Raw genomic sequence first — 56,378 nt, 5'->3', positions numbered from 1 at the left:
CTGCCCACGCTGCTGATGGGCGGCCAGTACCCAGGTCGGCCCTGGTATGTGTCGGTGCCCGCCATGCTGGTGAGTTGCCTCCTCATCCTGCCAGTCTTCACATGGCTGCGTCTGCGCTCCGGCTCGGTCGTACCCGCCGTCATCGGCCATGCGTTCGTGAGTTCGGTGAGTGTCGATATGGTCGCGGAGTTCGCCGATTCCAAGGCAGCACTGGATCCCCTGCACATGAGCATGGCCGGATGGCCCGGCTGGATCGTCACAGGCGCGTTCGTTGCCTTCCTGGCGCTGACCGGCCGACTCCAGCCATCCTTCTACACGGCCCGAACCGTCCCTCACCCCGCATCGATCCGCAGACTGTAAGTGCGTGTTCTGCGGGGCCGACCACGGGCCGAGCCACCAAGTCCTGGGCAAGGCGGTGCGGGCTGAGAGTCCACGGCCAGGTGCTCATCCACATTGCGTGAACCCGTTGACGTACGCCCCACGCACCGCACCCGTCCAGGGGCGGAGCCACGCAAACGGACGTTGGTGTTCCCATCCTGAACGTCCATGTCGAAAACACGCTGACAAACGATCTACTCCGCAGACTGCCGCGCACGATCAGCGCGAGTACTCCGGAAGACCGTCACACCAGCCCTTTGACCTGTGACTTCAAGTTGGCGGAGGCTCACCGCGAGGCGATGGTGCGCACCCGATGCGCACCATCGCCGTTCCCGATGCGCACTACATGGCGTAGACGCCTCCCGGGTACATGCCGATCGGCGGGCCGTATACCCGCACCGCCTGTTCGACCCCGGCGGCCTGCAGACGCTTGAGTACATCGGCGATGTCCTGCTGGTCCTCGGTGAGGATCTCCTCGGTGAACCGGATGATGGCGTGGGCGATACCCGGGGGCATCGCCGGGCAGACGTCGTCGTCGACGCGCAGGATGTCCAGGATCATCCGGCCAAGCGCCTCCACCACGAAGGACTCACCGCTCAGGTCCCTGTCCTGGTCGTCCACGGCGGTGACCGGGATGATGATGCGTTCGGCGACGTCCAGGAGCAGCCCCCGCATGTCCGGTCCTCCGATGTCTTCCACGACCGCGCAGGCGGTTTCGACGTCGCGGGCCTGCACCGCCCGGATGTAGGCGAACGCGCTGATGATGTCGTCCGGATCCATCGGGGCGAGCGGCGTGACGGTGGTGTTCTTGGGCATGACGGCTCCTCACGTGCGGGCCGCCTTGCTGATCCGCGGCGGCCTCAGAAACGAGTCTCGGAGCACGGGGCTGTGGACAGAGTTCGCGCTCCAGAGCGGGGTGCTGTCCATGACGTCGGTCACGGACAAACCGCTCAGCAGCTACCTAGTCAAGGCGGAAACGGACATCCATCGGCGGTGACCGGCAGATCGCGGTCAAGGGGTGGCTTCGCACGGTGACCATGGCCCGCACGCCTCGTGCGTGCGGGCCGGACCTGTCACCGATCCGGCCGTGTACGGCCGGAGAATCCCGAGGACGCGATGACCACCGCCCCCACCCCGCACACCCTGTCGGCCCCGGCGGACACCGCTGCGACAGCGAGCCCCACGGCGAGTCCTGCGACAAGCCCCGCTCCCAGCCCCGCAGCTTCCGGTCGCCGTCTGACGGTTGCTGCTGATCAGACCTCCGATTCGCCTGCCCTAGCCGGTTGCAACTCCTCTTCTCCCAGTACTGATGTACCTGGAGAAGCGTCCCGGCCTCGGAAGGCCGCTGCGACGAAGGCCGGAGTGGACATCCGCGGCGAAGTCCTGCTCACCCTCGCCCAGCTGCGCCTGGCCACACCCCGCCAGCTCAAGGCGCTGCTGCTGCCGCACCAGCAGGACACCGACCATGTCCGCCGCGCGCTGCGCAACCTGCTCGCCGAATCCCCGGCCCTGGTCGGCCGGACCCACCGCGCCCAGCAGAGCTACTGGTACTGCACCCCGGCGGGACTCGCCGAAGCCGCCGCCTCCGGTGAGCTCGCGCCGACGGCCGGCCGGACTACCGGGAAGCGCACGGCCAGCAAGACGGGTCTTCGGGAGCACGGCCTCGCCCTGGTCGACACCGTCGTCGTCTTCCACCAGGCGGAGGCCGCCGACCACGCCGACTGGCAGGTGGAAGTCGCCCACCCCACTCCGGCCGGCTCCCTGGTGCCCGACGGCGTGGTGCTCCTGGCCGACGGCTCCAGCGCGTTCGTGGAGATCGACCGCACGATGTCCTACGCCCGCCTGGTCGCCAAGCTGGAGCGCTACGACCCCTACCGCAACGCACCGCCGTCCGGGCGCGGGAACGCTGCCCGCGCTCCGCGCAGCCACTGGCAGGAGACCTACGCCGGGCCGTCCCTGGACCGTCCCTTCCCACCGCTGCTGATCGTCTTCGCCCCGGCCCCGCGCCGTGCGGCCCCAGACACGAGGGAGGCCGCCTTTCACGACCGCGCCCGCCGCCTCTCGAACGTGAACTACCGGATGACCGTGGCGACGACGACCTTGCCCCTGCTGACCCGACAGGGGGCCGACCGGCCGGTGTGGCGGGTCGTCGACCACGATGAAGACCGACGGTCGCCGGCCGCGCTGCCCAAGCCGCGGTGAGCACAGCGGGCCCGGCCTCCACCCAGGCCGGGCCCGCCGCCGTCTCCACGCCCTCGTTGTCGGCGGCGACTGGAAAGCTGATCGGAAGAACGGCGATGAGCAGCTGCTGAACGGCCGCGTCTACGGCCACGACCACGACGACCCCAACCCCGGCCCGTTCCCGCACCGGACCTACGCCGAACTGGTCGGCGGTCCGCTGGACGGCCTGCTGCTGGACATCCACGGATGGCGGACCGAGGAAGTCGACGACGGTGTCGCCCTGACCACCGAGCTCTCCCGGTGGCCCGGCGGCCGCGCCCTGTACGACCCGCGCCCCGGTGACCGTTCTCACCGAAGCCAGTCGCCATCTCATCCAATCCAGTCGGGGTAGAGGCCCGAGGGGCATCCGCGCCCGGCCGTCACGCGGGCCGCTATCCGGCCGCCCATTCCCCGGTGCAGGCGAACCGCTCGATCTCGGCCTCGTACGGTGTGGGGTCGAGGCCTCGCGCACGCACCCACGCCGTGTCGAGGTGGGTTTTCCGGTACGGATCAGCGGTGTCGCCGATGATGGTGACGATGCTGCCCTGCGTCCCCGCCTCGCGCATCCGTGCCACGAGGTGGCAGGTCCCCCAGAAGTTGGTGCCGGTCGCCGGTCCGGCTTCGATCCCGGCGGTAGTGCGAAGCCACCGCAGGGCTGCAATGGACGCCGCGTCCGGTACCGGGATCATCAGATCGATCAACGCCGGCAGGAAGCCGGGTTCGATGCGTGGGCGACCGATGCCAGGTATCCGCGAGGGCATCCCCGTGGTGTAGTCGCCACAGCCGCTCGCCCACGCGGGGAAGTAGGCGGAGTTCTCCGGGTCCACCACGGCCAGCCGAGTCGGATGACCGTGTTGCCGCAGGTGGCGCCCGACCGCGGCCGAGGTCGCCCCCGTTCCGGCACCGGTGACGATCCACTTCGGGATGGGGTGTGGCTCCCTGCTCAGTTGAACGAAGATCTCGTCGGCGATCGTCGGCTCACCCCATCCGGCCACCGCTCGCTCCGCGTCAGTGAAGTGGTCCAGGAAGTGGCCACCGAGCCGCTCGGCCAACGCCCTCGCCTCCCCCTGCACCGCGGCCGGCGGCTGCTCACCCACCTGCCACCGGCCGCCCTCCCTGTCGATCCTGGCCAGGACGTCCGCAGAGGTCTTCGCCGGTACGACGGCGGTGAACACCAGACCCAGCAGTCTCGCGAAGTGGGCTCCGGCGACGGCGGCTGCCCCGCTCGTAGCCGCGATTACCGGCGTATCCGCCCTGATAGCGCCGCTGGCGATCGCCTCACAGAACATGGCCCGCACCAGGCGATACTTCATACTGCCGGTGGGATGCGCGGACTCGTCCTTGATATAGATGTCGACGTCCCGGATCGCGGGTAGCGGAAGCGGGCGCAGGGGCGTCGGTGTCAGACTCAGGCCGTCTGACTGTACCCGTCGGATCGCGTCGGCAGCCCACGAGTTGGGATGTTCCATGGCCATGACCGGACCCTACTGGAGGCTCGGCACCAGTCAGGTCGCCATGCCCAACAGTCATCATGGCGACACAAACCTGCCGCTGTGCCAGCTACCGCGCTTCGGCTCTGCCGTATCGCTTGGGCGGCTGGATTGGATGAGACGGCGACTGGCTTCGGTGAGAACGGTCACCCGGCGAATCCCGCACAACGGGGCCCGGCGTCAGCTGCCGCTTCTACTACTCCGGCGACACGCTCTGACGCCCGTCGGCGCCGCTGCCTACGGCCTGCCTTCGGTCAGCTGGGCGGCGGTGTTCTCGATCCACAGCAGCGTCCACTCGACTCCGGCCTGCCACTCGGGTTCCGCGCTGTCGTACCGGCCGTCGGCGTCGGCCCGGATGTTGGCGGCGAGGGCGCGCAGGTCTTTCTGTAGCCCTTGTCGCTTGGCCGTGTCCATGGCCTGGAGCATTTCGTCAGTGATGTCACCGGGTCGGAGTGCGCTCATCGCCCCACCTTGGACGACCGCCCCCGCTCATGGCCATACCGCGAGGTCACCAAGCTGGATGCCGTACGGCGAAGCTCTGGTCAGCCCGTGATCTTCCGTGGCAGACTCGTGGCTTTCCAGGCGCGCACCACGCCGCTGCCTGAGCACCCGCCAGTGCGGAATGCAAAGCCCCCTCCAGCCCCCAACACGCTGAACTTGACAGAGAAGGTGACCCGGAAGGCGAGGACATCCGCGCCGCCTCCATCGGGCAGCTGTCCGTCGTCTACGTGATCAACCGCCTCACCCGGCACCTGCCCGTCCTGGATGTCTGGATCGGATAGTCACCTGGTGACAACGCCTTGCCCCCGGCATTGCAGCGACACAGTTGGCAAATTGCCGGTGCCAACCGGAGGTTGAAGTCAGTACGTTTGTTCCGCGAAGGTCGTAACAACCTGGTCGGAGGGGTGAAGGTGGACGGAGCGCAGGTCGCCTTCCGCTTGGAGAGGGGTGTAACCGGGTTTTGCGACTGGAGTGACCCGCCCGTGCCGAGTACCGATCCCGGGGTATGTCGTGCCGCTTGGCATGCCGCGGCGCGGGCTGCGGGCGGGCAGGTCGAGGACTTCACTGAGCAGGAGTACCCGCAGAACTTCCACAGCGCCACGATCAGCGACCGTGACGGCACGCAGATCGCACTGTTCCACGCTCACTACCCGCTGGTTGCCTTCGTCGAGGGCAGGCGTTACTGGTACACCGAGGAATTCCAGGAACCTCCTGCTTGGGCCACTGTCCTCAGCGACTTCGGTTTCATCGTCCTGTGCGCAGCACGGCTCCTGTCACCACTGGAGGAGTCGGATACCTCTGCTCTGTCCGCGGCCGAGCAGCGTCAGATCAAGCACTGGCGGCCGGAGACCCTTGGCGCGACGCTCTTCAACTCATGGGACTGACGGCCGGCACGTTGCGGACGCAGGCTGCTGCTGTCTACTCGGCAGACCGGAGGGCCGCCAGATGGGACGTGCGGGTGCGGGCCCTTGGGATGTCGGTCGTTGAGGCGGTGGAAGTTTATGGCTGTGGCGGTGAGCTGATGCTGTAACCGCGCCTTGGCCAGGCCGTGATATCGGCATTGCCGCAGGCCAAAGGCTCGAACACCGAGATGGTGCCTTCGACACCGGCCCGGTGCGCGTACTGCTCCTTCCACTCCGGAGTGTTTTCCTGGGCTCGTGCCTGCTGGATCACCTCATACTCCGCTTGCGGACGGAGGGTGATCCGACGGCCCATGTCCCACTTGCTGTGGATCGGGTGCACTGCTCTCGAGTCTTGCAGGGACGGCAGGCAGCCGTCGGGAAGCGTGCCCGAACCACGGCTGAGCACCGTGACCCTGCACCCCGCGACGATCGCCGAGACCGCGGTGACGGCCCTGGTCTCCCGACTTTCTCCCGCAGCCCCGCCACCACCCCCTGGCGCGCTGACGGTCCCGGCGGTCCTCCACCCCCGCCGCTCCCCACACCGCCGTGCCCGGCCTGGCTGCACTCGGCCGGGAGGCTGGTGACACGCCCCTGTCGGTTGTTGGTCACCGTACGAACACCACCGCCGAAGCCGAGCCGCAGTACCTGCTGGCCCGCGCGGACCGGGGCTTCGCCCGGTTCCTCGCCCTGCGGGCCGAGGACCAGGACGACGGCGAGACCCCAGCGGCGAGCGCCGGTGACTCCCGCGACAACGCCCCACGGGGCCTGCCATGCGGCTGTCAGGTGATTGGCGGCGGAGCCAGCGGAGGTGAGGAAAGCCGCGTCGGTTCGTGGGTGGAGGCGGCCTGTCACTGAAAGCAGGACTGCCCCTTAGCTGCGCAAGGTGGCACGCAGGCGCAGGCCAGCAGTTGCGAGACCTTCGAAGGTGGTGACCTGGTAGCTGGGTTCCGGTCCGGGCGGCTCGCTCAAGTGGTAGCGGCGGGCGGTCTGCGCAGTCAGGAGCGTCAGCATCGCCATGGCCAGAGCGGCTCCCTCGCAGCCATGCGGCCCGGTGCCGAAGGAGAGGAAGACCCCGGGTTTCGCCGGCGAGCCCGAATCATCGAGCCAGCGCTCGGGCCGGAACTGGTCCGGCTCGGAGTGTTCCCGTGCGTCGCGGTGGGCGGTGTAGGGGCAGACGAGAACGGTGGACCCGGCGTCGATGGTGTAGTCGGCGAGCTGAGTCTGTCGCGTGGCGCGCCGGGTCAGTAGCCAGCTCGGGGGGTGCAGTCGGAGCACCTCGCGTACCAGTGCCTGGGTGTATTGCAGGCTGTCGAGGTGGGTGCTGGTCGTCGCGGCCGGGTCCGCGGGCAGCAAGGCGGCTTCGGCCGCGACGCGGCCCGCTGCCTGGGGGTACCGGGCCAAATAAAGCAGGATCCATCCGGCTGCCCGGGAAGGTGTCTCGAAGGTGGCGACGGTGATTCCGGGGAGAGTGTCGAGGATGGCCTCTTCCGGCAGTAGGCCGTAGCGGGAGGAGGGCCGGAGCATCTGTCCCAGCATGTCGTCACCGAGTCGGCCCGATGAACGGCGCCGGCGGACGATGGGCCGCAGAGCGTTGGTGAAGGCGACTTGCTGCCGTGTGCGGAACCGCCGTGCCGGTGTGGGGATCCAGCGTGGCCATACCCAGCGCGAGGGGCGTACGAGCACCTCCCGGGCCAGGAAGAGCTGTGAGGCAAAGGGCAGCAGGGTGGGAGCGTCTTCGGAGAAGAGGTAGCGCACGCCGATCTCTGCCAGGGCGTGCCGGACCGGGGGCAGAACCTTGACGTCCTGGCCCGTGGGCCACTGGTCAGCAAATTGAGCGGCCCTGGGCGCAATCTCACCGATCCGGGCTGCAACCGCCTGCGGGCGTAGTCCGCGCATGCGGGCTGCGTGAGCGTGCGCACGCTCCTCGGGCGTCGGTGCTCCGCTCGACCGCTTCAACGGCGGGAAGAGAGGCGAGGATGCCTTGGGGAAGTCCTGCGCGCGGCGCAGGACTGCTTCACACGGTCCGGCCGTAGCGGCTACGTAGACACCCGGCTCCAGCTGCCAGACGTCCCCGCACTCGTCAGCGCCACGGCGCGCCAGCGCCAGCCGGTCGCGGCTCCAGGCCGCGAAGCTGCCTTCGGGCAACCGCGGCGGCTCATTCATTCGGCCCATGAGATCGCCCCTGACTCTCGTACCTGTCCAGGCCGATATCGTCGGCAGCGTGGCCGGGAGCCGGCGGGCGCCCGGCGGGCGCCCGGCGGGCGCCCGCCGACAGTGCGGTCAGACCCGGTCGTCGCCGGCGTACGCATCCCATTCGTGGGCCCCGTACGCACCGTAGTGGCGGGTGAAGGACAGCTTGCCGAGCAGCTTGGCGATCATGATGCACTCCTCTCGCCTGTTTGAGCCCTCCCAGCCGAGGGTTCAGCAAACAAGTTCTCGCCAGCACCAACTACCACGCATCCCATATTTCCACGCATGCCACATATGTCATATTCAGCGCATCAGTCGCACGCGTGGATATGAGGCGCGTGCTTGCGGGCTGGGCCCGCAAGCACGCCAACGTCGCCCCGGTGCTGGAGGTCAGTGCCGCCCCCGGCCGCGAGGTGCGGCGGCGCCGCTCAAGACCGGGGGCACCAACGCCCCGAAGGAGCGGAACGCAGCCTGCGGTACGTGTGATTCGCCTGTGCCGAACGCGGTGAGGTGGCGCTCGGCGTCCAGGGTCTCTTGGTGGTGCGGGGTCAGCCGTATGAGAGGTCGGAGCAGATGCTGCGGTTGGCTGGGCGTGCCTGTGCGGTGACGGTTGAGGGCAGTGAGGCTGCGGGTGCTGGGGAGGTGGTGGTGGGGGTGTTGGCGTAGTCCTGGCCGGTCATGAGGTTGATCTGGTTGCCGGGGATGGGGTGGAGCTGGGCGTGGGGGAAGAGCGCGGAGAGGGTTTGTGCCTGAGGTGTCTTTGTCACGCGATAGCCGTGGTCATGAGGTGTTCTTCCTACGCCATGGCGGCGGCCGCGGTTTCCAGGACAGCGCGCTGGGAACGGCGACCTGGCGCAGATGACGGAGTGTGCTGCCGTCGACGCACAGCCCCCTTGTCGGCGCTTCCACGCACCTCCGCGGTCCCGAGCTGGATGTTCCGAGAAGGGATATCTTTGGGCCGGGGGCCGGACGAGAATCCCGGCCCGATTACGGCGGGCCGGGATTCTGTGTTGTGCGCCTGGCCGGAGGGGCCCGGCCCGATTACGGCGGGCCGGAGTTCTCCAGCATGCGCATCAGGCGGTCGCTGGTTTTAGTAATCGCCGAAGTCGCCGAAGTCGCCGCCCTCGCCCTTCTCGCCGTGGTGGCGCTTGATGACGCGGAAGCTGGCGATGACTCCGTTCTTGACCTTCACGCCGCCATTCATCTCCTCGTGGTGCTTCTTCTCGTGGTGCTCGCCGTTCTCGCAGTTCTCGTCCTCGTCCTCGCCCTTGCCCTCGCCCTTGCCCGGGCAGACGCCGTCGGCAGAGCTGTGCGGGCCGACGGTGGCGATGGGGGCGCCGTTGTCGCACACGGCTCCGCGGAAGACCTCGACCTCGTTGCGGCTGTCGTTGCGGATGTTGAAGCTCTTGGCGCCCAGGCCGCTGACGACGGTGATGCAGCCGTCGGGGCGGCCGGAGAACTCGCGCTCGTTGATGTGGATCCTGCCCTCCTCGTGATGGCGCTTGCCCTCGCGCTCGTTGCCCTCGCGCTCGTTGCCTTCGTTGCCCCGGCGCTCGTTGCCTTCGTTGCCCTTGCCCGTGTTGCCGCCCTCCCCGCCCATGGGGGCCTGGGCGAGGACGGCGGCCGGGGCCACCTGGGCCTGGGCCCGGGGGGCGGGGACGGCGGAGGCGTAGGTGATGCCGGTCGCGGTCAGTGCCGCGGCGGCCGCGACGGCCGTGGCGATCGCGTGGGAACGGGTCATGATCATGTCGCTTGTTCTCCTTCTCGGACTCAGAGACAGTCCCGCTGTGACAGCCGGTGCGTGATTGAACGTACTAACACCCCCTATTGCTGTCATATCGAGCAAATCGGAACCCCCGGCTCCGTGGGGCTGATCGGGTATGTCGAGCCCCTTGACGCCGCTCCGAAAAGGAGCTGAGTAACCGTCAAAACTACGTGGAACATGGGAGGTTGATTGACCATTAGCCCTTGCAGGTGATCTTCTGACGTCTACTCACCCGCTGTGGTGGTGGGTCGCCGGGAAGTGTCGGCAAGTCGCTGCTTGACATGTGGCCTGTCGTAGGTTCCAAGGAGGCCACGTGAACGGTGGCTGTTCGACGAACGTGACCGCGCATAGCAGGGTTCGTCCAGGCCGCGAGACACGCAGACCCGATCTCCACAGGAATTCACTTCATTCGTGAGCAGCCTCGCGTGCGAGTCCATTGACTCTCGTGTGTCCGAGGACAGACTCAACTCGGCTTTGAGGGAAGCCGGAGGGCGCCTGTCTGAGCTTGACTCTGTCGGGGATCTTGGAGTTTCGCGGTGCAGCAGCCTGGTCAACAGGCATGCTCGTGTCGTTCCGATGACCGCTGTAGCTGCCGAGGTGCCCGTTGTCCCTTCGCCCCCGTTCCGGTGAGCAAATCCCGCCTTTGACCACGAGGGTCGCGCGGGCGAGCAACCCGAAGGGCAGGACAGCGATGTGGGTGAGAGACCGGCTGGATGGGCTGTGGTGCGACGAGGACTTCGCCGACTGGTACCCGCGCGACGGGCGTCGGGGCCTCTCGCCCGCTCAACTGGCCACCGTCTGCGTGCTGCAGTTCCTGCTCGGTCTGTCGGACCGGCAGGCCGCCGAGGCGGTGCGTTGCCGCATCGACTTCAAGTACGCCATGGCCATGGAGCTGGACGACCCCGGCTTCCACCACAGCGTGCTGGCCGACTTCCGTGACCGTCTCGCCGAGGGCGAGCGTGCTGACCGCCTCCTCGACCTCGCACTGGCCCGTCTCAAAGCCGCCGGTCCGGTGCGCGAGCGCACCACGCAGCGCACCGACTCCACCCATGTCTTGGCCGCGGTGCGTGACCTGACACGGCTGGAACTGATCACCGAGGCGGTGCGGGCCGCGTTGGAGGAAGTCGCCGGCACTGCCGGGCACCTGCTCGTCGGCCTGGTCGATGAGGAGTGGGGGAAACGCTACGGACGACTGGTCCGCCTGGGCAAGAATCCGACCCGGCCCAAGACCAGGATCCTTGCCACTGGCAACGACGCCGCCCGACTCCTGGAACACCTCTATCGGCACGGGGCAGGCCGGGCATTCGGCCGCCAGGTCCAGGCCCTGCGGCAGATCATGGTCCAGAACTACTACCGCGATGCTGCGGGCCGCCTGCTCTGGCGCGCGGAGGAGGACGGCAAACCCGGGCTTCCGCCATCGTCCCGGGCGATCGTCTCTCCCTACGACACCTCGGCCCGCTACGCACGTCACGGACACATCGTCAGCTGGAGAGGGTTCTCGGCCCATCTGACCGAAACCTGTGCTCCGGACGGCCCCAACGTGATCACGGATGTGGCCACCACCGCAGCCACCACACACGACAGCCAGGTCCTGCCCGGCATCCACACCCGGCTGCGGCGCCGCGGCCTGCTGCCCGCCGAGCACCTGGTCGACAGCGGCTACACCTCCCTGGTCCATCTGGAACAGGCCGCCCGCGAACACCGGGACACCCTCACCGGACCGATGCCGGTCAACCCCACCCGTCAGCACCGCCGAGGCGAGGGCTTCAGCCGTGACGACTTCCACATCGACTTCGACCGCCGGCAGGTCACCTGCCCCCAGGGCCAGGTCAGCCGAGGCTGGCACGGCCCCTACCCGACGTCCTCACCCACCGCGGCACCCCTGATCGTGGCGCGGTTCACCAAGGGCCAGTGCCGACCCTGCCCAGTCCGCGCCCAGTGCACCACCTCCCGCGAAAGCGCCCGCAACGTCGGCTTCCCACCGCGAGAACTCCGCGACCTGCAACTCCGCGTCCGTACCGAGCAGCAGACACCCGAGTGGAAGACCCGGTATGCAGTCCGTTCCGGGGTGGAGGGCACCGTCAACGAGTTCGCCCACGGCCACGACATGCGCCGCTGCCGCTACCGAGGCCAGGACAAAACCCACCTCCAGCACGTCCTGACCGCCATCGCCGTCAACATCGAGCGACTCAGCGGACTGCCGCCGGCCGGAGGAACACCCCCGCCCCGACAGCCCGCCGCCTTCCAGAATTTCCTGGACCAGCACAATATCCACCGGCCGAAGTCCTGCAGAAGCAACCGTGGTTGACACTACTGATTCCAAGATCCCCGACAGAGTCAAGCTCAGAGGTTGGCGCCCTGTGTGATGACGGTGTACCGCTCATTGGCCTCCGCCGACGTCGTGAGCGTCAGCGCAAGTCCCAGCGTTGCCGCAGCGGCGAGGGTCACCCGAAGAATGCGCATGGATGGGTGTCCTTCCCTCTCGACATCACGCCTTGAGCGTGTCCAAGGTGGCGCAGCCGCGGTCCTTGACGCAGATCTTGATGGAAATGGTTTCGCCCTCGTCGATGTCCAGGTTCGCCGTGCCGTAGTCGCCCGGGTCGATGTCGCCGCCGAGCACCGGCCAGCCGTTCGCGGTTGCCCAGTACGTTGCGCGTACGGAGGTGTCGTTGTAGACGGTGAAGTGCTCGCCCTTGGCGAGGAATCCGATGTATGCCCTGATGGAGTCGTTCCCTGACCAATAGCGGGCGGCCGATCCGCTGACCCCTCCGGCGTCGCCGTCGGTGGCGTCCCGCCAGTACGTGTTCTTCCATTCCGCCGCCCACGCCGGTCCCGTCGAGCTTAGCGCGGCCCCCAACGCCAGCGCGCAGACTGCCGTCACCTTTGCGACCCTGTTCCCCCGTACTTTCACGCGTCCTCCTGTGGTGTGTTTGCCGGATGGTGCGAGCCGCCGCCGGCAAGGCCGGTCAGCAGCTCCAACACCAGTGATGGTGGCCGCTGTCGGATAAGCGCCGCCAACCTTTTCTTCCTGCTGCGCCAAGACGATAGGAGACGCCGTATCCCTGGCCAATGTGCACGGTGCTCAAGTCCGGGCGCCGGACCGTGCACGGTGCTCAAGCGGCCAGGTCAGCGGTGATACGGAGGGCATGGACGACGTCGTGGACGCCGGTGCCATGGGTCAGCAGGTCGCGGCCCAGCAGGGCTTCGGCGGTGCGCAGGTGCGTTCGAACGGTGTTGCGGCTGATACCGATCCGGCGGGCGGCGTCCTGGGCGTCGGCGTTCGCGTCGATCCACGTCTGCAGGGTGCGGTGGTGGTGTGCCGGCAGTGGGTGGAGAAGGGCCTGGGCCCAGGCGCTGGCGGGATCGGTTTGCAGCAGGTCGTCCAGGGTGGGGGGCGTGTGCTGCGTCTCGGGTTCGGGGCCAGCCCATGTGCTGGTGAGGGCGAGGGCCAGGTTGACGTCGGCGCGGGAGCGGACGTCGTCGAGGTCTAGGCCGAGGGCCTGCCCTGCGCGTCGGAGGTGGGCGGTGATGGTATTGCGGCTGATGTTGATGAGGCGGGCCACGGCGGATCGGGGCATGGCCATCGTGAGGCGGGTGATGTCGGTGGTGGTCTTCGGGAGGGCATCCAGTGGACGGAGAAATGTACGGGCCCAGGTGAGGGCCGGCTGGCGTGGCAGGCGGTCCGCCAGCGGACTCCGGCCGTCGTGCGGGGCGATGCGGGTGGGAGTGCTGCGGGCGACGGCCAGGGCATGGGTGGCCTGGCTGTAGGCCTCGGCCGTCGCACCTAAGGGGTGCGGGTCGCTGATGCCCAGTGCATAGTGCGGGTTGTCGCGCACCAGGCGACGTAAGGCCTCACCCCGGCCCCGTTCCTGGCGACTTGAACCGTCGACCTCCTCCTCGTCGTCGGCTATGAGACCGATCAGATGTTCCTTGAAAGCGGGGCACTGAACGATGAGGTCCCGACCGTGGTAGCCAGAGGGGTCCTGATAGGCCCGCGTGATCGGGTCGCGGTCGGTCGGAGGGCAGCGCAGCAGATAGACCCGGAGCCGGTCGGCGTCCAGCAGCGGCGGAACGGCACCGGTTGTCATACGGCGGGCCAGAGTCGGCTCACCCGCCAGCAGCGCCGAAAGCACAGCGAACCGCAGCTGGCGCGCCTTGTACTGGTAGCCGCGCAACGTCCGGTCGGCGTCCCAGGCACGGCGCAGGACGGTCATGAGACTACCGGTGTGCGAGATCAAGGCCACCACCCCCGGGCCCGGCACAAAACTGCCGACCGCCACCAGCACCCGGCGCGAACCATGCGCGCCAAGGGCCTCACAGTGCACATACAGGTCATCCACCCGGGTAGCCGCCGCGGCCGTCCCACCACCGCACAACTGCCCGAGCAGCGGAGCCAGCGGGCCCAGAACCCTTTCCCCCGGAAAGCCCTCAGTGGACAACTCCACCGTGCCCGACGCATCCGCCACCAGCGCCACGTCTACGCCGGTCTGCCGGTACAGCCACTCGAGAACCTTCCGCACGTCCGGCTCAGCCCCACTCGACGCCTGACGCCTCATCTCACGCAGCAGCCCGTCCAACCGAGCGGCCTGCCACTGCGCCCCCGTGTCCCCCACGACCCCGTACCCCCTGTGCCGAAAATCCGCCGTCTGCTCTCACGATGACACGCGGCCGGATGCGGTGGTGACCGTGCGGTCGCCGACACAATCGGCACCGGCTTCTCCGGCGGATCTCCGGGACGCCGAGGGGTATGAGGTCCTGCTCGTCGCCGGGAGTGCCCCTTTTGCGGCTTCTGCGGCGCGGATGGCGGTCAGGTAGGCGAGGGCGGCCATGGCCAGGGTGATATGGCGGTACCAGGCCCGGTAGAGCCGCACCTGGTAGTGGTCCAGACCGCACTCTCCCTTCGCGGTCTGGAAGCACTCCTCCACCGCCCACCTCGCAGCAGCCACTTTGACCAGGTCTTTCAGTCGGGAGGCGACCGGGCCGTAGCAGACGTAGTAGGCGATCTCGCTCGGGTCGCTGACGCTGCGTCGAGCCAGTACCCAGTGCCCGAAACCGTTCTCCCAGTACGGGCGGATCGCGACACGCGCCCAGTCGTAAATCCGCTCACCGTGCGCGCCGGCCCCGCCGGAGATCCGTTTCCACCGCTGTCGGGGCAGCGCGGCGACCAGCTGGTCCACCCGCGCGTCCGCCCCGCGCGCGGCGATCACGGTGTCGTTGACCTTCGTGGCCAGCACGTGCGCGACCCGACGTTCCTCCAGCCACACTCGCAGGTGCTTGACCTGCCCGTAATCCTCGTCAGCGGTGACCCACGCGAACGGGACACCCGCGTCGATGGCGCGTTGCAGCATCCACTTGAAGTGCTCGTTCTTGGTCGCGAAGGGAACTCCGTCATCGATCCCGGCCGCGCGGCAGCGCTCACGGTCATCCGTCCAGGAGACAGGGATGTAGAGCTCGCGGTCGATCAACGCCCGCCCCCTGGAGGAGGCGTAGGCCAGGAATGTTCCGATCTGGCTGTTCTCCGTGCGGCCGGCCGTGCCGGTGTACTGACGCTGGACGCCGGCGGACTTGGTGCCCTTCTTCAGGAAGCCGGTGTCGTCGCCGATCAGCACCGCATCCTTGGCACCGATGGTCTCCACGACGAAGTCCCGCACATCGTCGCGGACCGCGTTCTCGTCCCAGCCGGAGTGGTTGAGCAGCCGCTGGACGCCGTCGGGGCGCAACTGCCCGACCTGCTCCGACAGCGTCCACCCGTTCTTTTTCTCAAGCGGCGCGAGCAACCCGTTCAGGTAGTCCGACGCCCGCTCGCGGGGCTCCGACCTGCCGAAACGATGGGCGAACCGGGCATGGAACCCGGCTATCCCCTCGGACCACGACTCGACCTGCTCAACCGTCAACGATTCATCGCACAGTCGGAACAACGAGCCAATCCGGCACCTGTCACGGCAGATGCGGTTGCAGTATTAACGAGCGGCGAACCAGGTGACAAGTAACCCGCCAGTAGCTTTCGGATCGAAGGCGCCCTGCTCACTCGTCGGTGTCGTCGGACGCTTCGGCTTCGGCGAGGAGGCGGTAGACGGTGGCGACTGAGGGGTGCTCGCCCTTGTTCTTGCCCGAGGGGATGACGAGCTTGCGGGCGATCTGCGGGACAGTGACGCCCTGGGTGCGCAGGGCACGGGCGTAGTCGGCCATATCGTCGTCGACGACCTTGGGGCGCCCTCCGTGACGGCCGCGCTCGCGGGCGGACGCCTGGCCTTCCAGGGACTTTTCCCGGATGTACTCGCGCTCGGACTCGGCCATGCCGGCGAAGAACGGCGCCGTGCCCGGACGGGTCGTAGACCCCCGAGGGGGCCGGTGAGGAGTTCGAGCTCGATGTCGTGGTGACGCAGGTCCTCCGCGATGGCCAGGAGCTCGGCGGCGCCGCGGCCCAGCCGCTTCATCTCACGCACCGTGAAAATCACCCGCTGATGAGGGACGGCCTTCTTGATGGTGCGGGCGAAGTCCATCGCCTTGACGAACTCCGGCCGGACCTTGATCCGGGTGCTGATCTTCTCCGAGAAGACCGGATCGCACCCGGCGTCGGCGAGGGCGGCGAGCTGGCTCTGGAGCTCTTGCTGGGCAGTACCGCACCTCGCGTACCCCACTCTCGTGGGCTTCGTCGCGGCCTCCGGCACTGCGGCATCGACGGCCAGGCCCCTCTCCCACGCGCGGCCGGGGCCGCGGTCGGAGGGGTCTTCACCTCCAGCTCGGCGCGGAGCTAAAGCACCAGCATGAAGCGCGGGGTGTGGTACTTCGGGGCGACCTTGCCGCCGCGGGTGCGGCAGGTGCTTCCGGCGGGCACTTCACAGGCGGGGCAGTCGAACTGTTCGACGATGGCGGCCGGTTCGGCGAGCTCTGGCATGTCGCAGAACCTATCGCGAAGGGCTTTGTACGAAAGCTGTTTTGCGAGAGGTTATGAGAACGAAGATCGGGGGCAAACCGGACACGGTTCGCCGGGGTCCGCGATCTCTCAGAACTACTCATTTCCGCGAACACGAAGCGTGACGGTTTCCGCCTGGACCAGGTCATTCGCGCCGATCGCAGGGATCTGTCATCGCTCAGTTTCCGCAGCCGCTGACAAAGGGTCACGATCGTCATCTGACATGGCCCGCCTGATTCCTTTCATCTTGACGCATGCCGATATCGGCATATGATTGCCCCATGGCACGAGCAGCGACGACGTCGGACGTCTTCAACGCGATCGCCGAGCCGCAGCGCCGGGAGATCCTGGTACTGCTGCGGGCGGGTGAGCGGTCGGTGACCGAGTTGGCCCAGGAGTTGGGGATGACCCAGCCGGGGGCGTCCAAACACCTGCGGGTGCTCCGGGAGGTCGGGCTGGTGCGCGACCGCAAGGCAGGCAAGCAGCGCCTGTACGGCCTTGACGCCAGCGGGCTGCGGCCCGTCCACGAGTGGACCGGCGGTTTCGAGCAGTTCTGGAACGAGAGCTTCGACCGACTGGACGCCTACGTGCAGGACCTGAAGCAGACAAGGAAAGTGGAGTAGCTGATGAGCACGACAGAACAAGGAACGCCGGCGCAGTCGGCGACAGCCGACCGCGAGATCGTCATCTCCCGGATCATCGACGCCCCACGGGAGCTGGTGTTCGAGGCGTTCACCGACGTCCGACACCTGTCGCGATGGTGGGGACCGGAAGGGTTCACCACCACCACGCGGGCGTTCGAGTTCCGCGTCGACGGAGAGTGGGACTTCGTGATGCACGGACCGGACGGGACGGACTACCAGGAGTGGATCACCTGGACCGAGCTCGCCCCACCGGAACGGATCGCGATGCTCCACGGTGAGACCCGCGATGACCCGAACGCCTTCGAGTCGGTCCTGACGTTCGAGCCCGACGGCACGGCGACCCGGATCGAGATGCACACGGTGTTCCCCACCAAGGAGCAGCGCGACGAGGCGGTCGAGAAGTACCACGCGATCGAGGGCGGCCGGCAGACCCTGAGCAACCTGGCTACGTACGTCACCGAGATCGTTCGGAAGGGAGCGGAGGGCTGATGGCCGGGAAGGTGTTCTTCAGCGTGTCGATGTCGCTGGACGGGTTCATCGCGCCCGAGTCCTCCGAGGACTTGATGGGGCAGCAGTGGATGGAACTGCAGCAGTGGATCTTCCCGCTGCGGTTCTTCCGGGAGAACCTGAAGCTCGGCGAGGGCGGCGAGGAAGGGCGCGACAACGACATCGCGCGGGAGACGTTCGAGCGCACCGGCGCGAGCGTGATGGGTAAGCGCATGTTCGACGCCGGCGAGAAGATGTGGCCGGAGGAGGCGCCGTTCCACACGCCGGTGTTCGTCGTGACGCACGAGAAGCGTGACCCCTGGGAGCGGCCCGGCGGAACCACCTTCCACTTCGTCAACGACGGCATCGAGACCGCGCTCGACCAGGCCCGCGAGGCCGCCGGCGCCCGCGACGTCCGCATCGCGGGCGGCGGCGCGACGATCTTGGAGTACGTGAACGCGGGCCTGATCGACGAGTTCTCGATCGCGCTGTCACCCGTGCTGTTTGGCTCCGGAATCCGCCTGTTCGAGGGCGTGGACGCGGGCCGCGTGGCCCTGGAGCCGGTCCGCGCGGAGCCCTCCCCAAGGGTGACGCACCTGACCTACACCGTCCGGGGGCGGTAACTGTCCCGAACTCAGCGCTCTCCCGCCGAGGTCAGCTGCCCGCGGACGGCCCGGCCCGGCCCGGCGGCGACGACGACGGATGACGATACGTGCTCACCTATGGGGGCGGGGAGCTGGCCATGTACGCCGACACGGTGTCCGAACCGCTGTCCGCAGTGATCCCCGGCTACGACGAACCTCCCAGCAACGAGAACGACGACGAAGCAGCGTTCGTGGCTTGCTACGAGGCGGCGGTCGAGCTGGCCAACCTGGTGCAGACCGGGCTGGTGATCGACGCCACCGAGAACGACGGCTGGTCACCGGAGCAGGTCACCGCCAGGCCCTGACGGGGCCGTACGCTCCAGGCGTCCGGACGGGGAGAGTCACGGCCTTCGTCCGGGCATCACTACCAGGTCCGCCGCCCGGCCGGACTGTTTCGGATATCTGCCTGCGCTGTACACCGGCGCCTCTACCGTCCAGCCCGAATGCTGATCACGGGGGTGGCGGAATGGGCTGGTGTGGGGCGGGATCTGGGTCTGGACGGGGTGGTGGACCACTTCACCCTGTCCGGCGACGAGGCGGGCTGGTTACGGAACAAGACCGGCGCCACGAGGCTGGGCTTCGCCGTCCAGCTGAAGTTTCTGACCTGGCGCGGCCGGTTTCCCGAGATGCGTCTGGAGCTGCCGCCCGATGCGGTCGAGCATGTCGCCAAGCAGGTGGGCGTCGCCGCGTCCGAGCTGGGGTTCTATGACTTCACCTCCCGCGTCGCGAAGCGGCACCGCAGCGAGCCGCGGGATCTGACCGGCTGGCACGAGTGCTCGAAGACCGACCTGGTCAAGCTCGTCTCGCACCTGGTGGACGTGATCTGGCACGACGAACGCCGCGAGGAACAGGTGCGGGCCGAGCTGCTGCGGCAGATGCGGGTGGATCTGATCTACGGCGAGGTACGGCTAAATATGGGCCGCCGTCTTCAGCTCGCCCAGCCCGTCCCGCAGGAGCCAGACCCCGAGCCGACCGCCACATAGCCCGACCCTAGAACCTCAGAGGACCCCGGCCACGGCCGGGGTCCTCTGACATGCGCGCATGCAGGGCGCCTTCGATCCGAAAGCTACTGGCAGGTTACTTGTCACCTCGTTCGCCGCTCGTTAACGGCACCCCCTGACGCAGGGGGGCGGCTCTGCTGCTGTGGGAGCGCTTCAGTTGGCGGGTTTCGCCAATTACCGCGCCAAGGACGTGCCTGGGTGCCCGCCAGCAACTCGTTGACGTCGAAATTCGCGAGCCAATCGCTCACGGTCCAGGCAGGATGCCCTCTGTGAACCATGTCCTGTGCGGGCTCGCTGCCAATGTGACCCTGCCGTCCGAGCTGGTTAACCGGCTGATCGCGGTCGCGGACGCCGACATCGCCGTGGAACTCGCCGGTCGAGGGGACCTCAGCCGTGAGCAGGCGGTCTCGTTGGTCTCGCGCGTTGAGGAAAGCGCTGTGCGGCTAGCGTACGAGGGCCGGCTGACCGCCGCCGACATCGATCCTGCGGCACAGCCGCACGCCGCACTCGCCTTGCTCCACGAGCGTGCCGGTAGCCCGGAGTGGGCACGCCTCCTCGCGGCAGATCCTGTCGTTGAGCGCCGGGAGAAGCTGGCTGCCTGCTCCGGTCTCCCGTCCGATGTGGTGAAGACGCTTGCCGCAGACTCGGACGTACGGGTTGTCGCGGAGCTCGCGTTGTGGACGACACCGGAAGTGGCCGCCAGGCTTGCGGGGCATCCACACGCTGAGGTCCGCCGCGCGGTGGCGGCCAACGAGGCGACGCCGCCGGCCGTACTGGCGGCGCTGATCACCGGCAGGGGACTGCCTCCCGCGCAGCGGTGCCTGGTCTGCGACCGCGAAGAGACGCCGTTCGTGCACGATCCGCAATGCCCACGCCCCGACTGCGATCTGCTGCCGGGCGCCTCCTGTGACGGCCCCCACGAGTCCACCATGCACGACATACAGGAGGCGGCACTGCGGAACCCGGCCACACCCACCGAAGCCGTCGTCGGCTTCGCCGACCATCCTTCAATGCTCTTGCGCTGGGCGCTCGCCGCCCGCTCCGATCTGCCCCCGGAGGTGTACAGACGGCTCGCCGCAGACCCCACTCCCGGTGTTCGAGCCGACCTCGCCGAAAATCCCGCGATCGACGACGCCCTGATCCGCGTGCTGGCCAGCGACCGTGACCATAACGTGCGGCGCAGGCTCGCACACAACCCACACGTGCCGCTCGACCTGCTCACCCACCTCGCCGGCACTACCAAGATTGGCACCACCCTGCTGCCGCGGATCGCCTCCGCATCCCCCGCCGAGGTGGAGGCACTGGCCCAGTCGCCGAAACCGGCCGCACGGATGCTCGTGGCCCAACGACGCGATCTGCCGCCCGAGATCTGCGACGCGCTGGCCAATGACCCCGACGCGAAAGTGGCCAAGTTCATCGCTCCGCACCCGGGTCGGTCCGAAGCACAGTTGCGCGCCATGGTCGACCGACACGGCGTCCGGGTCCTCGCCAAGGTGGCGGCCAACCCGGACGCGACCCCGGCGCTGCTGGAGGACCTGACCCGGAACGAACCATCGGTGCAGAAGGCGTTCCGTGAGATCGCCCGGCATCGCAATGCGACGGCCTCGGCGCTGCTCGCCTGCCTGGCGGACAAACAGGCGAGGCCCATAGCCGCCGGCCACCCAGCACTCCCGCCGCCCGTCATCGTAGAGCTCCTCACCGACGCGGACTGGCAGGTAGTGGAAGCGGCAGCCGCCAACCCGTCGCTGCCACCTGCCGTGATATCGGATCTGATGCGCCGGCTGTAACACCTTCGTTTCGGGGCTACGAAGCACTCGCTGAGACTGAACAGAAGAACTTGACAGGGAAACTCGTCGAAGCCCTCGCCCGAACCGGATTCGTGGGCGTTTCCAAGATCGCCATCAGGAACCGGGAGCGCTTGGCGCTGCTGCGTCCACGGCATGGAGTACTCGTTGTCCAGACCCTGCTCTGGGCCGACGAGCTGCGCGACCCCGGTGATCTCGCTCCGTCCCCGCCCGTCACAGACCGGGAGCTCGAACTCGCTGAGACATTGATCAGATCACTGCCCGGCATCGAGGAGAGCGAGCTGCAGGATGAATACGGGCACGCCCTGGAGCAGCTGGTCACGGCAAAACTCAGCGACGGCGAGCTGATCGAGCCCGTGGAGCCGGCGGCGCCGGTGGATCTGATGGCGGCACTGGAGGAGAGCGTCCAGGCGGCCCGTGCGCGGCGAGGGCATTGAGCACGTAGCGGCCCGGGAGTCACTCCGGCGCCGCAGCGCCCTCGGACCCAGGGCGGCGGATATCTGCATACAGCCTCGCCGTCACCCCAGGCTCGCCAGGGACACGGCGAACCCGGCCACCGCCCGACGTTGCCCAGCGCCGACCGAGCGCATCGATCCGGGCCGCGGCGGACCGCACCCGCGCGCTCCCCTTGATCCACCGGGCGGGGCCGCAACCGGCGGCCTGCCGGCCCTCGGCTGCGCGCGGGCCGGTTCGGAGGCATCGCGGACGGCGATGGCCCGGGAACGGCTGTTCCCGGGCCATCGGCGGTCTTGTTTCAGGAATGGTTCGGTCGGTGTGCGGTCTCAGCCTGTGCTGCGGCTACGGCGGGCAGCGGTGCGGACGAGAAGGCCGCCTCCCAGGAGAGCAGCGGCGACGAGGAGACAGAGGCCGATCGTCGTGCCGGTGCGGGCCAGGGCGCCGTTGTTCCCGGGCGGGTCGTTGTCGGGCTGGTGGTTCCCTCCGCCGCCGGTGCTGCCGGGGTCGCCAGTCGGGCTGGGTGAGGGGTTCGGTGTGGACTTGGCCGTCGCCGAGGAGGGTGCGGTCGTGATCGGTTTCGTTCCGGGAAGTGAGTCGGCCGGTACGAACGACGCGGTCACGGTGTTGGTGGTGTCCTTCGTGATTTTGCTGGTCGAGCAGAAGAAGTGCGTGCTCTTGCCGACCGCGAGGTCGAAGGCGCCGGCGGCTTTCACACAGGAGGCTTCCTGCTGGTCATTGAGGGTGGCACCGGTGATGGCGACCGGTCCGGTGTTGGTGACGGTGATCCGCCAGTACGCGGTGCCGCCCCAGGGGACGGTGGTACTCGATGCCCAGGGGCCGGCCCCGTCCTTGCCGCAGGCGGCCTTGTCGGTGGAGGTGCAGACCTCCTTGACGACCTCTGCCTTCGGCAGGCAGCCCTCGCTGGGGGCGACGTGGAAGCTCACCCTGTTCGAGGCCACCGGGGCGAGGCTTCCGGTGACCAGGGTGGCCTGGTTGTGCACCGAGGTGACCGCGCAGTCGCTGACCGGCTCGGTCCGGAAGCACATCTGCGGCGCGTCCCCGTCCCAGCTCACGATCACCTGCGGCTGGTTCGTCTCCGTGAACGACGACGTGGTCTCCAGTGCCACGCGGGTGGTCACCGTGATCGGTCCCACCGTCGTCGGGATCGAGGAGATGTCCGCGGTCCGGGACGCCGGGTCGAAGGGGAAGGTTCCCAGCGTCTTGCCGGAAGAGTCCTTCACCGCCACGGACGAGTCCGCGAACCTCACGGTCTTCGGATCGATGCCGCCCAGCGACACCTTGCTGTAGGACTTCACGTGCCCGTCCTGCCCGTCGCAGTAGGACTGGGACGGGTCGACCTTCATCTTCGCCGCCACTCGCAGGCAGGGGGTGCTCCCGGTGACCGGGTCGATCGAGAACAGGTAACCCATGTGACCGAGGGCGTAGCTGCACTGCTCGTCGTAGGCGAAGCCGTAGAGCATGTTGTTGCCGTTGCCGATGCTCGGGAAGTTGGCCGCTCCGGGGCCGATGTTGCCGAAGCCGGCACACGGCGACCGGGTGGTCCAGTCGTAGCAGTAAGCGGTGCCGCCCTGCGCCCAGGACGGGAACAGCGACTGCGTATGTCCGTTGGGAGCCTGGAAGGTCAGCGGGGCCGCGGCGAGTGCGCGGCCGTTCATGCTGAGGAGCGTCTGCAGTCCCGGCGGGTCCGCGATTGCGCTTCCCTGGATGTCCCAGCACGCCACGTCCACGGAGGATGAGTCCGTCACGCAGACACCGGTCTTCTTGCCGTCCGCGTCGTGATGGGGGTAGATGCCGAGCGCCGCCGGGCCACTCCTGGGTGACGTCCAGCCCTCACAGACCGCACCGCGGGCGGAATCGAAGCATCCCACGGCTCCGCCTGCGGTCACGAAGACGCGGTCGTCGACGACGGTCAGTCCACCCCGCATCACGGTCGGCAGACCGATGTCGAACGTCCCGCACGCGGCGCCCGCACCCGGATCGAAGCACAGCACCGCACCCGTGCCGGAGGCGGCGTAGATCTTGCCGTTCGGGGCCTGGACGACACCGATGACCGCGTTCGCGGTCGTCAGGGCGGTGAACCCACAGCTCTGCTGCGCCTGGAGGTCCAGACAGCCCACACCGATCGGGGAAGGACTCCGGCCGAGGTACGCCGGGTAGTAGAGCTTGGACCCGCTCTGCACATAGGTGGGCGAGAAGTTGGTGCGGAGGTCGCCCTTGAGGGCCTCGGCGACGGAGGAGTTCATCGCCTGCGGCCAGGTCCGTGCCTCCCCGGTCGGAGAGGTGCACCCCTTGGAGGTCCGTACCTCTGTGCATACCACCGCGGCACCGTCGGCCGAGTGTGCCTCGTGGTAGATGTTCCAGATCTGCGGCGTCTCGACGCCGTTGACCGTGGCGGTGTGGAGGATCGGGACCCACCCGTCACCGCCGGTCTGCTGGGTCACCGGGTTGAACGGCGGCGGCAGAACGGCGGCCTGCGCGGTGGCCGGCGAGGGTGCCTGGGGGTTCACCGCGCGTACCGCGTTGGTCGCCCTCCCTGCGTCCTCGGTCCCGAAGGAGCTCCCGCCGTCGGTCGACCACTGCGCGGTGAACCCCGGAGGCACTTTCAGCGATCCCGGAACGAACGTCTGGGTCTGAGGCGTGCTGCCCGGACCGCCCTGGATCACGTCCGTGATCGAGGTGCTCGTCGGGCTCCCGTCCGGATTGGTGTACGAGACCGTCCACTGGATCGCGTCGCCGGGGTTGGCGGTGGTCGTGCTCCCGGTCACCACGTCCTTGCCCGTCTTCACCAGCCGCTCACCGGCCGGCTTCGTTCCGGCCGGTACTCCCGTGGACGGAGCCGGGCCGGAGACGGGAGCCTTGCTCGAGGCGTCGGGTGCCGGCAAGGCGAACGACGAGGTGGCACCCGTCACGGCTAAGGCCGCCAAGGCCGAACTGAGGGCCAGTAACCCGTGCTTCCTGCCGACGGGCAGCCGTGGCCCGGCAAGAGCACCGGCACCACGGCGCATCACCGACGCGATCACGGCGCCGACGGCCCACAGCCAGGCCACCGCAGCAGCCGTAGGACCGGAGGCATGGCCCGCGGCCTCCTGTCTGCTGCGGGGCCGTGCCCGGGCGGAGCCGGCTCTGAGCCCATGACGGGCTATGCGTGATTTGGGACAGCGTTTCATTGGGAATCCTTTCGACCTGTGGGGTCGGCCGACTCAGGGCGCGCCCCGGACTGCGGGAAGGGCCCACCCGAGACACCCGGCCACCAGGAGCAGGAGATATCTGCCGGTGGACACGCGCCGGGCCAAGTCGTCATGGACAGTCGGCACTTCGTGCTGTGGGCACGCTACTGGAGCATCCGCCCGCAGTTGGGTCCTTCCGTTCAAAGGTCACCCCGTCGGATCGGAGCCTGTCCAGATTCTCGAGGTGGTGGGCGACGTCGCGAATCTGCTCGGCGCCCGCCGCCACGGAGCAGGACGCCGGTGGGATGCGGGCCACGTCGACGGGGAGCGTCCACGAAAACGACCCGCACTCCAGGCCGGTGATCCACTGGAACTGCCAGCCCGGGACGGTCTTGCGGTCGCCGGTCGCAGCGGGGCGCGTAGTGGTGCCCACGGCCCGGCGAGCACTCCGCGCTCGGCCGGGGATACTTCGAGGCGTCCACACCGAACATCAACGGCCCGTCAGGGAGTTGGCTCGCCGGCAGGGATCGCACTCGCTCTTCGTCGACCGCTCCGCGGGCCAGAGCGTCGTACAGGGCACCGTGTCCGCGTCGAAAGTTCGACTGCTGTGACAGCTCGATGAGCGAGGCGACCGGGCCGTCGGCGCAGAGCACCGCGTCGGCCAGATCGAACAGCGTGGCACCGTACCGGGCGCAGGGCGGGAGATCGACCGATCAGCAGGAAGGGCGGACCGCGGCCGGCTACTCGCGCCGCGCGAGGTCCTCGGGTGTGGGCTGGTACCGGGTCACGTGCGGGTGGCCGCTGTAGTCGACGGCTGACCGCAGGATCCGCACTCGATGCAGCGTCAACCCAGCGTGATCCATCGGATGCCGAGCCGCTCGATCAGGGCGGTCTCCGTCGTGTCGAGCGCCGCGCGACCGGTGACCTTGCGCAGGAAGGTCGGCCTGTCCCAGCCGAGTTCACGCGCCACGTCTACCTGGTCCGGCCCGAGCAGCAGTTCCAGCACCGCCGCCCCTGCCTCCGGAGTCAGCCACGGCTCGCGTCCCAGTGCGTCCGCCAAGTCCAGGCCGTGAACCGCGACCTCTACCACCCGGGTGAGCAGGAACTCCGAGAGCAGCATCGCGTCGCCGTGACGAGTACGCACGACTCGGTCTTCCGGTTCGTCCCGGCACATCTGATCCACTTGCTGCCACGTCGCGGCGAAGTCCTCGGCGAGTGCGGCACCGTTGGCATGCCCGGCCGCGTGGTCCTGGGCCAGGCCGATGCGGGCAGCGTTGGTCTGCGGGCTGAACCGATCGTCGGGCCGGTAGTACTCCACTGCGCTGACCTCGGCCTTGTCCGGAGCGCTGCCGTCCAGCATCTGCGGCAACCACGCGATCACCACCCGGACGTGACCCAACAACTCCCGCACGGACCAGGGTTCACACCGCGTCGGACGATCCCACTCGGTCTCGGACAGCCCGGCAACCGCACGGGAGAGTTCCCCGGCTTCGAGACGGAAAGATTCCAACACATGACCTTGACCCATGCCGATCAAGCTATCAGCGGCCACGACCCCACATCCGAGGGGGTGATTTGCATCACGTCGACGAGGCTGGAATGCAACCCTGCCGGCCATGAGCGTCGCGAATTGCCCCTCGGCGAGGATGCCTGCTCTATGGCGACACGGACTCCACCGCACACGGCCTCTGCGGATACAAGGCACTCCTTCATCACCGACTCGCTCGAGTACGTTGGCCGTTTTGTGAACCCAGCACCGCTGGTGGCGGGTCTGGAACACTCGAACACCTGGAGTTCGACCTGTAGAGGCCACGCCCCGAACAGCCCGCGCGCCTGTGACTGTGCAGCTCGGTTGGCACTTGTGCACTTGAGTTGGCACCAGTGAGCAGTTCAGTTGGCGCGCGGGCTTTCCGGCAGGTGACGGGGTACCCCTGGCGTGTGGACGCGCTCGGTCACACCCGGCCGCTGGACATGACGTGCAGCAAGTCATTCCGTGCAAGTTGCGGCATTGCAGGTCAGCGCCCCGCCTCGACTTGCCTGAGGCCGGACATCTACGCTCGATGCCCGGGCGGCAGTGATCGCGCCGGACGGGTTCCGAGGGGGATGTGCGATGCGCGCTGGGTGGATCAGGCTGTGGCAGTGGACGGCGTGTGGCGGGATCGGGCTGAGTCTGTATGCGGGCTGGTTGACGTTCGATGACATCCGGGACCGCGCTTCCAGCGAGCGCGACATCAGCGCGGCGTGTGATCGGCTTGTGTCCGCGGCCGCGGTGATGGACCTGCAGGGCGGGATGGTCCGGGCAAAGGGCAGCGACTACGACGAGTTCAGGCTCGATGTGGGCGAGCTGCCCGGTTCCTGCACCGTCTACAAGGTGCCTGGTCCCGGTAAGACCACGGGCCTGTTCACCTTGGCGGTGCGGGGCAGTGACACTTCCGAGCCGTTGCACTGGATCGGTAATGACAGAGATCTCGAGCCGTTCCGCGACAGTCGCGGCAGTCAGAAATCCGATGTCACCGCGATCGCCGACCGGCGCCCCGAACCGCGACCAATCGGCGATGGCACCCTGGGCCGGTACGGAAACTGGTACACCACCATCCGCGCCGAGTGCGGCCCCGGCAGCCGCGCGACGGCCCCGAAGCTGCTGAACGTTACGGCCCGCGCCGACTACGAGGACGTCTCCGCAGCGGACCGCGAGCGCCTCGCCCACATCGCCCGCTCGGCCACCGAGGAGCTCATCGACCGGATCGGCTGCCAGAGCCAGCTGCCCGCCCTGCCTGACCACCAGTTGGCGTCCGTACCGTCCGACCTCCGCCCCGCGCAGGCGACGGACGGTTCATGCCGCTGGTTTGCCCGACACATCGAGAAGCGAGGGCAAGGCCGGCTGCCCGACCGCGCCCTCGCGGCACCTGCCCTGGACGCGTCCCCCATCGAAAGCTGCCTTCTAGAAGATTGCTGAAAATGTTGGGTTCTGGCCTCGCTCCGGGTGGAGTGGGGTCAGTCTTGTGTCCATGCAGGGGGAATGGGCTGGGGAGAGCGTCGGCGAGGACGTGTGGGAGACGTGCCGGGAGTTGATCCCGGTCGGGAGCGTGTTCGCGTTTCTGGCCGAGCATCGCGAGGCCCTCTTCCCCGGTGCCATGTTCGCGGACATGTATCCCTCGACGAACGGGCGTCCCTCGCTGCCGCCGCAGGTCCTGGCCGCCACGGTTGTGCTGCAGAGCCTGCACGGGCTCTCGGATTTCGAGACGGTGCAGGAACTGCGCTGCGACCTGCGGTGGAAGGCCGCGTGCGGACTCGGGTTGTACGACACTGCCTTCGATCCGTCGCTGTTGACGTATTTCCGCCGTCGGCTGCAGCGTTCCGGTGACCCGAACCGGTTGTTCGCCAAGGTCAGAGAGGTCGTCGCGGCCACCGGTGTGCTCAAGGGCAGGCAGCGCAGGGCGCTGGACTCCACCGTGCTGGACGACGCGGTCGCCACCCAGGACACCGTTACCCAGCTGGTCGCCGCGATCCGCCGGGTGATCCGTGTGGTCCCCGGCGCCCAGCAGGTCGCCGACCAGTGGTGCACCGCCCACGACTACACCGACCCGGGTAAACCGAAGATCGCCTGGAACGACGAGCATGCCCGCGCCGCTTTGATCGACGCCCTGGTCACCGACGCACTGAACCTGCTCGGCCGGCTGCCCGACCAGGAGCTGGGAGAGGCAGCGGCGCACGCGGTCGGCCTGCTCGCCCTGGTTGCCGGGCAGGACGTGGAACCCGCCGACGGCTCCGACGGGCGGGACGGCCGGTGGCGCATCGCCCGGCGCACCGTCTATGACCGCACCGTGTCCACGGTCGATCCCGAGGCCCGGCATATCCACAAGAACCGCTCCCGCCACCAGGAGGGCTTCCGTGCCCACGTGGCCTTCGAGCCCGAGGAAGGCCTGTTCACCGAGGTCGCCCTGACCGCCGGCAGCGGGGCCCATAACCACGAGGCGGCCGTCGCCCGGGATCTCCTCGCCGATGAGGAAGCACCGGTCACCGTCCTGGGCGACACCGCTTACGGCACCGGCGAGTTACGCGAACACCTGCAAGAACAGGGACACGACCTGGTTCTCAAGCCACCACCGCTGCGGCCGGCCGTCCCCGGCGGTTTCACCGCCGACGATTTCGACGTCGACACCACGAACGGCCAGGTCACCTGTCCGGCCGGACACACCGTCCCCCTCGGTCAGAGGCGCCAGGGCGGGGAACGCCAGGCCCAGTTCAAGAAACTGTGCACCGGCTGTCCACTGCGGGAACACTGCACGAAGTCCAAGACCGGCCGGGTCTTCACCGTCCACGTCAAGTACGACCTGCTCAAGGCCGCCCGCGATCACGCCGCCAACAGCCCCGGCTGGCAGGCCGAGTACCGCCGCTGGCGGCCACCGGTCGAACGGGCCATTGCCTGGCTCGTCGCCCGTGGCAACCGCAGAGTGCCCTACCGAGGCGTTCTGAAGAACGACACCTGGCTCCACCACCGCGCAGCAGCCCTCAACCTCCGCCGACTGATCCACCTCGGACTCACCAGGACCGGCGACACCTGGCACCTCATCCCGTCCACCGCATAGCGAAAGGGCCGCCCGGCCTGCGGCCGGACAGCCCCCACACAAGATTTTCAGCAGCTTTCTAGCGGTCAGCCCCGACCAGGTGGGCCGTATCGCCGACGGCTTGCACGACGACGACCAAGATTACGCACGCAGTGCGCTCACTCACGCACCGTGGTGGCTACGCACCGCCTCCTACTTCGACGCAGAGGCGCGCACGGTGGGATACGACGTCCTTGGCGGCGAAGACAAGATCATCACAGCGGGAACGGCCGGACACGCAAGCGGCGCGTGGTGGGCCTCCTCCATCTGCGACGGCAAGCCCGCCCTGCACACCCTCAGCTCCAGCTACACCTATGACAACGTGCTCGGCCCCCAGACGCTGTCGGCCCTGTTCCGCGCGTACGTTGACGACATCACGAAGCGGCGCGGCTGCACCCACGTGACGTACCCGGACACGAAGGACCTCCGTGCCCCTTGAGCACCACCCTGTACTGAGCACGTCATCTGGCGGATGAAGCCAACTCGAATGCCCAGTCACAGCGCCCCGGACCAATTGGTCCGGGGCGCGCTCGCGTATCCGCGGGGGTCGGATGTTCATGCACGCGATGCCCTGTCCAACGATGCTGCAGTGCACCAGTCACCCGCTGGGCACCCGGTGCCGGTCCAATGCGGGCGAAGCCGTCTGCCCGCTGCTCCAGCACGCCTACGATGCCGTCGTGCGGAACACAAAGGCGTTCAAAGAAGCAGTTGCCCAGACGCTCGCTGAGCTGGCCCACCGAGGGGTGACTCTCGCGCCGGCGACAGTGGCGGACACCATCGAGAAGAACATCAGTACCGTGTCCGAGCGACTCGGCATCCAAGTACGTTCCGCCTGGCGCTACTTCGATGCCTCCGCCATGGCCGACAGCCTCGCGAAGAGCGTGCAGTCCTACGAGGAGAGCAGCTCCGAGAAAGGGGTGGGAGAGGCGCCGATGCCGCCGCTCGACAACCCCGAACTCGCACTGGTCCTCGCTGGTGTGCCGGACTCCCTGGCCCAGACCGGCGGCGACCTGTATGCGGTCATCATCAACGTGGCGGTCAGCGCCTGGATGGCCGGCCATATCCACGGCGAGGACGGCTGCACCGGATGCGACGGCAACCGCGGCCCGGCCGGACACGACTGGGAAGCCCGGATGCGCACCATCACCGAGATGCAGCCGAACATCACCAAGTGGTTCGACCGCGACGTGTGGACCACCGCCGTCAACGACAGCGGCTTCACCGTCACCCGCCGCTGACCGCTGCCCAGTTCTCGCCGAAGCCCTGGTCGAAGCCGTGAAACGGGCCCGTGGCTGCTTGGACGGCGTCTCGTATGACGACGTGCCCACCGAGTACCTTGAGCCGCCCACGGTCGTCCAGCAGGCGCTGGGGCCGCGCCGCCCGTCCGGCTGGGTGCTGGCGAAGGTCGGCGGGCGCGGGCCCGGTCGGGGCGTCCTCGTTTGGTGGCGCCAGAAGCTGGTGCCGGGTCCGCCTGACGGCGACGGACACGGACCTGGCGATCGGAACCGGACCGGAGGCGACCGGCCCCGCCCTCTCCCTGCTGCTCGCCGTGTCGGGGCGCCGGGTGGCACTGGACGACTCTCCGAGCCGGGTGTCGCCACGCTGGCGGCGGGTTCCTGACCGCTCGTCATCGGCTCCCGCTCCTCCCTCCCCCCGCTCCCCTGCTCCCCTGCTCCCCTGCTCGAACAACCCTGTCGAACGGCGCTGTCAGTGGCGCGCGGTAGCTTCGGGATTGTTCGAGATCACGGGGTGAGAGGGGTGAATTCGTGGGTGTCAGGCATGCGTTGAGCGTCGTCCTGGTCGACGTCAACGACGAGGTGGTGACGGCTTGGCGGTCCGCGTTCGCGGACACGCCGGAGGTGGAGATCAGGCGGGGTTCCCTTCTCGATGTGGACGCCGACGCCTGGGTCTCCCCCACCAACGAGCGTGGCCGGATGGACGGTGGGGTCGACGCCGTCGTCAAGCGGTACCTCGGTGCGGGCATCCAGGTGCGGGTGCAGCGGGCGATCCGCGACCGGTTCGGCGGACGGCTGCCGGTGGGCAGCGCGGTGTGCGTCCCGTCCGGGGCGGACGTACCCCGGTACCTGATCTCGACGCCCACCATGCGCCAGTCGTCGCAGAACGTCAGCGACACGATGAACGTGGCCCTGGCCTGCGCGGCCGCCTTCCAGGCGGTGCATCTACAGAACCGGGCGAAGCCGGGCAGCATCCGGTCGGTGGCCCTCGTCGGGATGGGCGCGCAGACCGGGCAGGTGCCCGCGAAGGTGTGCGCCAACCTGATGTGGACGGGCTACACCCTCTTCCACGACCACGGTTTCGCGGACTACGACGAGTTGCGGGCCGCCGTACTGGGGCAGCTCGACGACATCGAGGGAGCGGGGTCCGCACGGCGGGTCCGGATCAACGTGCCGCAACGGCCTTCCTTTCGTCACTGACCCGAAGACCTCGCAGGCCGGTGCCGCCCAGGGCGCGGACACCGGCGACGACCCTGCCGCATCTGTTCAGCATGCCGGGGCGCCCGTGGAGGCGTCCGGTTCGAGTATCGGGAGTTCCACCCTCGTGAGTGATGTCGACGTGACGGCCGCGGGCGATGCCGGTTCCCCGGCCGGGGATCCGCTGGGACTGGCCTGCCTGTTCACCGGTGGCGGCGAGCCGTGGCTGCCGCTGCTCGGACCGGTGATCGAGGCGCAGCCGGGAGCCGCCGACTTCATCGGCCCGAAGCGGAGCCCGGAGGTCGTTCCGGTGCGCGAGCTGACGTTCCAGGCGTTGAAGCCGCATCCGCCGGAGAAGTGGAAGGTGGTCGTCTTCGGACAGAACCCCTATCCGCGGGCGGAGAGCGCGACCGGCATCGCGATGTTCGACAACACCTTCAACGACTGGAAGGACAGCCAGTTCGGCCGGGTCGTCAGCATCCGCTGCCTCATCAAGGCGGCCGCGATGTGGAAGTACGGCATCGTCAAGAAGACCCCGATCGCCGACGTCCGCGCCCTGCTGAAGAAGGAGGACACGGTTCAGCCGCCCGAGTGGTTCCAGGCGATGCTCACCCAGGGTGTGCTGCTGCTGAACGCGTCCCTCACGGCGAGCGCGGACGGGGCGATGGCGACCGATCGGCACACGTCGTTCTGGCGCCCCGTGGCCGAGCAGATCGTCGAGGACATCCTCCGGGCGAAGCAGGACGCGGTGGAGGAGGACGACCGGGGGGTGGTGTTCGCCTGGTGGGGCGCGCACGCCCGGAGTCTGAAGAGGGTCGTCCAGCGGCTGGAGAAGAAGTACCCGGGGGTGCAGGTCCGTCACCTGGACCACGCCAATCCGGCCGCGCAGGGGGATCTGTTCTGCGAGGGCGACCACTTCGCCCAGGTGAACGACGCCCTGGCGGCGGTGGGGGCCGAGCCGGTCGACTGGCTGCCGCAGAAGGGCTGGGACCAGGGGATGGGCGGGGCCGGCGGGCCGGAGGACGGTGGTGTCGCGCAGCGGATGGGGGCGTTCATCGCGTCCACGATGGAGTTGCACCAGCTGTATCTGGAGCGGCTCACCAGCGTCAAGGACGAGGGCCTCGTCCTGCCGCCCGTCACCGGGGTGTTCGACACGCCGCTGATGGACTTCCGGAAGGCCGTCGAGCCGGTCTCGCGGGTGCTCGCGCACCTGGATCGGCATATCGACCTGTCGAGCCGTTTCGGGGAGACGAAGGCCGCGGAGGCGGCGCCCGCGGGCGCGCTGTCCGGGGAGGCCGTGAGCGCCTTGTCGGCCGACGCGATCTCGGCCCTCTACCTGTACACGTGCGAGTCGGGCTTCTACCGCGAGATCAACGCCGTGCTGCGCTCGTCGGACCGCGAGCGCGTGGTGCCGTACCTGCCGTACCTGCGGTTGCTGTTCTCGGCGATGGAGGCGTTGCCGGCGCAGACGCGACCGCTGTGGCGTGGTGTGGCGCTGGATCTGCGGTCCCAGTACCCGCTGGGGCGGACGGTGACGTGGTGGGGGGTGTCGTCGTGCACGTCCGAGCTGGGTGTGGCCCGCGCGTTCCTCGGCGGGCGTGGCCGGCGGACGCTGTTCGAGGTGACGCCCGCGCGGGCGGTGGGGATCCGGCGGTTCTCCGCGTTCACGGGGGAGGAGGAGTACATCCTCGCGCCGGGGACGCAGCTGAAGGTGACGGAGGTGAAGGCCGAGCGTGGGGGTAGGTGCACCGTGCGGCTGACCGAGCTGGAGGGGGCCGGCCTGGTGTCGTGACGCCCCGGGCCGGGCATACGAGCGCCCCGTGGCGGGCCTGAGCCGTGCCGTGGAAGAGGACTGGAAAAGCCGTACCTCGCCTTTCACTCTGACCTGGACGGAGCTCGAAGTGCTGCGCAACGGCTGACCATCTCCCGGAGGTTGTTCGGGTCCCGCCCCTGGCTCTGCCCGACGCTGACCAGCCGCCGTAGCTTCACCACCGCCGGTTCAGCGGCGGCGGCCGAAGGGCCACCAGCTCCGACGTGTCCGGCGGAGAGGCGGGACGGCCGGTCGTGGTGGTGCAAGCGGCCGCGGCGGCAGAGGCGTGTGTGCCGGGGGCTTCGGCTCAGCGGGTGGAGTCGCATCCGGTAGGGGGCCGCCGGGATACGGGAGAAACCCGCCAGTGGCCGGGTTTAAGCGCGCTTTGACGGGCAGATTGCCGCCAGCCAGCTCCAGGGATGACCCGCACCACCCCTGCGAGGACAATCCAACCAGGTGTCCGAGGTGTCAGTGGCGAACTGTACGTTGCGGCCATGGGCGTATATCTGGTCAGTGTTGGCGCGGAGGAATGGTTTGGTGAGGAAGAGGATGGGTGGGGGGAAATCGCCGCGGCGCTGAACCACGAGCTGCGGCAACAGGGGCTGCCACCCTATGAGTCCGTGCCCGAGGAGATGGACTTCGTTCGCGGTTCGGGGCAGGCTTTCGAGGAAAAACTGATCCCCTCGATGGACGGGTTTGGGACGCTATGTCAAACGCACCTGTCACGAGAGGAAGTGGAGACTGTCTGCGGCTGGACGGTGCTGGTGCCGTTCTCGCTCGACGAGGAGATCTGGTTGCCCATTGACTCCAGCTATTCGGAGTCGTCGACCACGGTCGCAGGTGCTCCTCAGGTACTGGCGATTGCGGAAAGACTGGCGACAGCCATCGACCTGCCGGCCGAGACCCCACAGATGTGCGACAACCTCGATCTGACCATGTGGTTCATGAACGGAGCAGCGAAGGAACTGGCCGCTGCCCAACCAGGCCCATGGAGCGATGACCTGGATACAGCCTTCTACGTCGCACTGTTTCTGCGCGCTGCCCAGCACTCGGTGCGGCGGGGCTGCCCCATCGTCTACGCCTGACGCCTGCATAGTACTCCAGCCGTAGATCGTGATATTCACGTCGGATTTGAGGCTTGCCGGCGGTAATGGCCGGCTTGGGCCTGATGGCGGCGTCGCGCCTTGCAGCAGCTACTTCGGTTGAAGCACCTGACCCTGCTGCGATCTCTCGGCTTCATGTCAGCGAACCACCTGGGGATACACCGCCTCATGACAGCGAAACCCGGTGCCTGTGCCACCCCGGTGTCAGCGGCGGACCATCACGCGCCCCCGCCGCGGCCGGCGGGAAGACGGCCGACGACGACCGCCGGCCACTCCACTGACACGAACCCGACTACATCGCACGTCGCCGAGACGATCAACGGATCGTAGGCTTGTGGCCATGGCTGACACCTATGAACTCCAACTCACGCTCGACCTGCCGGACTCCCTCTCGTCCCGCGACCTCGACCTGCTCCGCTGGCACTTGGCGGAGGAAGATGGTCGGCAGGACGAAGGGTACGAGGTTCCCCTTTGGGACGGCCGAGGGCCAGCATCGCGCATCGGAGGCCTCCAGGTGGCGGAGTTGCGTTCGGTCCATGGGGGGTGGGCGTTGACCGTGCGGCAGGAGGCGCATCCCGACGGGTTCCACGATCTGCGCAGGCTCGTGCTATGGCTCGGAGCGCGGACGACGACCGCGGGCCCCATCGGGTACCTCCGCTTCTACGAGTCGTACGTGCCCGACATCCTGATCGTCGAGTCCGGGACTGTGAGCTGCGTCGTCCTACGGATGGATGAGACCATCCGGGTGGCGGACCAGGAGTTCCCCTACTCCTGAGCCGCCCTTGGTGCTCCAGCCGTAGAGCGTGATCTTCATGTCTGATTCGCGGCTTGCCGGCGGTAATGGCCGGCCCGGGCTCGGGCCTGATGGCGGCGTCGCCAGGTGGACCGGCGGAGCCGGTGGGCCGCGTCGTGGGCAGGCTGGGCGACGAGGGTGATGAACAGTCGCTGGACCTCGTTGCAGGTGAGCGGAATCAGCCCGTCCGGGGCGGGGGTGCGGGCGTGCTCGTCGGCGCGGAGAACAGCGAGGAAGGCGTGGGCGAGCATGGCCAGGGTCACCCAGCGGGACCACGAGGTGAAGCGACGGAGCTGGTGTTCGTCCAGCCCGGCCAGGCCCTTTCCGGCCTGGAAGGTCTCCTCCACCCGCCATCTCGACCCGGCGACCCGTACCAGCGTGGCCAGGGGTGCCGGGGCCGGTGACCAGCAGCGGTAGTAGGCAAGTTCACCGGTGGTGCGGTTGCGGCGGATCAGCAGCTGACGATGGCCGGGTCCGGGCTCGGTGAGATCGATGACGGCCCAGTCGTAGAAGCGGTGCCCCTTGGCGCCGGCCCCTGCCGACAGCTTCTGCCAGGCCCGCTTGGGCACCTTCGCGGCCAGGGCGTCGGCGCGGAACTTCCAGGCGCTGGTGGTGGCTTCGGCCGAGCAGGCCGTGGCGAGCACGTAGCCGACCTGGCGCTCTTCCAGCGCGGAGCGCAGCTTCGGGTTGCCGCCGTAGACCTCGTCACCGGTGACCCAGTCCACGGGGTGCCCGGTGTCGAGGATGCTGGCCCGCCGCAGCATCGCCAAGCCCGACGAGATCGCCTACTACGTCGCCAGCGCACCCCTGGAAGCCACCGTCGCCGACCTCGTACGCATCGCCGGCTGCCGCTGGAAAGTCGAGGAATGCTTCCAGAGCGCGAAGAAGGAATGCGGCCTGGACCAGTACGAAGTCCGCCGCTACGTGGGCTGGTACCGGCACATCACACTCGCCATGCTCGCGCACGCTTTCCTCGCCGTCCTGGCCGGCCAGGAACGGAAAAAGGGGGAACCGAGCGGGACACACCCGGCCTCGTGGACCTCACACCGGCCGAGATTCGACGTCTGCTGGCAGTTGAACCCCGCCGCCGTGCTCCACACCACGACCACACGATGGCGTGGTCCCACTGGCGTCGCCGCCACCAAGCACGCGCCCGCCGCTGCCACTACACGGCGCGGTCACACCTTCGTAGGGCCACCCGGCAAAGACAGCCCCACCCCCGATTCCAACCCGCTACACTCCCCACGCCCAAGCCGTTGACCAGCACGAATGAAGAAGTCCGGCTGGAGTAATAGGGTCCTTGCTCGAACCGAGCGGTAGTTCGCGCCTTCCCCCGACATGCGAGTGACTGACAGCAACGTGGTCACGGAAAGTGAGCCAGAACCCGAGTTTTGACGGCAGGGACGGTGCCGTGTGTCGGTGGCCAGAGTGTCCGCGTTTTGTCTGATGCAGCTGAGGCTCAGTGGACTGCAAATCGGTTACCGGGCAAGAGAGTGTTCTTGCTCTGGAGTTCGGCTCTCTGGCAGGGCAAGATCGGGCACATGTCCAGTCAACGCGAGATCGTTCTGCCGCCAAGTATTCGGTTATCAGGGGACGGGATACTACTGAGGGAGTGGGCCGAGTCCGATCTGCCGGCGTTGGTCGAGCTCTATGACGATCCCGAGATCGACCGATGGACTCCGGTGCCCTCGCCGTTCGACGCCAGGGCGGCGCGTGAGTACCTGACCAAGGCTCGCGAAGGCCGGGAGGAAGAACGCAAGAAAGCGCAATTGGTGATCACTACCGACGGTGAGCAGCCACGTGGTGAGGTCCTCCTCTTTCACTCCGAGCTCGACGCGCGAGACGTCGAGCTCGCTTATGGCGTCGGCAGCCAACATCGGCGGCAGGGCTTGGCCTCACGAGCTGTCAAGATGATGGCTGACTACGCCTGTCGCCAGCTGGGCGCAAGGCAAGTGCTGCTGCGCATTGAAACGGGGAACTCCCCGAGCGTGGCTGTCGCGCGCGCAACTGGCTTCCAGCTCACCGACGACGAGCCCATCACGCGCGAGGCCAAGGGCCGCCAGGTGAAGTTGCTTACCTGGTGTTATGAGTACGGTGGAGCAGATTCCCTTTCGGCTTGAGCGGCTGGGACGTTTCCTCTTCAGCCCGCCTCGGCGTGGTCGCCCGCAGGAGATCCCGTCGACCACCGGCTTGTAGGCATCCAGGGCTGTCGGCCGCGGCGGCAGCTTCTTCCTCGGCTCCGGCCAGACCGAGTCCACCGCCTTGCGGACCGTCCGCCACGACACGTTGTACTTGCGCTCGATCTCCGGCATCGCCATGCCGCAGCGGTGGTCGCGGCGTACAGCTCGACCTTCGACATCTGTGGCATGACCAGGATCTTTCACCAGGAGCATCCTGATGCTGCCCCGGCAAGTACCCCAGTGCCGTCAAAACTCGTGAACACCATCCGACCGTGGATCTGGGTGCCTCCCAAACCCGTGAACAACTGCTGTCGTGAGTCGGATCAGGCACAAATTCCGTGAGGACGATCAACGGTGTTCGGCCTCGGTGACGCAACGTCATCTGGGACCGTGGTCGAAGTAGAGGGCAGGGTTATCGGAGCGGTCCTTGTTCGTCGATGAACATGGTGGGCGTGGACAGGAACACGTCGGCGTTCACCGGGCCGTAGGCGATGTTGAAGGTGTCCAGCCAGTACGACCAGCCGCGGATCCCCAGGGCACTGCTGAAGCGGTAGTTGAGCTGCCAGCGCACCCACTGGCCGGGGGCGAGCCGCACTGCCGGGGGCCGTCGCGGCCTGGGCGGCAGGGCAAACAAGGGCTGGACTCGGGGAAAGACCCGTAGTCGTCCGTCGGCTTCCCGGAGCTGGACATCGACTTTGCCGCAGTCTTCCTGGGTGTTAAAGGGCTCGAAGCCGTCACGCTCATGCATGCGAATCACGTGTGCGGTGGTGGCGGTCTCGGCAGGCGGGAGAGCGAAGCCGATCGGCGCCGCGTTCCTGCGCGAGGCAGCCTCCCCTCCCCGAGACTCCTTCGTCCAGGACGTCCGTATCCACTGGACGGTGATCTCCATGGCGTACTCCCGCCGGGTCGTCGAGGGACTCACCCTATGTCTCAAGAATCACCGGCCCTGTCCGGCGGTTACTGGCTGTGCCGGCGGGCGGGTGGCGGTGAGGAGGACGCGCTTTGTCAATGGCCTCGAAGTTCTCCCCGTAGGCGGCCAGGAGTGCTCCCCGCTGGCGGCCTGCGAGATCTCCCCAACGGCGGCCAGATAATTCCCCGCCGTGGTGAGTGCTGTGATCAGCTGAAGGGCTTGACTCCCTGTCCGGAGGTGGCCTGGGTGAGCCGGAAACTGTCACCCTGGGTGACCACGATGTGAGCGTGGTGCATGAGCCGGTCGACGGTCGCGGTGGCCAGCGTCTTCGGCATGATCTCGTCGAATCCGGAGGGGTGGAGGTTGCTGCTGACGGCGAGCGCGCGTCGTTCGTAGGCGGCGTCGACCAGGCGGTAGAAGCCCTCGGCGGCGTCGGGGCTGACGGGCAGCAGGCCGATGTCGTCGACGATGATCAGGTCGGATCGGATCACCCGGGTCAGGGCCTTGGCGATGGAATCGTCGGCCCGGTGACGGCGGACGAGGGCGCCGAGGTCTTCGATGGAGAACCAGGCGACGGCCATCCCGGCCTCGACGGCGGCCTGCCCGAGGGCCTCGCACCAGTGGCTTTTCCCGGTCCCCGATGGGCCGACTACGCAGAGATTTTCCCTGCGTTGGACCCATTCGAGGGTCTTGATGGAGTCCTGGGTCGCGCGAGGTATGGAGGATGCCTGCTCGTCCCAGTCGCCGAACGTCTTCCCGGCGGGGAACCCGGCCCGCTTGCGTCGAGTGTGCAGGTTCGCTCGGTCGCGGCCGGCGGCCTCTTCGGAGAGGAGGACGCGTACGACTTCTGCGGGGTCCCACCTCTGGGCCTTCGCGGTGGGGATCACATCGGTCAACGCCTTGCGGATGTGCGGGAGTTTGAGCCGCTTGGTCAGTTCGATGGCCTCGGCGAGCTGGTCGCCGCTGGAGCCGGAAACGGTGCGCAGTGGGGTGGCCATCAGAGAGTGTCGCCTTCGTCTTCGTCGTCGTGTTCGAGCGGGATGGTGCCGAAGCGGGACCAGGCGGAGGTGCCGGGCTGCAGGCTGTGGGTTTCGCTGGCGCGGGTGACCTCGACGTTTTCCAGGCCGACCTGGTAGTCGAGGATGGAGATGAGGTCTTTCTCGGCGAACCGGCCGGTGACCGCGGCGGTGCCAAGGGCCCGGTCGACCTCGGCAGTGGAGTAGAGCTTGGAGAAGGCGACGGCCTCGGCCATCTTCGTCTTGACCTTGCGTGTTCCGGCGGTGGCGGCCTCGACCAGCCAGGAGGCGGCGCCGGGGCCGAGCATCAAGAACGCGGCCTCCTCCGCGCTGGTCGCCTTCGGGACGCGATCGCCTTCCTTGTTCTCGCGCGGCGGGTAGTGCGCGTCGTCAAGGACCGGGGTGCCAGCCGATCCGCGCGGGTGGCGGGCCACCTCGCGGGCATGACCGTCGGCAGGGCCGACGGCGGTGACGATCAGTTCGTCGCCGTGGAATCGGGCCCAGACCCGGGTGTCGATCAGCTGGTGCGGGACCGAATAGCGCACGGCCTCGACCGAGATCGTGGAGTCCCAGCAGACCCTGCGGGTGGTGCCGAACGCGACGGTGAAGGGCTGCTTGGGCAGCGGATGCAGCCGCTGGCGTTCCTCGGCGAGCATCTCGACGGGCCGTCGTTGGGTCTCGCGGTGGACCCGGTTGTTGACCTCCTCGCAGAAGGTGCGGCAGGCCGACTCAAGGGCGGCGAAGTTGCGGTATTCCTCAAGGAGGTTGACGTCTTTGGGGACCAGGTCGGCCTTGGCGATGCGGACGGTCGCCTCGCTCCCGCCCTTGGTTTCGGGGTCCGCCGGCAGACAGGTACGTATCGTCATGCCGTAGTGGCGGGCGACCTCAACGATCTCGGGGTTGCGGACCGCGATCCCGGCGATGTGGTCGGTGGTGACCGTCTTCTCGTTGTCGGTCAACGCGTAGGCCGGGACCCCGCCGATCCGCCGCAGCGTCGCGTCCAGACACGCGGTGATCGTCGGCAGCGTCTTGTCCCAAACCGGGATCACCACGCGGAAACGCGACCAGGCCACCCACGCGCACCACAAAGAAGTGCGTCGTCCGCCGATCTGCGGGCCCTCGCCCCAGTCCCATTGCAGCCATAGCCCCGGCTCGGTGATCCAGGGCCGGTAAACCCGACGCTGACCGGCCCTGAACTGGGCTTTTGCCTCGGCGACGGTGCGGCGGGTGGTGCGTTCCCCGCCCGTGAAGCCCATCGCGGTGATCCTCTTGTGGACCACATCCGCACGGATCCGCCCGTTCGAGCGGACCACCAGCTCTTCAATCTTCGGCAGGAACACGTCGATCGCACGGTCGCGGTGCCGACGGACGTCGGGGTGCTGTCCAGCGGCCCGCATCTTCACATATCGGGCCACCGTGTGGTGGTCGCACCGGGCGAGCTCGGCCGCCGCGCGGTAACTGCCCGTGAGGTCGTACGCCTCAAGGATGTCCATGATCTCCCTGCTGTTCTTCACCCGCTCGAGCTTCGCCGACCGGGTACGTCTGGGGCGAGCGGGGAGATATCTGGCCGTCCGTGGGGAAATCCCTGGCCATCAGTGGGGCCGTAAATGGCCGCCTATGGGGAGTATGCCGAGGCCACGGTCAACGCGCTTGCGGAGGAGCGGGAGTTTGGCGCGGCCGAACATCTGGCGCTTGATCATCTTGATGTGGTTGACCCGGCCTTCCACCGGACCGGAGTTCCAGCAGGTGGTCAGGCCCTGGACGACCGCGTTCCAGTCCTTCTCCAGGCCGGTGGTGAACGTGTGGAGTCCGGGCAGATCGTCGGCGCGGGTGGCAATGATCCAGTCTTTGAGGTGCTGGCCAAAGCGGGTGGTGAGGATCTCGGCGAAGGCGCGGACGCGGCCATGGAGGGCGGTGAGTTCTGGGCACTGGGAGAGTACCGCGGTGAACTGCCGGCTCTCTTCGTCGCCCAAGTGCTCAGGATGTCGCATCATCCACCCACTGACCTGTCGGACGCCCGGAGGCGCGGGGGCGTCGATGCGGATGCGATGGCGGCGCCTCGGTCGCAGGTAGTCGCTGATCGTCTGGTAGCTGCCGCGGTAACCGAGATCCTGGGGCTCGGCCTGCAGCTGGATCGCGTTGGTGAAGCCTTCTGCCCAGCGTTTGTCCAGGTGGGGCTTGTAGGGGTCGAGCTGGCTGGGCCGGGGCTGGTGTCGTCTGCTCAGGAGTTCTTCGGGGCTTGCTGCGCGGGCGGTGCGGCGGACGGTGTTGCCGCCCATGTGCAGTTCCCGGGCGATGTCACGGATGCCGTGTCCCTGGGCCAGCAGAGCATGGACGATTGCGTGACGTTCGCGGATACGGGCCTCGATCGGCGACATCTCCCTCTCGGTATCGCGCGGTCGGCGCCGTCATTGATCGGCAGGCCGGCAGTCCTGACGACGGCTGTCTTCAGGCAGCTGTTGTGGCGGCTCACGCTTCGCTCGACGGCGGTTCCCAGGTTCTGCCAGAGGTGGAAGCGATCGGCGACCTGGGCCGCTTTCGGGGCACCGGTACGGGCACCGTCGGCATAGGAACCAGCGCGGTCACGGCAGATGATCTCGGAACCAGGATGCTTCCGCAGCCAGCCGGCCAGGGTCGCTGCGTCGCGGCCGGGTGGCAGGCCGAGAGGCTGGCCGGTCTCGCAGTCGATGAGCACCGTGCCGTAATGCTGTCCGCGACGGGTGGCGAAGTCATCGACGCCCAGCACCTTCGGAACGGTCCAGGCGGGATCGGGCAGAGCCATGATCGCCCGCAGCAGCGTCGTTCGGCTCACCGGTATGTGCAGAGCGGCGGCAAGACGGCTCCCAGCCCGGCCCGCGAGAGCGACGGCGACAGCCTCCAGAACCCGCCGGGCGGCAGGCGTGCGGCGGTTGTAGCGAACGGTCAAGCCCTCGGCCTGCTCGGCAAACGTCCGCCGCAAGCAACGAGCGTTCTCGCAGTAGAGCCGCCGCACCGTCAACTTGATCAGTACCGGCCGATCCCCGACCGGTGTGTCGGCAAGACATCTCCCGTACGTGCTGTGCACCCGACTGGAGAGCGCCGCACAACCAGGACACGCCACCTCGATCTCCCGGGTTCTCGCCACCAGCCGCACCACGCCGCACTCGGAGAACACCCGCTCCACCAGCAACTCGCTGAGGTGCGGAAACAGGTCACCCACCAGGTCGTCACACCGCACCACGGTCCCAGATGGCGTTGCGTCACCGAGGCCGAACACCGTTTCCACCGCCGCCGTCACGGAGGCCAAGAACACCTCCGAGGTCCAGCCGACTACGATCCACGCCGATACCCAGGGCCAGAGCTACCCGGTCTTCGCGGTCGCGCACCTGCTGGGCATCGACGTGATGCCCAGGATCCGCAACTGGAAGGACTTGCTGTTCTTCCGTCCCAGCCGGAGCACGAGTTACGAGCACGTCGACGCGCTGTTCGGGGAGCCGGGCCGCAACGTCGTCGACTGGGGCCTGATCGAGACCCACTACCGGGACCTGATGCGGGTGATCGTCTCGATCAGGGAAGGCACGATCTCCTCCACGCTGCTACTCAAGCGGCTTCGCTCCGGCTCGCGCCGCAACGCCACCTACACCGCCTTCCGCGAGGTCGGGCGGGTGATCCGCACCGTCCAGCTGCTGCGCTACCTCTCGGATGCGCCGCTCCGCAGCCGGGTGACGGCCGCGACCAACAAGGTCGAGGCGTTCAACGGCTTCTCGGACTGGGTCCACTTCGGGCAGCGGGGCACGGTGGCGGCGAACAACCCGGTCGAGCAGGAGAAAGACGTGAAGGTCACCTCGTTGCTGGCCAACCTGGTGATTTTCCACAACACCCTGGACATCGCCGACGTCGTCCGCGAGCTGCAGGCCGAGGGCCAGGTCGTCGACCCGCTGGACCTGGCCCAAGATCTCCCCCTACCTGACCGAGCACATCAAACGGTTCGGCGAGTACTCCACCCACGAGCTCGACATCACCCCGGCCGACTACGACGCCCACCTGGACATGGACTTCAGCGTGCTCGGCGAGGATGAGGCGGCCGCCGCATGAGGGGGAAACGTCCCGTGGTTCTCAGGTAAACGTGACCCCCCGCTTGGCCGCATCAGGTGCGACGAAGGCGAGAAGTCGCTCGGCCTCGTCCAGTACTGCCTGTGTGCCCGCTTGCGACAGCGGCCGGAAGGGGGAGATGAGCAGTATGGAGCCCTGCACCGACCATGTGCCGTGGACGAAGCCGTCAACGAGGAAGGTGGGCCGCACCATGGCCTGACCCGGCATCACCAGCTTGCGGTCTGCCTCGCTGATCACTCGCGCGCGGTCCGTGTGCCCGAGGAGCAGGTTGTCGAAGGCGGGCAGAAATCGCACGGGGACGGGCAGGTCCGGGTCGGCGAGCGACGCGTCGGGCAGGTCGAAGAGCTCAGTGCCCCGCTCGTCGTGGAAGACGCGCAGCTGTGACCGCAGTCCGTCGAGAGTCTTACGCAGGCGGGTCAGTCCCGACCATGTCTGGATGTCCATGACGCCGGCCGGGCCGAACGCCGCCAGGTAGCGGCGGATCACCGTCTCGACTCGTGGCGCTGCCATCGGTCGGCCGATCCAGTGCTCCGCGAGGGTGATGGCGATGTTTTTGCGGTTGCCCCAGGCGCCCCAGGCGCCGGTGGCCGGGGCGTGCACCATCGGTACCCGCAGCTCCACCGCCCCCGCGAGCACGCGGCCGTCGCGGCCCGGGAAGCGCTCGGCGAGTGACAGGGCGAGCTTCCGCCGAGGCAGGGTGTGGCCAGCCATCAGCTCCCGACCGGCGTCGGTGAGCTCGGCGATGTCCAACCCGGCGGTCTGCGCAGCGAAGTACTGCGCCCGGGCGGTGCGGTCCAGAACGGGCTGGACGACGGGCCGCAGCCAGCGGAAGTCGTTGCTGCTGGTCAGGTGCTGGGTGCTGCGTAGGGCTGCGGAGCGCACCACGCGCCCGTCGCGGAGCAGTGCCGTCAGGTCGTCATGCCGGAAGTCGGCCAGCCGGGTCCACAGCCCCACGTAAGGCCAGTTGGGCTCCTGCCCCTGCAGAGCGACCAGGTGTTCGACGACGTCGAGTACCGGGCGGGAGGTTCGGGCGGCCAGGAACTGTCGCTGGAGCAGTGTCCGGTTCAGGGTGCGGGTGGACAGCACGGGGGCGTCGGTCATGTGGTGCCGGTTCTCCTTGGATGGTGGGGACGTCACCGGGAGCGCGTCGCCCGTCCGTGTGTGACGGGCGGCGCTCTTCGTGCCTCAGTCGGCGACCCTGACGGAGACATTGCCCTTGTAGTTGCCCTTCAGCAGGGAGACGAGCGCCTGGGGAGCTGCCGAGAGGCCGCCTTCCACGATCGTGTGGGGGAACACGAAGCGGTCCTCGCTCAACCAGGTGCTGAAGTGCTCGGTCCACGCCGCGATCTGCTCCGGGGTGTGATACGTGGAGAATGGCAGGACCTCGATCCCCTTGGCGGCCGCCGCGGTGAGGTCCGGCTCGGGGAACCGGTCCTCGTGGTCGCCGATCTGGGTGGCCAGCGCGCCGCACAGCGCGAAGCGGGCCCTCGGCGCCGCCGCCTCGACGGCCGCATCGAACTGCTCTCCGCCGACGTTGTCGAAGAACACGGTAATGCCCTCGGGCGCCAGTTCCCGCAGATGATCGAGGACGGGGCCGTCGCGGTAGTCGAACGCCGCGTCGAAGCCGAGCTCGTCAACCAGGTAGTCGATCTTCGCCTGGCTTCCCGCGCTGCCGATCACCTTCGCGGCGCCCCGGCACTTGGCGATCTGTCCGGCCAGCGACCCGACGCCGCCCGCCGCGCCGGAGACGAAGACGACATCGCCGGCACCGGTCTTGGCGATCTCGGACATCCCGTAGTAGGCGGTGGCCCCTGGCTGAGGTAGTGCACCGGGCTTGGGAACAGGTCGGGGTCCAGCTTGGGGTACCGGTCGGCAGACCCGGCCGAGTACTCGCACCAGCCGGCCATGGTGCGTACCTGGTCGCCGACGGCCAGGTCCGCACTGATGGACCGCACGACCGTGCCCACCGCGCCGCCGCCGATGCGCTGGCCGACCTCCCACGGCGGGATCGGCAGACGGGAGTCAGCCCGCAGCATCTCCAGGTACGCCACCGACAGACCCAGGTAGTCCGTGCGGACCAGTACCTCTCCCGTGACCGGCTCGGGCGTAGGCACCTGTACGAGGTCGAAGGTGTCGGTCCCGAGGTCTCCTTTCAGGTGCTTGGCCAGCCGCACTTCCCACATCGTGTCGGGGGTCGTCGACATCGTGCTGTCGGTCATGGTTCTCCTCGTTTCGATCAGTTGGCGCGCCCGGCCTGGGCCCGTGCCGTTCTCGTGAGACCCACGCTATGAGCCATAGCGGTCACTTTCCGACCTCAATTGCCGCCATCCTGGAGGGCATGGCGAACACAAGCTCACGGACTCTGCGGCTGCTGTCCCTGCTCCAGACCCACCGGCACTGGCCGGGCGGCGAGCTGGCCGACAGGCTCGGGGTTTCTGCGCGTACCCTGCGGCGCGACGTCGACCGGCTGCGTGAGTTGGGCTACCCGGTCGAGGCCAGTCGCGGCGTCGATGGCGGCTACCAGCTCACGGCAGGCGCCGCCCTGCCGCCGTTGGTGCTCGACGACGAGGAGGCGGTCGCGCTCGCCATCGGGTTGCGTGCGGCCGCCCAGGGCGCGGTTACCGGAATCGAGGAGTCCTCGATCCGCGCGTTCACCAAGGTCGTGCAGGTCATGCCGGCGCGACTGCGCCGACGGGTCGACGCCCTGCGGGTGGTGACCGTGCCCTCGGTCGAGGGCGGTGGGGAGACCGTCGAGGCCGGTGTGCTGACCGCCATCGCGCAGGCATGTCGGGACGAGGAACGACTTCGCTTCTCCTACACCGCCCGCGGTGGCGAGCGCAGCGCCCGCCATGTCGAGCCCCACGGGCTGGTCTCGCTCGGGTACCGCTGGTACCTGGTCGCCTACGACCTGACCCGGCAGGACTGGCGCAGCTTCCGCCTCGACCGCCTCGACGATCTGCGCGGGACCGGAGAGCGGTTTCGCCCGCGCGAGCTGCCTGCCGACGACGCCTCGGCCTTCGTCCGTGCGGGGAGCGGCGGCGTCCCCGTTCCGCACACCGTCGAAGCGCTTGTGCACGCCCCCGCAGCGGCTGTTCGCGCGCGCGTTGGCCCGTGGGCGACGGTCGAGGAGGTCGACGAGCAGCGGTGCCGGGTAAGGATGACCTCGCAGACCCTGGACTGGCCGACTCAGGCACTGGGCAATGTGGGTGCGGAGTTCGAGGTGCTCGGCCCTCCCGAGTTCGTCGACTTCGTCCGGGAGTGGTCTGCCCGCTTCACCCGTGCCACCCGCTCGTGATGTCCGGTGGCGGAGGTCCGCCGTCGCAGGCCAAGCGATCAAGATCTTCAATAAACCAACGTTTGTTGAAGATCGCCGGGTGAGCGGCCGGAAGGCCCCCAGGGCCTTCAAAAAGTCCTTCAAAAACCCGGGCGGTTCAACAACCTCCGACCACCGTTTCCTGACAGGATTTCGGGCGTGAGCACGCCACTTGAAGACGCCCACTTCGAACTCCTGGCCGCCGAACCCGCCGTCCGCACCGAGATCCGCATCGGATACGCACGGGTGTCCACCGGCGGACAGAAGCTCGACCGTCAGCTCGACGCCCTGAACGCGGTCGGCTGCCGCCGGATCTTCGCCGACAAGAAGTCGGGGAAGAACGACCTGCGGCCCGAGCTGAAGGCGTGCCACGCCTTCCTCGCCGCCGGCGACACCCTGGTGGTACCCGCCCTCGACCGCTACGGCCGCTGCCTGCAGGACCTGATCACCATGGTCGGCGAACTGCGCAAGCGGGAGATCGGCTTCACCTCGCTGCACGAGCGGCTCGACACCACCACCCCCGGCGGCCGGCTGGTCTTCCACGTCTTCGCCGCGCTCGCGGAGTTCATCCGCGAGCTGATCGTCTCCGGCACCCGCGGGGGCCTGGCCGCCGCTCGCGCCCGCGGCAAAGTCGGAGGCCGGCCCACCGTCGTCAACCCGGACATCATCCGGGCCGCCCGCGACATGCTCCCCAACCCAGAGCACTCGATCACCTCGATCGCCAAGCTCCTCGGCGTCAGCCCCGGCACCCTCTACAACCACATCCCCGACCTGCAGGAGCTCCGCGCCGGCCGCATCCCCGCCCAGCTCGAAGCGGGCACCCGGTGATCCCCGGCGAGCACCGTCTCAAGGGCGGCGCCCTCCAGCTCGGCGCCGACGAGCCCGGCCTGTCTGGGCCCTTCGGAGCCTGGACCGATCAGGACGGCCAGGAAGACGAGCATGAACCGGCCAAGGACGCTTTCGCCGAACCGCACTGCTGATTCATTCGCCGAGATCATCTCACTGCCCCTTTTGGGCTCGCCTTGGCTGGCTCCCCGATCCCCGTGGGTTCAAGGAAACCGAAGGTCCTTCAGCTTGAACCCACGGGTCCACCGGTCTGCTTCAGGTCGGTAGACCCGTGGGTTCGGTTGGAACACGAGGATGCTGTGCAAGCCGAAGAGCTTCGGTCGTGACCTCGGCGTCGACCTGCGCCTGTGTTCTGTCGCCGTACTCGAGGACGTCGTAATCGTCGTCCAGGTTGGCGAGTCGTTCAACCAGAGGCAGATCGTGCCCGAAACGATGGTGGATCCGGAAGGCCAGCTCGCGTGGTGTCAGCTCGCCGGCCAGCATCCGGGCGGCAAGTGCTCGGGCGGCGGCTTCCTGTCCGGCAACGCTGCCCGCTGGGTGGGAGGTGAGGCCCAGTTCGTCGAGTGCCGGTGGAAGGAGGTCGGGGACGTCGTAATCCGCCTCCGCGCGTGTGCACGCGGCCAAGACCCGCAGGGCAGGACTGTCGAGGCCGGCAACGAGTGCATCACAGGCAGCAGTGACGACGTCGGTTGCGCGGATCTCGCCCATGCTCCAGAGGACGGCATGGTCCTGTAGGGCGGTTGCTGCTGCTTCGGTCGAGGTCACTCGCTCATGATTGCCTTCATCGTGCGTCCGGTCGAGCAGGTTTCATCGAAGCTGTTGTTCAGCGGCCTGTTCCAGCAGCGCCCGCGCGGAGTCCGTGTAGCGAATCGCGGTGGCGGCCTGGCCGCGAAGCGGTGTGGTCAGGGAGACCGCGCTCACGGGGCCGGTGCCCAAGGCGGTGAACTTGTTGATCAGCAGGTGCGGGTTAGCGGTGTCGGGCCAGCGGCAGCGTCGGTGGTCCAGCCACTCGCGGGCGACGTGCAGTGTCAGCGCGTCCAGAGGCCGGACCCGGCCGTCGATCACGAGCTTGCCATTGCCGATGTCAAGGTCGTCGAGTTGGAGGCGCCGGATCGCACCGGATCGCGCGGCGTGCACCGCGGCGAGCGCGAGGACCAGCCGGTCCGCCGGCCTGGCGACCGCGGCAACGGAGTTGTTGACGTGCTCGGGCTCCAGATGTTGGAGGATGCCGTACTCGTGCTGGCCGACGCGGATGCGGCTGGTCGGATTCTTGAAGATGGTGCCGCTCTTCTTCGCTCGGCCGAACAGCGACCGCAGCACGATGAGCGTGTGCCGTCGCTGGCTGCCGGGGAGGGCATCGAGCTGGGTGAGGACGTCGTCGCGCGTCACCTCGCGCAGATGGCCGTAGGGGACAGACCACTCCAGCAGGACGGGACGGATCCGATTGAGGTAGCCCCAGACCGTGGCCTCGTCGCGGGGCTGGGACCTGGGGCCACCGTCGTGGAGGAGGCGGGCCCAGTGCTCCACGTCGCGGCGGATTCCGGGGGCGATGCCTTCGAGCTTGCGCTCCAGCCACTGTTCGAACGACGGCGTCCGGTCGTCTTGGAAGACGCCGATGTCGGCGAGTACTTCCACTGTGCGTTGGACGCTGAGCCCGCGGGATCGCAGGGCCGGGAAGATCTCGGAGTGCCGCACGACTTCGCCGCTGATATGGCCGGACAGCACGATGACCAGGGCTCGGCCGACGTCGAGGCGGACACCGCGAGGCCAGCCGTGCGCTTCGCCGAGACGCTGTGCGGTATGCCGGGCCCAGGCCAGCCACGGGTTGTCGAGCCGGGCATGTTCCTGACGATTGAACCGGGTGAAATCTCGGCGGGCCTCGAACAGCGGCGGCTGGAGCCAGCCGGAGACCGGCCGGGGGCCGGGTCGGGGTGGCGCGGGCGACCCCGACGTCGTCCCTGCTTACCTCTGGGAGGGCCGGGCTGACGCGGACGGTGGAGGTTGGTGAAAAACAGTTGATGATGCTGCACCTTCTCCAAGTAGGGGTCCAAGACGGTGACTTGCCCCCTGGCGTCCTGGCTCGCCTGATGCCAGCACAGACGGCAGTACCCCTTCTTCAACCGCACTGTTCGCCGACAGCCGCTGCACTCGGCAGGCTCCTCGTTGCGGCGGAAACTCTCGCATGCGCCGCAGGCGCGGCCGGGCAGCACGCCCCAGCCGAAGCAGGTCGGGCAACTGGCTGGCGGTTTGCACTTGCCCGCCGGCAGAACGTAGGCCATCACTTCGGCGGCAGAGACCGGCCGTCACGGCGACGCGGAACCACCGCCGGGGCCGGGCCAGCCGCAACGGCGGCCTGCAGGCCGGTCTCCTCGCCGGGGCGCCGGACTTTCTCCGGCTCGGGGATCAGCAGATCGCTGATCTCGCAGCCGAGGGCGACGCAAATGACGTCCAGGTCCTCCAGCTTGAGTGAGACGGGCTGGCCGGACCACAGTCCGGACATCTTCCCGGCCGAGATCACCAGGCCGTGCTCTGCCAGGCTCCGCTGAAGCTCGGAGGCTTTCCAAACGCCCTTGTTCGCGGCGGTCAGCCGTAGGTTCCACCTCATCGGACCAGTCCTTCCAGCCGCTTCGCGGCCCGTTCCGTCCCGGCGACCCAGGCATCTTCAACCCGGGTCTGCTGGACGTGGATGTATCGCATGGTCGTGGCGATCCAGGAGTGCCCCAAAACCTCCTGGATTGCGAGCAAGTCAAGCCCGTTTCCATAGAGCTGGGACGCGCAGAAGTGCCGAAGGACGTGCGGAGTCAGCGTCTCGCCCCACCCCGGCAGGTGCGCTTTGGCCGCGTCCTTGAGCCCGCTTCGCAGGGCGTCGTCGCCCACCCGGCGGGAGGAGCCATCGGTGCTCTTGCGCTCGGAGGGAAACAGCGGGGCACCAGGGCGTGTGTGATCGTCGTCGAACTGGCCCCAGACGTCCTCGATGAACCACCGAAGCGTCCGATCAGCGCCGTTGATTAGCGGCACCATCCGCTCACGCGGCCCCGATCCACGGGCGCTCTTGCCGTGGCGAACGTGGAGCTTGCCGAAGCGGCCCAGGTCCCACTTGATGTCGGCCAGGTCGAGCTTGCATGCCTCGCTCACCCGCAGGCCGACCTGGGACATCAGCTTCGAGGCGGTGTAGTTCCTGGCGGTAGGGGCGAACTTGCGGCACGTCGCCAGCTCGCCGCCCCAGCCTGTGAACAGTGTCCCGACCTCCGGCTCGCTCGGCGGGATCCGTAGGTGGGCGTCCTTGGCCCCGCGCGGCCGGTTCATCTCGTCGATCGGGCACTCGACGACCCGGCCGGTCATCCGGTGCAGCTCGACCTTGTGTCTCAGCTCCAGGAACATGAAGTACGTACTCAGCGCCTGCGACCGGGCCAACCGGGTGCCACTCGGCGAGCCCCGCAGCACCTTCCCGAAGTACACGTCCGCGTCGGAGGGCTCCATCTCCCACAGCGGCCGGCCGAACGAGCGCGACCAGGCCGCCCGCCGCCGTAGGTGAGCCCTCAAAAGTTGACCTCGCGGCTATTTGCTCCCTGGTGTCCGAACCAGGGCTACTGGACCGTGATCCAGGTCTTGTCGCGCTCTTGATTGCGCTTGCGTTCGCTCCCTGTCTCCTCGATCACACGCTCTCTTCCCGACAGACGGAGAAGGCGCTCGCGGCAGCCGCCAGGACTGCCGCCTCCGCAGCCCGTTTCGGGAGTTGCGGGTCCTGATTGGCACGCAGGAGCACTAGCTGGTGGTAGAGCGGCGCCGTGGCGGCGATCAGCAGGCTCCGCGCGTCCGTGTGCTGTGCGGGGAGTTCACCGCGATCGATGGCGCGCTCGACGAGGATCTCGCACTGGGCGTACCGGTCCGTCCACAACTGCGTCTGGGCCCGCGCGGCCTGTTCGGAGTGGAACGAGGCGGCCATCAGGGCGACGGCGAACGACGGCTGTACGACCAGGGACTCCTGGATCTCCTGGTTGAGAGCCGTCAGATCGCCGCGCAGCGAGCCGGTGTCCGGCGGCTGCCAGTCGATCTCGCCGGCGGCGTCGATGACGTCGACAAGCAGGCCGCCGACATCGCGCCAACGCCGGTAGACCGTGGCGCGGTGCACTCCGGCCCGCGTCGCGACACCCTCCATCGTGAGTCCTTCGTGACCGCGTTCAGCGAGTTCGGCGCGCACCGCATCGAGAACCTGGGCGCGGATGCGGGCGGTGCGACCGCCCGGACGGCGGTCCGACGTCGTGTCCAGTGGGTCTGTCATCGGCAATCAGTATCCGGTTGATCAAGGCGGCAGGGCTGTGCCGGCATCTTAACGCGACAGTCGTCGCCCTAGGCTCACCAGAGAGGAACCGCCTCCACGATGCCGCCCGTTCCCGCCGACCCCACCGTGCTCCACCCGATGCCCGAGCACCCGCGCGTGGTTCTACTCAAGCCGCTGGTGAAGTCGCCGCTGATCGAGGTCGGTGACTTCTCCTACTACGACGATCCGGACGATCCGACCGCGTTCGAGACGCGCAACGTCCTGTACCACTACGGTCCCGAGCGGCTTGTCATCGGCAAGTACTGCGCGCTGGGGACGGGCACCCGGTTCATCATGAACGGCGCCAACCACCGCATGGACGGTCCTTCCACCTTCCCGTTCCCCACCATGGGGGGCTCCTGGGCGGAGCACTTCGACCTGATCACCGACCTGCCCGGCCGGGGCGACACGGTCGTCGGCAACGACGTATGGTTCGGCCACGGCGCCACGGTCATGCCCGGTGTACGCATCGGTCACGGCGCGATCATCGCCGCCGGCGCCGTGGTCACCGGCGACGTCCCCGACTACGGCATCGTCGGCGGCAACCCCGCCCGGCTCATCCGCACCCGCTACGACGCCGCGGACATCGCCCGGCTCCTCGCCGTGGCGTGGTGGGACTGGCCCGTGCAGCACATCACCAGGCACGTACGGACGATCATGTCGGGAACCGTCACCGACCTGGAGGAGGCCGCCGCGCAGATCGACCAGCCCTGACACCACGTCCTCGCCACACCGCCCGCACCTGTCCCGCGCCAGAAACGAGTGATCGCCCATATGTCCCGTCGCCGCGCCCATATCGCGATGGTCGGCGTCCCCATCGTCAGCCATGTCCTGCCCAGCCTCGCGCTCATCCGTGAGCTGGTGGCCCGCGGGCACCGGGTCACCTACGCCAACGACCCGTTCGTGGCCGACCGGATCGAGTCCGCCGGCGCGGAGCTGGTGCCCTGCACCTCCACGTTGCCCGTCGCGGACAACAACTGGCCTGCCGATCCCATCGCCGCGGCAAGCCTCTTCCTCGACGACGCCGTCCAGGCGCTCCCGCAACTGCGCGCCACCTACGACGACGATCCGGCCGACCTGTACCTCTACGACATCGGCGCCTATGCCGCGCGCGCCCTCGCCGAAGCGCAGGGCCGTCCCCTCGTGCAACTGTCCCCGACGTTCGTCGGCTGGGACGGCTACCAGGAGGAAGTCGCGGCGCATCTGCGGAAGCTGCCGGGCGCCGACGCGTACCAGGACAGGTTCGCACGGTGGCTCGCCGACTGCGGTGCGACCACTAGGGACGTGGACACGTTCTCCGGCCCACCCGCCCGGGCCCTCGCCCTGATCCCGAGAGCGATGCAGCCGCACGCCGATCGGGTCGACACCGACACGGTGACCTTCGTCGGCCCCTGCTTCGACACCCGAGCGGACACGGACGGCTGGACCCGCCCGGCGGCCGCGGACAACGTGCTGCTGATCTCGCTCGGCTCGGCGTACACGCGCCAGCCCGCGTTCTACCGCCAGTGCATCGCGGCCTTCGGCGACCTGCCCGGCTGGCACGTCGTACTCCAGATCGGCAAGTACACCGACCCCGAGGAACTCGGCACCATCCCGCCCAACGTCGAAGTGCACTCCTGGGTCCCGCAGCGGGCGGTCCTGGAACAGGCCGACGCCTTCATCACCCACGCCGGCATGGGCGGCTGCGGCGAAGGGCTCCTCGCCGGCGTTCCCATGATCGCCGTGCCGCAGGGAGCCGAGCAGTTCATGAACGCCGACCGGCTCGTGGAACTCGGCGTCGCCCGTCGTGTGGACACCGCTGACGCCATCCCCGAGACCCTTCGCACGGCGCTGAACGACCTGGTCACGGATCCGGAACGCGCCGACCGGTCCAAGCAGTTGCAGGCCGCCGCCCGGGCCGAGGGCGGCACCCCGCGCGCCGCCGACCTCATCGAGAACATGCTGGCCGCCGCCGAGGGCCCCGCGCTCTGAAGCACCGCCGCTTCCCTTCCCCGGCTGGCGCCGCCCTCATCCGAGGACCTGCACCTGCAGGACAAGCGCGGAAAGATCACCGCCAAGGGCGGGGCGGCGGAGTGGATTCAGAAGATGTACGCACAGCGGCGCACCCGCCCGGCCATGCCTCCGCCGTGCGCCCGGCCCTGGTCAGGTGGATGCCGTGGCGCCCCGGCCCTCAGAAGCGCGCGGGCCGGGCACCGTCGCTGCTGGGGGCAAGTCCAGGCCCAGGTCGAGGCGGCTGTTCATGTCCAGCTCGAACCTGCCGTACGGGTTCACGTGCGTCCAGAACAGCGGCAACAGCGCCCGCCGGTCCGCATCGGTGAGCGTGTCGGCCCACTTCGGATCGGCGAGGACCTGCTGCATCAGCAGCGTGTTGACGTGGACCAGGGCGGACTGGAGCAGGTGAAGGGCGAGCATGGACACCTCCTGGGACTCCTTGTCCTGCCCGGCAAGGTCGCCGTCCCTGCCGTAGAAGCCGTCCTTGCCGTAGAAGATGTCCAGCAGGCCGATCGTGCCCCAGCACCGTTCGATCTCCGCCTTGATCGCCACCAGGGACTCGGGTTCCTCCTGCTTGCCGCGCGGGGACACCTTGATCCACGGCTCGCCGTGCTTCTTGACGATCGACACCCCGCCCGTGGTCCCCTCGGCCAGGGCACGGTCGAAGCGGTCCAGCGACGCCCGCAGCCTGCCCTGGAGCGCGGTGATGAACTCGTCGGCGTCCTGCGGCTGCCCCAGGGCGGCGTAGTGGACGTCCCGGTTGTCCTCGAAGTCGACGGGCAGGTCGTCCTCCGGGTTGCGCCACCGGTTCGCGCCCACCACCCAGATCTCGCGGCGCCGCAGCGCGTCCCGCAGCGACACGAGCACGCACAGCTCGTACGGGATGCGCTCGACACGGCCCTTGTCGTCCACGACCGCCGCCCGCCACTGCTCGGGAACCCCGCCCTCCAGCGGCACCGTCTCCGCCGGGTCGAAGAAAGCGCCCTCCTTCAGCGGCTGCTCCAGGTACCGCTTCAGCAGCTCGATCGCGTCCATCACCGGCCGATAGGCGGTGATGTTGCACCTCGGCTCCAGCGCCTTCAGCAGCGGCGCGAGCATCCGCCGCCAGTGCGCCGAGTACGACGAGCGCAGCACCGTGCGCACCCGGGCCTTATAGCAGGCCTCGTTCGCCGCAGCCTCCGCCGCGGATTCGGTCCCGTCAGCGGCCCCCTTTTGCGGCCCGGACGCTGACGGAATCGATCGCGCACCGTGACCAGTCCAGCTCGCCTCGGGCACCGAGTTCATCAAGAACGACACGGTGGAGCCGGGCCCAGACCCGGTCCCGGCTCCACTGGGCGAAACGCCGGTACACCGTCTGCCAGCACGGACCGAACACCGGAGGCAACTGCCTCCACGTACAGCCCGACGTCGCCACGAACACGACAAGGAGGCGATGCTGCTGCGGGTCGCGGAGGCGGCGCTGTCGGAGCCGTCCGGCACCGTGAGGCGGGTGATCTTCCCGGTGGTCGGCGGTGAGAAGACGCGGACCGGAACGGGCTGCCGCTGTCTCTGGGATCTCCGGCGCGAATATGCACGACAGCCAGGGACTGGAACCCCTCGTGCGAGGTATCCCGCCCACCCGTTCACGCCGCGGACCGCGACGCAGGCGACCGGGCAAGCTTCACGGCGATAAGGGATACGACTACGACCACCTGCGCCGATGGCTCCGCAGCCGGGGCATCGCCCGCAAGGGCGTCGAGTCGTCACAGCGACTGGGCCGCCACCGTTGGGTCGTCGAAAGGACAGTCTCCTGGCTCGTCGGCTGCCGCCGCCTACACCGCCACTACGAACGAAAACCCGAACACTTCCTGGCCTTCGTCGGCATCGCCGCAGCCCTCATTTGCCACCGTCGTCTGGCGCGGAAGAGCGATCACCAGCCGGTGTTCCTGGCTTGTCCCCAGTCGGGACAGCTCGCCTCACAAGGCCGGTGAATCGCTCCGACCATCCCTTGCGCGGGCGACTGTCTCTGTCGATCAAAAAGCCAACTGTCTGCACAGGGTCGAGGGGTGACTGGCCGACCTGATGGAGACTCCAGTAGCGGGCTACCCTGCCGTCCAGATCTGCTCTGTTAACCCGGCCAGTCCTCGCTAGGAGTACAGGGCCTTTCCAGCCATCCGGAGCAGTTACGGCCACCACGCTGCCATCGAGTGTGTAAGCCGCCGGGTACTCGCCCTCTGACACATCGATGGCCTCCAGCCAGTCCTCTGCGTGCACGAAGGACGCGAAGACACAAAGGTCTTCGCTCTGGTCGAAGACAAGCACAGTGTCGGCAGATAGGTCCATGCGGGGCATCCTGGCAGCTATCCCCCCGCGCTACCACCAAAAGAAACCATGTCTT

Annotated in this window: 56 protein-coding genes and 6 pseudogenes (1 of these 62 running past the window's edge); 30 read left to right on the top strand and 32 right to left on the bottom strand. The window is 68.2% G+C overall.

The window, feature by feature from the left end:
* Positions 1-360 carry the end of a CPBP family intramembrane glutamic endopeptidase gene (locus OG953_RS42275; RefSeq protein ID WP_405691334.1) on the top strand. Its footprint begins 573 nt before the window's first position, so 360 of the gene's 933 nt are visible here — the last part of the coding sequence; its start codon lies off the left edge, out of view; its stop codon occupies positions 358-360.
* A gap of 360 nt (positions 361-720) precedes the next feature.
* Here the strand turns inward: OG953_RS42275 and OG953_RS42270 are convergent, their stop codons facing one another.
* Positions 721-1,194: a hypothetical protein gene (locus tag OG953_RS42270; protein ID WP_405692520.1), complete on the bottom strand. Its 474-nt coding sequence runs from the start codon at positions 1,192-1,194 to the stop codon at positions 721-723.
* Positions 1,195-1,740: 546 nt separating this feature from the next.
* On the opposite strand from OG953_RS42270, the gene OG953_RS42265 reads away from it, so the two are divergent.
* On the top strand, positions 1,741-2,580 hold the full coding sequence (locus tag OG953_RS42265; protein WP_405691332.1) for a replication-relaxation family protein: 840 nt from the start codon (positions 1,741-1,743) through the stop codon (positions 2,578-2,580).
* Between the two features lie 103 nt (positions 2,581-2,683).
* Positions 2,684-2,950, top strand: coding sequence for a hypothetical protein (locus OG953_RS42260; protein ID WP_405692408.1), 267 nt, complete (start codon positions 2,684-2,686; stop codon positions 2,948-2,950).
* A 40-nt stretch (positions 2,951-2,990) separates the two neighbouring features.
* Here OG953_RS42260 and OG953_RS42255 read toward each other — a convergent pair whose 3' ends face one another.
* Both OG953_RS42255 and OG953_RS42250 read right to left on the bottom strand, forming a co-directional pair.
* Positions 2,991-4,073, bottom strand: coding sequence for a pyridoxal-phosphate dependent enzyme (locus tag OG953_RS42255; protein ID WP_405691330.1), 1,083 nt, complete (start codon positions 4,071-4,073; stop codon positions 2,991-2,993).
* A 252-nt stretch (positions 4,074-4,325) separates the two neighbouring features.
* Positions 4,326-4,550: a hypothetical protein gene (locus OG953_RS42250; RefSeq protein WP_405691328.1), complete on the bottom strand. Its 225-nt coding sequence runs from the start codon at positions 4,548-4,550 to the stop codon at positions 4,326-4,328.
* 521 nt (positions 4,551-5,071) lie between these two features.
* On the opposite strand from OG953_RS42250, the gene OG953_RS42245 reads away from it, so the two are divergent.
* A complete protein-coding gene (locus OG953_RS42245) occupies positions 5,072-5,473 on the top strand; it encodes a hypothetical protein (RefSeq protein WP_405691326.1) in 402 nt (133 codons plus the stop codon).
* Positions 5,474-6,037: 564 nt separating this feature from the next.
* Positions 6,038-6,346 carry a hypothetical protein gene (locus tag OG953_RS42240; RefSeq protein WP_405691324.1) on the top strand — a complete coding sequence of 103 codons (309 nt, stop codon included), beginning with the start codon at positions 6,038-6,040 and terminating at the stop codon, positions 6,344-6,346.
* A 15-nt stretch (positions 6,347-6,361) separates the two neighbouring features.
* Here the strand turns inward: OG953_RS42240 and OG953_RS42235 are convergent, their stop codons facing one another.
* The 3 genes from OG953_RS42235 to OG953_RS42225 form a co-directional block, all read right to left on the bottom strand.
* Positions 6,362-7,654, bottom strand: coding sequence for a cytochrome P450 (locus OG953_RS42235; RefSeq protein ID WP_405691322.1), 1,293 nt, complete (start codon positions 7,652-7,654; stop codon positions 6,362-6,364).
* 575 nt (positions 7,655-8,229) lie between these two features.
* Entirely contained in the window at positions 8,230-8,448 is a 219-nt protein-coding gene (locus tag OG953_RS42230; RefSeq protein ID WP_405691320.1) for a hypothetical protein, read from the bottom strand.
* A gap of 323 nt (positions 8,449-8,771) precedes the next feature.
* Complete coding sequence (locus tag OG953_RS42225) at positions 8,772-9,428, bottom strand: hypothetical protein (protein WP_405691318.1); 657 nt, start codon at positions 9,426-9,428, stop codon at positions 8,772-8,774.
* A 709-nt stretch (positions 9,429-10,137) separates the two neighbouring features.
* Here OG953_RS42225 and OG953_RS42220 point away from each other — a divergent pair.
* A complete protein-coding gene (locus OG953_RS42220; protein WP_405692406.1) occupies positions 10,138-11,754 on the top strand; it encodes an IS1182 family transposase in 1,617 nt (538 codons plus the stop codon).
* A gap of 180 nt (positions 11,755-11,934) precedes the next feature.
* Here OG953_RS42220 and OG953_RS42215 read toward each other — a convergent pair whose 3' ends face one another.
* The 6 genes and pseudogenes from OG953_RS42215 to OG953_RS42190 form a co-directional block, all read right to left on the bottom strand.
* Positions 11,935-12,327 carry a hypothetical protein gene (locus OG953_RS42215; protein ID WP_405691317.1) on the bottom strand — a complete coding sequence of 131 codons (393 nt, stop codon included), beginning with the start codon at positions 12,325-12,327 and terminating at the stop codon, positions 11,935-11,937.
* Positions 12,328-12,559: 232 nt separating this feature from the next.
* A complete protein-coding gene (locus OG953_RS42210; RefSeq protein ID WP_405691315.1) occupies positions 12,560-13,966 on the bottom strand; it encodes a helix-turn-helix domain-containing protein in 1,407 nt (468 codons plus the stop codon).
* 132 nt (positions 13,967-14,098) lie between these two features.
* On the bottom strand, positions 14,099-15,340 hold the full coding sequence (locus OG953_RS42205) for an IS701 family transposase (protein WP_405691313.1): 1,242 nt from the start codon (positions 15,338-15,340) through the stop codon (positions 14,099-14,101).
* Between the two features lie 130 nt (positions 15,341-15,470).
* Positions 15,471-15,743: a hypothetical protein gene (locus OG953_RS42200; RefSeq protein WP_405692518.1), complete on the bottom strand. Its 273-nt coding sequence runs from the start codon at positions 15,741-15,743 to the stop codon at positions 15,471-15,473.
* Positions 15,744-15,856: 113 nt separating this feature from the next.
* Positions 15,857-16,087 (bottom strand): annotated as a pseudogene (locus OG953_RS42195) (recombinase family protein); the annotation flags it as partial.
* 113 nt (positions 16,088-16,200) lie between these two features.
* A complete protein-coding gene (locus tag OG953_RS42190) occupies positions 16,201-16,344 on the bottom strand; it encodes a hypothetical protein (protein ID WP_405691311.1) in 144 nt (47 codons plus the stop codon).
* A 299-nt stretch (positions 16,345-16,643) separates the two neighbouring features.
* Between OG953_RS42190 and OG953_RS42185 the strand changes: the two genes are divergently transcribed.
* From OG953_RS42185 to OG953_RS42155, 7 genes are all read left to right on the top strand, one after another.
* A complete protein-coding gene (locus OG953_RS42185; RefSeq protein ID WP_405691309.1) occupies positions 16,644-16,985 on the top strand; it encodes an ArsR/SmtB family transcription factor in 342 nt (113 codons plus the stop codon).
* A 3-nt stretch (positions 16,986-16,988) separates the two neighbouring features.
* A complete protein-coding gene (locus OG953_RS42180) occupies positions 16,989-17,495 on the top strand; it encodes an SRPBCC family protein (protein ID WP_405691307.1) in 507 nt (168 codons plus the stop codon).
* Positions 17,495-18,115: a dihydrofolate reductase family protein gene (locus OG953_RS42175; protein WP_405691305.1), complete on the top strand. Its 621-nt coding sequence runs from the start codon at positions 17,495-17,497 to the stop codon at positions 18,113-18,115. Before OG953_RS42180 ends, OG953_RS42175 begins: the two co-directional genes overlap by 1 nt.
* Before the next feature lie 89 nt (positions 18,116-18,204).
* A complete protein-coding gene (locus tag OG953_RS42170) occupies positions 18,205-18,441 on the top strand; it encodes a hypothetical protein (protein WP_405691303.1) in 237 nt (78 codons plus the stop codon).
* Positions 18,442-18,579: 138 nt separating this feature from the next.
* Complete coding sequence (locus tag OG953_RS42165; RefSeq protein ID WP_405691301.1) at positions 18,580-19,119, top strand: DUF4158 domain-containing protein; 540 nt, start codon at positions 18,580-18,582, stop codon at positions 19,117-19,119.
* 287 nt (positions 19,120-19,406) lie between these two features.
* Complete coding sequence (locus OG953_RS42160; protein ID WP_405691299.1) at positions 19,407-20,924, top strand: hypothetical protein; 1,518 nt, start codon at positions 19,407-19,409, stop codon at positions 20,922-20,924.
* A 50-nt stretch (positions 20,925-20,974) separates the two neighbouring features.
* Positions 20,975-21,379, top strand: coding sequence for a Ku protein (locus OG953_RS42155; protein ID WP_405691297.1), 405 nt, complete (start codon positions 20,975-20,977; stop codon positions 21,377-21,379).
* 19 nt (positions 21,380-21,398) lie between these two features.
* Here the strand turns inward: OG953_RS42155 and OG953_RS42150 are convergent, their stop codons facing one another.
* From OG953_RS42150 to OG953_RS42135, 4 genes are all read right to left on the bottom strand, one after another.
* Entirely contained in the window at positions 21,399-21,683 is a 285-nt protein-coding gene (locus OG953_RS42150) for a DUF6207 family protein (protein WP_405691295.1), read from the bottom strand.
* Between the two features lie 41 nt (positions 21,684-21,724).
* Positions 21,725-24,466, bottom strand: coding sequence for a hypothetical protein (locus tag OG953_RS42145; RefSeq protein WP_405691293.1), 2,742 nt, complete (start codon positions 24,464-24,466; stop codon positions 21,725-21,727).
* 320 nt (positions 24,467-24,786) lie between these two features.
* Positions 24,787-25,251, bottom strand: a complete 465-nt coding sequence (locus tag OG953_RS42140) for a hypothetical protein (protein WP_405692404.1) — start codon at positions 25,249-25,251, stop codon at positions 24,787-24,789.
* Positions 25,252-25,430: 179 nt separating this feature from the next.
* Positions 25,431-26,099, bottom strand: coding sequence for a maleylpyruvate isomerase N-terminal domain-containing protein (locus OG953_RS42135; protein ID WP_405692402.1), 669 nt, complete (start codon positions 26,097-26,099; stop codon positions 25,431-25,433).
* A gap of 561 nt (positions 26,100-26,660) precedes the next feature.
* Between OG953_RS42135 and OG953_RS42130 the strand changes: the two genes are divergently transcribed.
* The 8 genes from OG953_RS42130 to OG953_RS42095 all read left to right on the top strand — a co-directional run bounded on the left by OG953_RS42130 (position 26,661) and on the right by OG953_RS42095 (position 35,313).
* Positions 26,661-27,542, top strand: a complete 882-nt coding sequence (locus tag OG953_RS42130) for a hypothetical protein (protein WP_405691291.1) — start codon at positions 26,661-26,663, stop codon at positions 27,540-27,542.
* 52 nt (positions 27,543-27,594) lie between these two features.
* Entirely contained in the window at positions 27,595-29,175 is a 1,581-nt protein-coding gene (locus tag OG953_RS42125) for an IS1182 family transposase (protein ID WP_405683010.1), read from the top strand.
* Between the two features lie 100 nt (positions 29,176-29,275).
* Complete coding sequence (locus tag OG953_RS42120) at positions 29,276-29,632, top strand: hypothetical protein (RefSeq protein ID WP_405691290.1); 357 nt, start codon at positions 29,276-29,278, stop codon at positions 29,630-29,632.
* A 238-nt stretch (positions 29,633-29,870) separates the two neighbouring features.
* Positions 29,871-30,431 carry a hypothetical protein gene (locus OG953_RS42115; protein WP_405691288.1) on the top strand — a complete coding sequence of 187 codons (561 nt, stop codon included), beginning with the start codon at positions 29,871-29,873 and terminating at the stop codon, positions 30,429-30,431.
* 528 nt (positions 30,432-30,959) lie between these two features.
* Complete coding sequence (locus tag OG953_RS42110; RefSeq protein WP_351197848.1) at positions 30,960-31,628, top strand: macro domain-containing protein; 669 nt, start codon at positions 30,960-30,962, stop codon at positions 31,626-31,628.
* A 124-nt stretch (positions 31,629-31,752) separates the two neighbouring features.
* Positions 31,753-33,417 (top strand): ADP-ribosyltransferase domain-containing protein, encoded by a 1,665-nt coding sequence (locus tag OG953_RS42105; RefSeq protein ID WP_405691286.1) that lies wholly within the window; start codon positions 31,753-31,755, stop codon positions 33,415-33,417.
* 512 nt (positions 33,418-33,929) lie between these two features.
* On the top strand, positions 33,930-34,520 hold the full coding sequence (locus OG953_RS42100) for a hypothetical protein (protein WP_405691285.1): 591 nt from the start codon (positions 33,930-33,932) through the stop codon (positions 34,518-34,520).
* Positions 34,521-34,878: 358 nt separating this feature from the next.
* Positions 34,879-35,313, top strand: coding sequence for a hypothetical protein (locus OG953_RS42095; RefSeq protein WP_405691283.1), 435 nt, complete (start codon positions 34,879-34,881; stop codon positions 35,311-35,313).
* 35 nt (positions 35,314-35,348) lie between these two features.
* On the opposite strand, the pseudogene OG953_RS42090 reads toward OG953_RS42095, so the two are convergent.
* A pseudogene (locus OG953_RS42090) lies at positions 35,349-36,074 on the bottom strand (transposase); the annotation flags it as partial.
* Between the two features lies 1 nt (position 36,075).
* Here OG953_RS42090 and OG953_RS42085 point away from each other — a divergent pair.
* Together OG953_RS42085 and OG953_RS42080 are read left to right on the top strand one after the other, a co-directional pair.
* Positions 36,076-36,309: pseudogene (locus tag OG953_RS42085) on the top strand (IS701 family transposase); the annotation flags it as partial.
* 563 nt (positions 36,310-36,872) lie between these two features.
* Positions 36,873-37,451, top strand: a complete 579-nt coding sequence (locus OG953_RS42080) for a GNAT family N-acetyltransferase (protein ID WP_405691281.1) — start codon at positions 36,873-36,875, stop codon at positions 37,449-37,451.
* 472 nt (positions 37,452-37,923) lie between these two features.
* On the opposite strand, the gene OG953_RS42075 is transcribed toward OG953_RS42080, so the two are convergent.
* The 5 genes and pseudogenes from OG953_RS42075 to OG953_RS42055 all read right to left on the bottom strand — a co-directional run.
* Positions 37,924-38,400 (bottom strand): hypothetical protein, encoded by a 477-nt coding sequence (locus OG953_RS42075; protein ID WP_405691280.1) that lies wholly within the window; start codon positions 38,398-38,400, stop codon positions 37,924-37,926.
* Between the two features lie 227 nt (positions 38,401-38,627).
* Positions 38,628-39,419 carry an IS21-like element helper ATPase IstB gene (istB, locus tag OG953_RS42070; protein ID WP_266795039.1) on the bottom strand — a complete coding sequence of 264 codons (792 nt, stop codon included), beginning with the start codon at positions 39,417-39,419 and terminating at the stop codon, positions 38,628-38,630.
* Positions 39,419-40,951, bottom strand: a complete 1,533-nt coding sequence (istA, locus tag OG953_RS42065; RefSeq protein ID WP_405682118.1) for an IS21 family transposase — start codon at positions 40,949-40,951, stop codon at positions 39,419-39,421. The genes istB and istA overlap by 1 nt, the downstream gene beginning before the upstream one ends.
* 78 nt (positions 40,952-41,029) lie before the next feature.
* Entirely contained in the window at positions 41,030-41,815 is a 786-nt protein-coding gene (locus OG953_RS42060) for a transposase (RefSeq protein WP_405691278.1), read from the bottom strand.
* Between the two features lie 125 nt (positions 41,816-41,940).
* A pseudogene (locus OG953_RS42055) lies at positions 41,941-42,501 on the bottom strand (ISL3 family transposase); the annotation flags it as partial.
* Here OG953_RS42055 and OG953_RS42050 point away from each other — a divergent pair.
* Positions 42,491-43,495: a Tn3 family transposase gene (locus OG953_RS42050; RefSeq protein ID WP_405691276.1), complete on the top strand. Its 1,005-nt coding sequence runs from the start codon at positions 42,491-42,493 to the stop codon at positions 43,493-43,495. The pseudogene OG953_RS42055 and the gene OG953_RS42050 overlap by 11 nt on opposite strands.
* A gap of 37 nt (positions 43,496-43,532) precedes the next feature.
* Here the strand turns inward: OG953_RS42050 and OG953_RS42045 are convergent, their stop codons facing one another.
* The 3 genes from OG953_RS42045 to OG953_RS42035 form a co-directional block, all read right to left on the bottom strand.
* The gene (locus OG953_RS42045; RefSeq protein ID WP_405691274.1) at positions 43,533-44,630 is read right to left on the bottom strand and encodes a winged helix DNA-binding domain-containing protein; all 1,098 of its coding nucleotides are present in this window, start codon (positions 44,628-44,630) and stop codon (positions 43,533-43,535) included.
* Between the two features lie 84 nt (positions 44,631-44,714).
* Positions 44,715-45,320, bottom strand: coding sequence for a zinc-binding dehydrogenase (locus tag OG953_RS42040; RefSeq protein WP_405691272.1), 606 nt, complete (start codon positions 45,318-45,320; stop codon positions 44,715-44,717).
* Positions 45,206-45,748: a hypothetical protein gene (locus tag OG953_RS42035; protein WP_405691270.1), complete on the bottom strand. Its 543-nt coding sequence runs from the start codon at positions 45,746-45,748 to the stop codon at positions 45,206-45,208. Before OG953_RS42035 ends, OG953_RS42040 begins: the two co-directional genes overlap by 115 nt.
* Positions 45,749-45,867: 119 nt before the next feature.
* Here OG953_RS42035 and OG953_RS42030 point away from each other — a divergent pair, with 119 nt between their 5' ends.
* The 3 genes from OG953_RS42030 to OG953_RS42020 all read left to right on the top strand — a co-directional run bounded on the left by OG953_RS42030 (position 45,868) and on the right by OG953_RS42020 (position 47,822).
* Positions 45,868-46,824: a helix-turn-helix transcriptional regulator gene (locus OG953_RS42030; RefSeq protein ID WP_405691268.1), complete on the top strand. Its 957-nt coding sequence runs from the start codon at positions 45,868-45,870 to the stop codon at positions 46,822-46,824.
* A gap of 177 nt (positions 46,825-47,001) precedes the next feature.
* Positions 47,002-47,670 (top strand): recombinase family protein, encoded by a 669-nt coding sequence (locus OG953_RS42025; protein ID WP_405691266.1) that lies wholly within the window; start codon positions 47,002-47,004, stop codon positions 47,668-47,670.
* Positions 47,667-47,822, top strand: coding sequence for a hypothetical protein (locus tag OG953_RS42020; protein ID WP_405691265.1), 156 nt, complete (start codon positions 47,667-47,669; stop codon positions 47,820-47,822). Before OG953_RS42025 ends, OG953_RS42020 begins: the two co-directional genes overlap by 4 nt.
* Positions 47,823-47,943: 121 nt before the next feature.
* On the opposite strand, the gene OG953_RS42015 is transcribed toward OG953_RS42020, so the two are convergent.
* The 5 genes from OG953_RS42015 to OG953_RS41995 all read right to left on the bottom strand — a co-directional run bounded on the left by OG953_RS42015 (position 47,944) and on the right by OG953_RS41995 (position 51,970).
* Positions 47,944-48,453, bottom strand: coding sequence for a hypothetical protein (locus tag OG953_RS42015; RefSeq protein WP_405691263.1), 510 nt, complete (start codon positions 48,451-48,453; stop codon positions 47,944-47,946).
* A 42-nt stretch (positions 48,454-48,495) separates the two neighbouring features.
* A complete protein-coding gene (locus tag OG953_RS42010; protein ID WP_405691261.1) occupies positions 48,496-49,413 on the bottom strand; it encodes a hypothetical protein in 918 nt (305 codons plus the stop codon).
* Between the two features lie 553 nt (positions 49,414-49,966).
* A complete protein-coding gene (locus OG953_RS42005) occupies positions 49,967-50,293 on the bottom strand; it encodes a helix-turn-helix domain-containing protein (RefSeq protein ID WP_405691259.1) in 327 nt (108 codons plus the stop codon).
* Positions 50,290-51,168, bottom strand: a complete 879-nt coding sequence (locus tag OG953_RS42000; RefSeq protein ID WP_405691257.1) for a tyrosine-type recombinase/integrase — start codon at positions 51,166-51,168, stop codon at positions 50,290-50,292. The genes OG953_RS42005 and OG953_RS42000 overlap by 4 nt, the downstream gene beginning before the upstream one ends.
* A 175-nt stretch (positions 51,169-51,343) precedes the next feature.
* Complete coding sequence (locus tag OG953_RS41995; protein ID WP_405691255.1) at positions 51,344-51,970, bottom strand: TetR/AcrR family transcriptional regulator; 627 nt, start codon at positions 51,968-51,970, stop codon at positions 51,344-51,346.
* Between the two features lie 99 nt (positions 51,971-52,069).
* Between OG953_RS41995 and OG953_RS41990 the strand changes: the two genes are divergently transcribed.
* Both OG953_RS41990 and OG953_RS41985 read left to right on the top strand, forming a co-directional pair.
* Entirely contained in the window at positions 52,070-52,723 is a 654-nt protein-coding gene (locus OG953_RS41990; RefSeq protein ID WP_405691253.1) for a CatB-related O-acetyltransferase, read from the top strand.
* Positions 52,724-52,783: 60 nt separating this feature from the next.
* Positions 52,784-53,980: a macrolide family glycosyltransferase gene (locus tag OG953_RS41985; protein WP_405691252.1), complete on the top strand. Its 1,197-nt coding sequence runs from the start codon at positions 52,784-52,786 to the stop codon at positions 53,978-53,980.
* A gap of 171 nt (positions 53,981-54,151) precedes the next feature.
* Here the strand turns inward: OG953_RS41985 and OG953_RS41980 are convergent, their stop codons facing one another.
* Positions 54,152-55,144 (bottom strand): Tn3 family transposase, encoded by a 993-nt coding sequence (locus OG953_RS41980; protein ID WP_405691250.1) that lies wholly within the window; start codon positions 55,142-55,144, stop codon positions 54,152-54,154.
* A 32-nt stretch (positions 55,145-55,176) separates the two neighbouring features.
* A pseudogene (locus OG953_RS41975) lies at positions 55,177-55,421 on the bottom strand (transposase); the annotation flags it as partial.
* 104 nt (positions 55,422-55,525) lie between these two features.
* On the opposite strand from OG953_RS41975, the pseudogene OG953_RS41970 reads away from it, so the two are divergent.
* Positions 55,526-55,896: pseudogene (locus OG953_RS41970) on the top strand (IS5 family transposase); the annotation flags it as partial.
* Positions 55,897-56,378: the final 482 nt, after the last annotated feature.

Origin of the sequence: Streptomyces sp. NBC_00057 (assembly GCF_045041165.1) — a bacterium.
Classification (GTDB): domain Bacteria; phylum Actinomycetota; class Actinomycetes; order Streptomycetales; family Streptomycetaceae; genus Streptomyces.
This window is presented reverse-complemented; position numbering and strand designations above follow the sequence as displayed.

What these genes read in the sequence shown, in the direction of transcription:
- istB (WP_266795039.1), bottom strand. Translation starts at nt 39,419, where the DNA reads ATGGCCACCCCACTGCGCACCGTTTCCGGCTCCAGCGGCGACCAGCTC.
- OG953_RS42035 (WP_405691270.1), bottom strand. Translation starts at nt 45,748, where the DNA reads ATGACCGACAGCACGATGTCGACGACCCCCGACACGATGTGGGAAGTG.
- OG953_RS42075 (WP_405691280.1), bottom strand. Translation starts at nt 38,400, where the DNA reads ATGGAGATCACCGTCCAGTGGATACGGACGTCCTGGACGAAGGAGTCT.
- OG953_RS42095 (WP_405691283.1), top strand. Translation starts at nt 34,879, where the DNA reads ATGGCTGACACCTATGAACTCCAACTCACGCTCGACCTGCCGGACTCC.
- OG953_RS41985 (WP_405691252.1), top strand. Translation starts at nt 52,784, where the DNA reads ATGTCCCGTCGCCGCGCCCATATCGCGATGGTCGGCGTCCCCATCGTC.
- OG953_RS42270 (WP_405692520.1), bottom strand. Translation starts at nt 1,194, where the DNA reads ATGCCCAAGAACACCACCGTCACGCCGCTCGCCCCGATGGATCCGGAC.
- OG953_RS42040 (WP_405691272.1), bottom strand. Translation starts at nt 45,320, where the DNA reads ATGTCCGAGATCGCCAAGACCGGTGCCGGCGATGTCGTCTTCGTCTCC.
- OG953_RS42175 (WP_405691305.1), top strand. Translation starts at nt 17,495, where the DNA reads ATGGCCGGGAAGGTGTTCTTCAGCGTGTCGATGTCGCTGGACGGGTTC.
- OG953_RS42125 (WP_405683010.1), top strand. Translation starts at nt 27,595, where the DNA reads ATGCAGGGGGAATGGGCTGGGGAGAGCGTCGGCGAGGACGTGTGGGAG.
- OG953_RS42235 (WP_405691322.1), bottom strand. Translation starts at nt 7,654, where the DNA reads ATGAATGAGCCGCCGCGGTTGCCCGAAGGCAGCTTCGCGGCCTGGAGC.
- OG953_RS42150 (WP_405691295.1), bottom strand. Translation starts at nt 21,683, where the DNA reads ATGGCCCGGGAACAGCCGTTCCCGGGCCATCGCCGTCCGCGATGCCTC.
- OG953_RS41995 (WP_405691255.1), bottom strand. Translation starts at nt 51,970, where the DNA reads ATGACAGACCCACTGGACACGACGTCGGACCGCCGTCCGGGCGGTCGC.
- OG953_RS42165 (WP_405691301.1), top strand. Translation starts at nt 18,580, where the DNA reads ATGCTGATCACGGGGGTGGCGGAATGGGCTGGTGTGGGGCGGGATCTG.
- OG953_RS42185 (WP_405691309.1), top strand. Translation starts at nt 16,644, where the DNA reads ATGGCACGAGCAGCGACGACGTCGGACGTCTTCAACGCGATCGCCGAG.
- OG953_RS41990 (WP_405691253.1), top strand. Translation starts at nt 52,070, where the DNA reads ATGCCGCCCGTTCCCGCCGACCCCACCGTGCTCCACCCGATGCCCGAG.
- OG953_RS42100 (WP_405691285.1), top strand. Translation starts at nt 33,930, where the DNA reads ATGGGCGTATATCTGGTCAGTGTTGGCGCGGAGGAATGGTTTGGTGAG.
- OG953_RS42080 (WP_405691281.1), top strand. Translation starts at nt 36,873, where the DNA reads ATGTCCAGTCAACGCGAGATCGTTCTGCCGCCAAGTATTCGGTTATCA.
- OG953_RS42220 (WP_405692406.1), top strand. Translation starts at nt 10,138, where the DNA reads ATGTGGGTGAGAGACCGGCTGGATGGGCTGTGGTGCGACGAGGACTTC.
- OG953_RS42000 (WP_405691257.1), bottom strand. Translation starts at nt 51,168, where the DNA reads ATGGAGCCCTCCGACGCGGACGTGTACTTCGGGAAGGTGCTGCGGGGC.
- OG953_RS42005 (WP_405691259.1), bottom strand. Translation starts at nt 50,293, where the DNA reads ATGAGGTGGAACCTACGGCTGACCGCCGCGAACAAGGGCGTTTGGAAA.
- OG953_RS42225 (WP_405691318.1), bottom strand. Translation starts at nt 9,428, where the DNA reads ATGATCATGACCCGTTCCCACGCGATCGCCACGGCCGTCGCGGCCGCC.
- OG953_RS42045 (WP_405691274.1), bottom strand. Translation starts at nt 44,630, where the DNA reads ATGACCGACGCCCCCGTGCTGTCCACCCGCACCCTGAACCGGACACTG.
- OG953_RS42180 (WP_405691307.1), top strand. Translation starts at nt 16,989, where the DNA reads ATGAGCACGACAGAACAAGGAACGCCGGCGCAGTCGGCGACAGCCGAC.
- OG953_RS42060 (WP_405691278.1), bottom strand. Translation starts at nt 41,815, where the DNA reads ATGTCGCCGATCGAGGCCCGTATCCGCGAACGTCACGCAATCGTCCAT.
- OG953_RS42250 (WP_405691328.1), bottom strand. Translation starts at nt 4,550, where the DNA reads ATGAGCGCACTCCGACCCGGTGACATCACTGACGAAATGCTCCAGGCC.
- OG953_RS42200 (WP_405692518.1), bottom strand. Translation starts at nt 15,743, where the DNA reads ATGGCCGAGTCCGAGCGCGAGTACATCCGGGAAAAGTCCCTGGAAGGC.
- OG953_RS42190 (WP_405691311.1), bottom strand. Translation starts at nt 16,344, where the DNA reads ATGCCAGAGCTCGCCGAACCGGCCGCCATCGTCGAACAGTTCGACTGC.
- OG953_RS42255 (WP_405691330.1), bottom strand. Translation starts at nt 4,073, where the DNA reads ATGGCCATGGAACATCCCAACTCGTGGGCTGCCGACGCGATCCGACGG.
- OG953_RS42030 (WP_405691268.1), top strand. Translation starts at nt 45,868, where the DNA reads ATGGCGAACACAAGCTCACGGACTCTGCGGCTGCTGTCCCTGCTCCAG.